We start from the raw sequence: 57,671 nt of genomic DNA on the forward strand, positions 1-57,671 counted from the left end.
CAACCTGCCTTGCAGTAGTTCTGCAACAGCCATGCAGCATTACTGCAACCTGCATTGCAGTAACACTGCAATGCCGTTGCAGTATTGGACTCTCTGTAGTTTTGCGATTTAATGAATACTGAAGGCTCCATCTACCAATAGCGCGTGGCCATCTACGAAGCTCGCTTGCGGGCTGCATAGCCAAAGTACGGCGTTGGCGATCTCTTCCGGTTTGCCGAGCCGCCCTGCGGGAATGTCGCGCACCAGCTCCTTCTCCAAGGAAGGGTCACGCCGCATTAAGTCTTCCGCCATCGGCGTACGGATAACGCCCGGACATACGGCATTGATGCGGATATTCTTTGCCGCATAGTCGATAGCGGCGGTACGTGTCAGTCCGATAACGGCATGCTTACAGGCTATGTAGGCCGCTTGCCCCGGAAATCCCGTGACTCCACCTTGCGATGAGGTGTTGACGATGGCGCCGCCGCCTTGTTTCAGCATTTGCAGGATCTCATAACGCATGCAGTTCCAGACACCTTTCAAATCCACAGCCACGGTACGGTCGAATTCATCGTCGGTGATTTCCGCCATTGGGCGTTGCGGTGTTTGTATGCCTGCGTTGTTAAGAGCCGCATCCAGTCTTCCGTAGGTAGCTACGGTCCAGTCGATCATCTCTTTTACGGCTTGCGTGTTTGATACGTCGCACCGATATGCTACGGCCTTCTGTCCCTCGGCTACTAATTTCTCTACTTGTTCTCCCGGCTCACGGATGTCTGCCAATACGGTTATGTATCCAGCCTTGGCGAAGGCTTCAGCGCAAGCGAGTCCGATACCCATCGCTGAACCGGTTACTAAAGCTACTTTCTCTTCCATTGTCTTTGTCATGATCATTTGATTTACATTTTGTTATTATTTATGTCGCGAAGATAAGGAGGGAGTGGTATAGAGGCTTTGTTATGTGGTTCAAATAGCTTTGTTGTGTGGGCCATTATAAATATTATATATCCTCGGTTGGCGGTACGCCATACGCTATCTTATAGATTTTCGAGAAATGGGAAAGGTTCTTGAAGCCTACCTCGAAACAAATCTCCGAGACCTTACGCCCCCCCTTACGTATCAGCCCATGTGCGGCTTCAAGGCGGCGTCGGATGAGCCATTCCCGGGGCGAGAGAGCGCTACATTTCTTGAAATCACGTTTAAATGTGGAGAGACTGCGTCCCGTATAGTTGGCGATTTCTTCCATGGAAATATCGTTCATATAATTCCGCTCCATAAATTCCAGTATGTCTATCTTCCATGGATCGGTAAAATCGAAGATAGAGGCATATAGATTCTTGTCGGTATTGAGCAACACATAGACGCCCTCGACCATTTTTAGTTGAAGCAATTCGTCTGTCGGTTGGATCTTGGAATTGAAATAAGGGGTCATCGACTCAAACAAGCTTACGATATCGGGACGGTTGGACGGTAGCTTGTAAAGGCTTACCTGATCTCGCTTGGCGTCTTTAGGGAGAGTATTTCGATCTAATTTGCTGTAAAAGTCGCGTAGGAACTTCATGGTGAACATCAAGAAGATCGCCTTGAACTGCTCGCCATTCCATGCTTGTTTCGTCATCTGTACGCTGAAGTCCTTGCGGATGAAAGCGCATTCTCCTTTATGTAACCGGGTGATTTGGCCTTTCTCGTCGATTACCATCTCTCCGGAGTATACATACACCAACACATGCGAATGATTCCGGTGCAGGCAGCTCTTTCCGCCATCGAAATACATCGCTAAAAATAAATCCGAGTAACGCAGTGTGTTGATCCCGTCCATCGTTCTTTAGGAAAATGGGCGACACGGGAAGATCGTGCCGCCCATTATGAGGATTTTAAAGTAACTGTTAACTGTCCACTAAATCGTTAGGCCGGCGTGATACCTTGCTCTTGCAATAGTTTCAGCCCGAGGTCTTTCAACTTGAACTTCTGTATCTTTCCGCTTCCGGTCATCGGGAAGGTATCGACGAAGAAGATGTATTTCGGGATCTTATGCCGGGCGATCTTTCCGCGGCAGAAGTCTTTCACCTCTTCCTCCGTAGCCGTCACACCATCGTGAAGGATGATAAAGGCACCCACTTCCTCTCCATATTTCTTGGAAGGAACAGCAGCTACTTGCACGTCTTTCACGCCGGGGAAATGATAGAGGAACTCCTCCAGCTCACGGGGATAGATATTCTCGCCCCCGCGGATAATCATGTCCTTGATACGGCCGGTGATCCGATAGTTGCCGTTCTCGTCTTTCACGCCTAAGTCGCCGGAATGCAGGAAGCCATCCTTGTCGATCGCCTCATTGGTGGCGGCTTCGTTTTTATAGTAACCTTTCATGTTATTATAACCGCGGTTACACATCTCGCCCTGTACACCGACGGGGCATTCCTCGCCAGTCTCCGGATCGATAACCCGTACCTCGGTAAATTCGAACTCATGGCCTACGGTATTATAACGCACCTCGGCCGGATCTTCGATACGGGAGTGGGTCATACCCGGTGAGGTCTCTGTCAATCCATACACGCTGGTTACACGCATATGCATCTTCTCGTCCACGGTTTTCATGAGTTCAACCGGGCAAAGAGAACCTGCCATAATACCGGTACGTAACGACGTGAGGTCGAACATCTCGAACATCGGGTGGTTCAGCTCGGCAATGAACATGGTAGGCACGCCGTACACGGCCGTGCAACGCTCTTTATGTATAGAAGCTAATACCAATAGCGGATCGAATTTCTCGACCATCACTTGCGTACATCCATGCGTCAATACGTTCATGGAAGCTAATACCACACCAAAGCAATGAAAGAGAGGTACGCAGCAACAAAGCTTATCGTCGGCGGTGAATTTCATATGCTCACCCGTCAAGAAACCGTTGTTGGCGATGTTGTAGTGAGTCAACATGACCCCTTTCGGGAAGCCGGTCGTACCGGAAGTATATTGCATATTGACAACGTCGTGGCAATTTACTCTCGCTTTGGCAGCCTCTAACGTCTCATCCTTGATATTTTGTCCGAGGAGCAACATCTCGGGCGTATTGTACATACCCCTGTATTTCTCCTGTCCGATATATACTACATTTCTCAAGCGTGGGAAACGCTTGCTTTTCAAATACCCCCGTTGAGAGGTCTTCAATTCCGGCAACATGGTATAGACCATGTCCACGTAACTTCCATCAAACACGCCGTCTGTGATACACATCGTATGGATATCGGCGTTCTCAACCAGATATTCCAGTTCGCTTTGTTTATAGTTGGTGTTGATCGTGACCAGTACGGCACCGATCTTGGCTCCGGCATATAAGAAAGTCAGCCAATCCGGTACGTTTGTCGCCCATACGCCGACATGTGTGCCATGAGTGATACCGATCGCCAGCATGCCTTTCGCCATGTCGTCCACACGCTTGTTGAATTCGCTCCAAGTGAAACGTAAGTCACGGTCCGAATAAACGATATATTCCTTGTCCGGTGTAGTCTCGGCCCAATGTTCCAGCCATTGGCCAAGGGTTCTGTTATGTAATTCCATAAAACGCTGGATTTAATAAGGTGTATAGACAACTCCTAGGATTCGGGCCTTGTTGTCGGCTGCCGCATGTACATGATGCGCCACGATGGAATCATAATAGATGCTATCGCCTTCCTCTAGGATATAGGTGTTCTTTCCGTAATTGATCTCTACGACGCCATTCAATACGTAGATAAACTCCTCTCCCTCATGCGTGGACAGGATGAAATCCTCGCCTTCCTCGGAGGGAGCGATCTCGATCAAGAAGGGTTCCATATGGCGGCCGGACTTATCTTGCGAGAGCGAGTGGTAATCCATATGCTTGTGCCCTTGTGTCGCGTTGTTCGTGAACCCGATACCATCGGCCTCGCTGTCCTTTTTGCGGCATACGACCGGGCCTAGCTCCGCTTGGTCATCCAAGAATGTACCCAAACGTACCCCTAATACCCGTGCTATTTTGATAAGAGGGGCCAAAGATGGAAAATCCAAGTTACCCTCGATACGTTCGATCTGTTCGATACCTAACCCGGAGCGTTCGGCTACCTCCTCGATAGAGAGTTGTTTCGATTCCCGGATATTTTTAATTTTCGCGCCTATAATTTTGTTGTTTCCCATGTGTATGATTTGTTATTTATAGTCCTGTAATGTTTGATAATTTGATACTAAACGGCGCAAATTTACATTAATATTTTATTATATCTAGGATTAAGACAAATAAAAAGGGCAATACCCATTTGGGATTGCCCTTTTTAATATTTTCGAGTAAGCTTTTTCTTACTTTCTGATACCAAGTTCTTTGATGATAGCGCGGTATCTCTCGATGTCAGTCTTGATCAGATAGTCCAATAAACGACGACGTTTACCTACCAACATCTTCAATGATCTTTCCGTAGCGTAATCTTTGTGATTCACTTTCAAGTGCTCTGTCAAGTGAGAGATACGGAATGTGAACAATGCGATTTGGCTCTCAGCAGAACCTGTGTTAGTAGCTGATTTGCCATACTTTTCAAATAATTCTTGTTTCTTTGCTGAATCTAAATACATGATTCTTTTTACTTTAATAAATTAATACTATGTTATCTAAGCGGTCGCAAAGGTAGGCATTCCTTTTTGATTTGCAATAGATTCTGCTATCTTTTTTGTGTTTTGAAGCATGAATGTCATATATATATCGTAAAAATATCGTATTTTTGCAGCCAATAAATTAGTCTTCAATGCAAAAGATCAGAAACATTGCGATTATCGCGCACGTAGACCACGGCAAAACGACGCTCGTGGATAAGATGTTATTAGCCGGTAAGCTTTTCCGTGAAGGACAGGCAGAACCGGATCAGTTCATGGATAACAATGATCTGGAACGGGAACGAGGTATCACGATTCTTGCCAAGAACGTGTCTATCAATTATAAGGGATATAAGATCAATATTATTGACACTCCGGGCCACGCCGACTTTGGTGGCGAGGTGGAGCGTGTCTTGAATATGGCGGATGGTTGTTTGCTATTGGTAGACGCCTTTGAGGGGCCTATGCCGCAGACTCGTTTTGTTTTGCAAAAAGCGATTCAACTGGGTTTGAAGCCGATCGTGGTAATTAATAAGGTGGATAAGCCGAATTGCCGCCCGTCGGAAGTGCAGGAAATGGTATTCGACTTGATGTTTAGTCTGGATGCTACCGAGGAGCAGCTTGACTTCCCTACTATTTATGGTTCCGCCAAGCAGGGCTGGATGTCCGAGGATTGGAAGGAGCCGAAAGAGGATATCGCGGCTGTGCTTGATGCGATCATCAAGTATATCCCCGAACCAAAGATGTTGGAGGGTACTCCGCAGATGTTGATTACTTCTTTGGATTATTCTAAGTATGTAGGTCGTATCGCCGTAGGACGTGTACACCGTGGCGAGTTGAAAGAGGGCCAAGATGTCATGCTTTGTAAGCGTGATGGTAGTATGGTGAAATCGAGGATCAAGGAAGTGGATGTATTCGAGGGCTTGGGACGTACGAAAGTTGATTCCGTGCAGTCCGGGGATATTTGCGCTATTATCGGTATCGATGGTTTCGAGATCGGTGAGACTATCGCCGACGTGAACGAGCCGGAGCCATTGCCAACGATCGCTATCGACGAGCCTACGATGTCTATGCTTTTCACGATCAACAATTCTCCGTTCTTTGGTAAGGATGGTAAGTTTGTTACTTCCCGTCATATTTTTGACCGTTTGCAGAAAGAATTGGATAAGAACTTGGCTTTACGCGTAGTTCCTACTGATTCCGCTGATTCTTGGTTGGTATATGGCCGTGGCGTGCTTCACTTGTCTGTATTGATCGAGACGATGCGTCGTGAGGGATACGAGTTGCAGGTAGGTCAGCCTCAGGTTATCATCAAGGAGATCGATGGTGAGAAATGTGAGCCGGTAGAGCAATTGACGGTGAATCTTCCGGAGGAATGCTCTAGCCGTATTATCGATATGGTAACGAAGCGTAAGGGCGAGATGACCATGATGGAAAGCAAGAATGGTCGTATGCACTTAGAATTCACGATTCCTTCCCGTGGTATTATCGGTTTGAACAACGCCGTATTGACCGCCTCTGCCGGTGAGGCTATCATGGCACACCGTTTCTTGGAATATCAACCGTGGAAGGGTGATATCGAACGACGTATGAATGGTTCGATTATCGCTATGGAGACAGGTCAGGCTTTCGCTTATGCCCTGAATAACTTGCAATCCCGCGGACGTTTCTTCATCGCCCCGGGCGAGGAGGTTTACGCTGGACAGGTGGTTGGTGAGCATACCAAGGACAATGACTTGGTGGTAAATGTTACCAAATCCAAGAAGTTGACGAATATGCGTGCCTCTGGTTCGGACGACAAAGTTTCCTTGGCTCCTCCTATCGTATTCAGCCTAGAGGATGCGCTTGAGTACATCAAGGGCGATGAGTACGTAGAGATCACCCCGAATAATATGCGTATGCGTAAGATCATCTTGGATGAGACAGAGCGTAAGCGCCAAGGTAGATAATATATTCTTCTATTAATAGATACAAAAAACGGCGGGCCTTTAAAAAGCCCGCCGTTTTTTATATGATGTTAGGATTTTAGAGATCCTTCAATGAGTGTGTATCCTTCATTCTTTATTTTCCGGATCTTTCTTCTCTTCATCCGGAGTGGTAAATTGTATCACTAACGATTCATCTTTAGGAGTCTCATACCAATCTCCATGTGCCTTTCGGTAATCTTGGTCAAAATTATAAGCTTCGTCGATGCTTTTATTCTCTATACACCAACGGAAAGGTTGATTTTCCGAATAAGGAATATCCAATACATATGGGTATAGATCCGTATTCTTGACGTTTTTACTTACCGGTCCCTTCCCGTTATCAATGTAAGGCATGATCAGCTGAGTCGCACTATATGTTAATGTCTTTGTAATCCCACTTTCCGGTTCCTTGTCGAATTTTCTCACATTGACATATCCATTGACATCGGAGAAAAAGGGAGTTAGTCCATTGGCGTCCTTAAATCCAAATTGGTTGTGGAATGTACAGCCTTTAGCCAGTAACTGGGCATAAACATCTGCGGTACTCTTATCGGTATATGCTGTGATGCTATAATATATGACAGCGTCATTGAAATCGAAATCGCCTTGGTTTGGATAATTATCTTCGAACAAGAGGAATCCTTTCTTGTTCGTTTGCGATTCTATGACGGGAGGGGTTACCGGCTCTGCCGGCTCGATGGCAACGGGATTACTTTCGATTAGACAAAGCATATCGTTGTAGTCTCCATCATAGGCCCTATAGTTTGGGCAGCGATTTTCCATTCCCAGTACATTTCCTTCAAAATCACCTTCTTGAATGTGGTGAATGAAGCCGTTTGCTACGTTTTTCTCTATTTTGAAAGAGGAATTACCATATTTTAAGGTATGGCCTACGTAATTATGGGAGAATGTCCCATTATCTGGTACTTTATTGTTATCCGGCCCATTTAATGCCGGAGTGGAGAACTGTGGACGGTCTGTGCCTCGATATACGAAGCCGACGTTGAGCCCCTTGTCGAATCTTCCCAAGGGTATTCGGGTATATTCTCCTGCTTGGGCCTTTGGCTGTTCTTCTTTGGAGTAGAATATATAATTATCGCCTTGGTTGATCGTATTGAAGTCAGTGACTTGGATAGCACCATTAGTTTTTCCATAGAAGGTGCAGTCATCTAAAGTAAGGTTCTCCATCTTCTCGGAGGGATATGTATAGAACCAAATTTTACCATGCATATTACTGTTGCCTTTGGACATTCCTCCGTCGCTTATATAGGTTAGCCAAATATCCGCTTTCTCAAAGCTACTGGTAAAAACGGTTTCCGTGATTTTTAGATCAGAACATCTATATAAATCTTCGCTTTTCACATTGTATGACTTTTCCGGGAAGTATTTGTTATTGATCAGATGAAGGACTTCATCACTGATCGCATTTGTAGCCCGTAAACTGCTTTTGGTTCCGCTACCGATCGTGATATCCTTTACATCGCTCTCAATAAGTTCCCCATCCCCTCTTAGGATATAGAGTTTCTTTACGTGTGTAGGTACTTCCAGAGCCATATGGATCGGAGTTTTACCAATTAAATAAGGATCTTTGACTAAAGAGCCTTCCTCATAAGGATATTCATAATAAATAGAATATAGGGTCCCTTCATGCTGAGAAGATATGTTAACCTGTATGTTCTCGAAATTCTCGAACTGGGCTATGTAATCTTCTTCTTCTTTGGTAGGTTCTTGAGGATATACCGAGGGGTCTTCTCCTTGATAAATGTCATGCTTAACGCATGATTCCATAAGGAAGAGCAGACAAAATACCCACACCATTTGTTTCCAGATTTGTGATCTCATAATTTCTTTACCCTATTTGATTAATATTTACAACAACTTTATTGAATTTTGCAAATCTACGGATTTATTTTATAAAAAAGTCATTGATAATCAATATTTATTTTGAAGTGTTGCAATATTCTGAAATATAGGCTTGAGTGGGTGGAATATAAAAAAACCCCATCCAAAAGGATGAGGTCTTTTTCTTATTTAGAAAGAATATTTTCTAATTATTTTACTAAAGCTGAGAAGTCAGAGTTAGTCGCATATTTAGCGAACTCTAAGTCGATAGCAGCTTCCTTAGCCAAGCTCTTGTCAGCAGCGATAGCGGCCTTCAAGTTGCTTACTACACCGTTAGCGTCGTTTGTACGAGCAGCAACAACAGCCTTCAAGTAAGAGGTGATAGCATCAGGTTTAGCAACACCGTTCAAAGTCTGAGAAGCCTTGCTGTAATCCTTAACCAAGATCTGAGCCAAAGCAGCGTTGTTAGTCTTAACAGAACCGAAAGAGTTAACAGCCTTAGCATATTCGCCTTGCTCTAAGTAAAGAACGCCAAGAGCCTCGCTCAATTCGTTTACGCCGGCAGCGTTACCGAACAATTGTTGAGCTTTAGCTTGGTCACCCTTCGTTAATGCGATCAAACCTAAGTTCATGTTAGCGGAAGCGTTATTCTTAACAGAGTTAGACTTGTTAAACATTTGCTCAGCCTTAGCCAAATCACCAGCCTTGAATGCCATCATACCGATGTTGTTCCAAGTGCGGTAGCAGTTAGGATACAATTCAGAAGCTTTTGTATAGATAGCCATCTTTTCATTGTCGTTGTTCGTCAATGTAGCGGCGTAAAGGATTTCCTCGATATTCAACTCAGAAGGATTGCTCTTAGCCAAAGCGCTGATCTCGTCGTCAGACTTACCGATGATCTCGATGTTAGCGGTCAAACGAGAACGACGTAATTGCGGAAGGATAGTCTCAGCCAAGTCAGAGTAAACAGCGGAGATATTCTTGATTTCTTTCTCTCTTGTCTCAGGATCTTGGTACATAGAGATCACACGCAATACTAAGTCTTTATCTTGCAAGTTAGAAGCAGAAACTAATTCCTTGAAGCCTTCCCAGTCTTGAGCTGTGTAACGAGCGTCAACCGGAGCGTCAACTTTCATCTTCTTCAATTCCTTGTTCAAATATTTCGTAGTGTTTCCTTCACGATTCTCAGCCAACGTGTTGTTCAATTTGAAACCACCATCAGGAGAAGCGTAAGCGCTGATCTCGATAGCTACATTCTGGTTCGGAGCCTCGTCTGCGTTCTTAACAAGATCTTTCCATTCTTTGATAGCGTCAGAATTCAATTCTTGAGCGCGAAGGTTAGCTTGTTGGATCAAGAACATGATGTTAGCGTCATGAGCCTCTTTGATAATACGTTGGAATTTATCAGCTGCGATAGCTGCTGTAGCAGTAGCTGCGTCTGCCAATTCGGAAGTAGCGATAACGCCTTCACCGATCTTTACGTCCGGCAATTTAACAGTCTTGTTTTTGATCTTCGCGTCGAAAGTCAAATACAATTCTGATTTTTTCATCTCGGGTTTGTAAGTGAAAGAAGACTTCATAGTTACGTTAGCGCCTTCTTTTTGAGGGATTACTTGGTTGTTACCTTTTACTTTCTCACCTTGGTAAGTGTAAGAAGTGCCCCAAGCTTCGCCACCCTGGTAACGCAATACCGGAGTTACAGTTACAACAGCTTTCTTGTTGAACCATTTAGCGGGGAAAGTCGCATTGATCGTTACAGGAACTTTGCCTCCGATAGCCTCTAGCGGCTGCGGCTCTGCTTTAATGTACTGTTCTGCCAACGGTTTCAACTTGTTTGAACAAGAAGAAAGAGTTAAAATGGCTGCCAATACGAAGAATGGCAATAAAAACTTTTTGTTCATAATCTTGATGTAAGTTTAAAATGTTACTATGTTAATATATTCACTTCCAAATTATCCCTTAGCCATTATCGTGCAAAACTAAAGTATTTTTTTGTTATGGATAGCAAAGAAGCGATAAAATCTTTTTAATTAATACTTATTAATGAATCCTAGGCTTGTTTTATACATAAAATATGGGTAGAATTATTGAAAAAATATGGCTGTGTACCTCTTGCCATTCTTTTCAATGGATGGTTTCCCAGAACTCTTATTGTATATTTTTTGATTAAAATATAATCTTTTGTGTATAATGCTCCTCGCCATAATGCACGGTTAGAAAGTAGACTCCAGATGTTAATTTTAGGAAATGGAGTGTAGCTTGCCTGTCCGTGATCTCTCCGTTTTCCGACACTTTTCCTTGTGCCGAGTGCAATGTATAAGTCGCTTTCTCCATTCCATCCGGCAAAACAAGGTGTACCATGCCTTTCTCCGGACCGAGATGAATGAGTACCTGCTCGTTCGCCTCGAGCTTTTCGTTGCTGATGGGGTTACCGTATTGAATGACGGGATCGATAAACAAGGAGGTGCTAAAACCTGCTTGCGTATATTCGGTAGCTTGTCTCCAGCCGTTTTTATCATGAACCCAAGCCGTATTCCGGGTCGTTTTGCCTTTGGGCAAATTGTAAGCGGAGAAATACGTGTTCTCCGGGACGCTCTTGAGCTTATAGCCGATGTAGAACTTTCCGCTGACGTTCACGGGCTTGGAGAAATGGATATAACTTTCCTGTGACCGATTTAGGGATTTAGCGGTCTCAATAAACGTATCGTCCAATATCGATTTATTGCTATAGGTGGGTTGGAATGTCTCCGTATATAATAATGTAGAGGGCTTAGAGTCGCCGCTGTAAACGGTAACTTCCACTTCCATCTGTTTGTAATTCGCTCCGGCAGGCGGTGTTACGAAATAAGCTCCGTATAAGGTACCCGCTTCGGCTACTTGGTAAGCTTCCGCATATTCAGTGATATTGGCGGGGTTGTTCCCGAATAAATACGCTTTTTCAGACCCGGGATAGAGCGTACATTCGGCGTTTTCTTGATTACCGGAGTCATAGATGTTGCTCAACCGGAAACAAGGGGCTGATTTATACGGATCAAGTCCCTCACAAACCTTGGTCTCGTCATTGGACGGGTTCAGCCAATATTTGAGCTGTCTCTCGGGGGTATCGATTGCGTCCCATGGTTTCATCAAAGAGAAGAAGTAATCATCCTTCGGGCTATTCTCGCTGGACTGCCCGCCGGATAACGCTCCGATAATCTCTCCGTCGGCATTGAATAAAGGAGATCCGGAGGAACCGCTGGCCGTATAACCTACTTCCCAAGTCTTGACATGCCAATGAGCGTTCTTGTAAAAAATCATGTTTGGATCTGTCAAGGTAAAGGGAGCCAGATCCTCATCGGATATACTGATTCGCTTTACCGAGTATTGGGGATGTTGGATGCACGTATAGGGGGCAGGTCCTACCTCTTGTGCGTTCCAGCCCGCGTAATAAGGCCTGTAATAAACCGGAGGTGTGGCGGTAAGTTCCAACAAGGCCATGTCTGCCATTTCATTAACCGCCTTGAAGTAAGTGGATGCGGTAGACATCTCTTCCGTTCCCCTTAGGATCGGGTCGCAGAAAGGGCTGTTGAAGTTGAAAAAGCAGACGATACTTCCGGCTATTTTCTCATAATCGGGGTTTTTCATCGTGAATTGCTTGTTCAGGCAATGGGAGGCGGTGAGTAGATAAGGCTTTCCGTCATTGTCCGTATTATTTATCAGGGTGCCCGTGCACCCTACGCTTCCGTCTATGATCAGGAGAACGACGCTTTGCCCCCATTGGGCGTAATCGTTTGTCCCATCTTGATAGCAAGCTAACGGTGGAATTTTACCGATCAGTGAGGTGTTGTCTCCCGGTTCTAACCCCCGCAAGCTCCGGTAGCCATGGTTGACTTCCCCGACGGTCAGTCTTCCTTGAAAAGAGGCGTTAGCCGGTTCTTGATATTCTATGATCAGGCGATCCCCTTGGATAGGAGAGACCGGCAATAGGTTTAACTCCGAGTTGTTTAGGTGATTGAACGAGCCTAATATCTGTGTCTGGTCCTCATTATATAGGAAGAGCTGGGCGCCTTCGGGCAGTTCATATTCCGTGAAGAGCACGTTGATGGAAAGGGCCCCGGGCGAGTAGATCCCGAGTCTCCATACACGTGTCCCATCCGGCCCGGTGAAAGTTACGCCCGAGTTGTACCGATTGTAATCCGTTATGAATTTATAGGCAAAACGGAAACCGCTTCTTAGGTCGCTCTCATTCAGCGAGTCGATGCGTAACTCCTCTTGGACGTCGAACGGAGGCATTTCTTTAAACATCTGTCCGTTTGTACTTCGCATGAGCGATAGCGGAAGCGGGCGGCCTCCGTGGCTAACCTGCGCTTTCAGATTTCCTTGAAAACCGAGCATCGTTAGCAGGAATATAATGTATAAAGAGGTCAACTTTTTCATATCGGGCAAATATAACTATATTTCTTTACCCCATGATCTATATATCAAGTTTTTTCGCTAAGTTTGCCAATCGAAAAGTACGGACAAACTTAAATAAAACCAATATATAATTAAATTCTAAAGATATGGCAACACCTCCGTTTCACTACGAGCCGATGTTCCAAAAGGGACCGGACACAACAGAGTATTATTTGCTTACAAAAGATTATGTTTCCGTTTCTGAGTTTGAAGGAAAACCGATCTTGAAAGTCGCTAAAGAAGGTTTGACCGCTATGGCTAACGCCGCTTTCCGCGACGTATCATTCATGCTTCGCCGTTCTCACAACGAGCAGGTCGCAAAGATCCTAAGCGATCCGGAAGCTACGGACAACGATAAGTACGTGGCCTTGACATTCCTTCGCAACGCCGAGGTAGCGGCTAAAGGCGTACTTCCTTTCTGCCAAGATACCGGTACGGCTATTATCCACGGCGAGAAGGGCCAGCAGGTCTGGACCGGTTACTGTGATGAAGAAGCGCTTTCCTTAGGTGTTTACAAGACCTACACGGAAGAGAACCTTCGTTACTCCCAGAACGCTCCGCTGAATATGTACGATGAGGTAAATACGAAATGTAACTTGCCGGCCCAGATCGATATCGAGGCTACGGAAGGCATGGAGTATGAGTTCCTTTGCGTGACAAAAGGAGGTGGTTCCGCCAATAAGACTTATTTATACCAAGAGACAAAAGCGATCTTGAATCCGGGTACATTGGTTCCCTTCCTCGTAGAGAAGATCAAGACATTGGGTACGGCCGCTTGTCCTCCGTATCATATAGCGATCGTGATTGGCGGTACTTCCGCTGAGAAGAATTTATTGACGGTGAAGTTGGCTTCTACCCGTTTCTATGATAGCTTGCCTACGACCGGTAGCGAGGGTGGCCGTGCTTTCCGCGACGTGGAGTTGGAGAAAGAGGTATTGGCCGCCGCCCAGAATATTGGCTTGGGCGCTCAATTCGGTGGTAAATATCTGGCACATGATGTTCGCATCATCCGTTTGCCTCGCCATGGCGCTTCTTGCCCGGTAGGTTTGGGTGTAAGTTGCTCCGCGGACCGTAATATTAAATGTAAGATCAATAAGGAAGGTATCTGGATCGAGAAGTTGGATAGCCATCCCGGCGAATTGATTCCGGAGGAACTTCGTCAAGCGGGTGAGGGCGACGCTGTCAAGATCAACTTGAACCAACCGATGGCGGATATCTTGAAGGAATTGGATAAATATCCAGTATCTACTCGTTTGTCATTGAACGGAACGATCATCGTGGGCCGTGATATCGCTCACGCTAAGTTGAAGGAGCGTCTGGATCGTGGCGAGGATCTTCCCCAATACATCAAGGATCATCCTATTTATTACGCGGGCCCGGCTAAGACTCCGGCAGGTATGGCTTGTGGCTCTATGGGCCCGACGACCGCGGGTCGTATGGACTCATACGTTGACTTGTTCCAGAGCCATGGCGGTAGCATGATCATGTTGGCGAAGGGTAACCGTAGCCAGCAAGTTACGGACGCTTGTAAGAATCACGGCGGTTTCTACCTAGGATCTATCGGTGGCCCTGCGGCTATCCTGGCTCAGAACAATATCAAGAGCATCGAGTGCGTGGAATATCCGGAATTGGGTATGGAAGCGATCTGGAAGATCGAGGTAGAGAACTTCCCCGCATTTATCTTGGTAGATAACAAGGGTAATGACTTCTTCAAGCAGATCAAGCCTCGTTGCTGATTCCTTGATCGGTAAAGATAAATGAAAAGCGGTATCCGGCGGCAAGCTGGATACCGCTTTTTTCTAAAAAAAAAGTCGTACGTGTTTTTTTAATAGGTTAATCCCACGATCCACAGCGGTAGTTTCTTGCCGGTGGCGAACTCCATATTGTCAGCCAAGATGAAGGAATCGGGGAGATCCGCTATTTGCTTGAATGTTTTATCCGCTCCTCCTACCTCGAAGGTGTAGGCATGGTCTACGATAAAGTCACCTTTTGTTTTTCCATATTCCACGTTATGATTTACGGATAACTGGTTGACGACAAAAGTTTCCCTTGCCGTCCCGATCTGTACGGGAGCGGAAGCTATGGCGTACAATAGGTTGGGATTCTGTAGGTAAATCTTATCCGGTTTTTGCATCTTTTTGACAGATAGTAAATCCGAGTACAATAACTTGAGCAATTCCGCCTTGTCCAAATTCTGTAAGTAATTGATGACAGAGTTTCGGGAAAGTCCGATCATTCCCGCTAGTTTCGTGATGTCCAGCTCATAAGGAACAGAGGTAGCTAAGATACCCATCAAAGCCTTTAGCTTCCGTGTATAGGCAGGATCTACGCCACACAGCAACGGGAGTTCCTGCTCAATAATGAGATTGACCACATTCTCGATATTAATATAATAATCTTCTCTGTTACCCGTAAAAAAGGGGTAATACCCTTCGTGGAGATATTCGTTAAACATTTGTACGGGGCGACATTTCTCATTTATTTCCCGGCAAATGTTTCCTGGATTTTCCAGTATCGTTTGTAGGGAATAGACAGGTATATCAATTTGCTTATAGAACATGAGAAATTCCCGGAAGGAAAGTCCGTACATATTATATGGTAGGCAACGTCTGGAAAGATCGGCATCCGCATTCAATATATTCAATAGGGAAGAACCGCTAAAAACAATTCGTAGAGATGGATACAGGTCGTAGGCCTCTTTTATCTCTTTACTCCAAGTGGGATATTTATGTACTTCATCAAGGAATAATTGTTTTCCTCCTTGCAAATAGAACCGCTCAATCAGTTCAGATAGGGTGTGATTACTGAAATAGATGCTGTCGAGCGTGCAATAAAGTACCTCCCTGCTTCCCGGCTGGAAATTCAGTTTGATGTATTGCAACATGAGTGTTGTTTTTCCGACACCCCTTGATCCTCTGATGGCGATCAGAGGATTATCCCAGTGAATTTGGTTCATGAGTTCCCTTATGATATGGGTACTCGTTTGTGCCAGTAATCGTTCTTGTTTAATAAATAGACTATCCATACGCTGATTGAATGAATGACAAATATACGATTTATTCAAGATAGATAGCAAAAAGTACATGGATTTGTTAAGGGCAAAAAGCAAATCTGGTGTTTTTTTGTTAAGAGTAAAAAGCAAAACCTGTAAGTATCCGGTCGTAGCGTACTTTGCGTATTGGCTTTCAAAAGTTTGTATAAATATCAATGAAACTATTACACTTTAATTTTTTACCTTTGTTGCGTTTAAGTGATAAAACAGATTTCCAATGCCTCGTATATACATCCTCTTGATGTCGGTCTTGATCTCGGCTTTTTATGCTTGCGATCATCGGGGGAAGCCTTACCCCGCTACCCTGTCACGGATCGAATCCCTTGCGGATACAAATCCGGAGGAAGCCCGCCCTTTGTTGGATCGATTGCGGGATAGCCTTTCGTCCTTTGATGAGGAACAGCGTATGTATTATGACTTGCTCGACTTGAAGGTCAATGATAAGATGTATGTCCGGCATACTTCTGATTCTTTGATCAAACGAATCACCGCTTTCTATGAGACATATGGCGATCGAGACAAATTACTAGAGTCTTATTACTATATGGGCCGTGTCTACCGGGATTTGAATGATGCCCCGGAAGCGTTGAAGTATTTCCAAAAGGCATTGGATGTGGCGGGGGATACGAGAAAGTACCGATTATTGTCCAATGTCTATTCGCAGATGGGGATGCTTTATGATTATCAGAATGTATATGAAGAGGCGATCCGTATGTATGAGAAAGCGGCTGAGTATAAATTACTGAAAGGAGATAGTACTAGTTTTTCTCTTGTGCTGAGAGATATTGCCCGAGTATATGATATGGTCGATAAGAATGACAGTGCGCTTCTCTATTTTCAAAAAGCGGCAATTATAGCGAATGAAACAGGAAATAGACATCGATATTCCGGTATATTGACTGAGCTGGGTGATCTTTACCGGGAATTGGTAATGTATGATAAAGCTTTGGAATGTTTGTCTGAATCATTAAAAGATTCCGTAGACCGGAATATGTATCCTACTTATTCGGTTTTGGGGAATACTTATTTAGAACTCAATAAATTGGATTCTGCCGATTACTATTTAAGAAAGTGCCTGGATAGTCCTAACTTACATGTTAGAGACGCTATTTATGAGTACTTGTCGCTTTTGTATGAGCGTCGGTTGAATTATCGGGAGGCTATTCGCTATGTCCGTCTTGGCCAGCAAGTGCAAGATTCCATCCGCAAGATAACCGATTCGGAGGAAATCCGTAAAATGACCTCTTTATATAATTATCAAAAGCGGGAAACTGAGAATTTACGGCTAAAGGGCGAGAATGACCGGATGCAGATTCGTATTTACCGGATATTATCCTTGTTCGGATTGGGGCTTTCGATAACCTTATTGTTTATATATAGACTGAAACGGCAGAAAGAGCGGTTGGCTAGGCAGTTTGAGGCGCTTCAGCGGGAAAAGCAAGAACAATATGAGAGAAGTTTTCAATATGTAGAAGCGAATAACGCGAAATTGAATGAATTGGGAACCTTACTATCTAAAGACCATGAAGATACAAATTCATTGCTTCATGTGCGAAAAGAACTTTTGCAAGTGACCAATGAACAAATACAGTTGCGGCGTACCGAGCGTGATTTGTTAGAGTCGGATTTAAGGCATTCGGATATCTATATGAAATTCCATTCCACGAATGAGGCAGATCAGATAATCAGGGAAGAAGATTGGAATGCTTTACGGAAGGAGTTAGATAAGACATACAATAATTTTACGAATCGTCTATATCAGTTATATTCGGGAATGTCATTGATAGAACTCCGGATTTGTTACTTGATAAAGATATCAGTCAAGGTAACTGATATGGCAAAAATCTTGGGTCGCTCCAAACCCTCCGTATCCTCATCCCGTAAACGGCTTTATAAAAAAATAAAGGGAGAGGATGGAACCCCGAATGAACTGGATGAATTAATCGCTGGTCTTTAGCCTTATACAACTCTGCGAACAAAAAGCGAACAAAAAGCGAACAGTGTTTTAGCCCCGAATCCAACCTTATCGGATACTTTTGCAGTCAAAAAATGAATGGGATGAAAAGAATTTTACTTTTGACTTTGTTGAGTTGCGTGGGCTTGTGTACACAAATATTGAGTGTTTTTGCCCAACAAGGAGAGAAAAGTGTCGGGATAAATGTGGGTTACGGCACAGCAAGTAGTTTTGAGTCGTTTCGCTTAGGTGCTGAGTTCAATTGGAACGCAACGGATCATATTCGTTTGTCGCCTTCTTTCGATTGCTATTTTGCCAGTAGTACCTCTTATGTGGTTAGTGCGGATGTACATTATTTATTTCCGATAAAAAACACATGGCAGGTTTATCCTTTGCTGGGAGTCACTTATACTCATTTCATGACTAATGAATTTGGGGGAAATATTGGAGCTGGTGTGGAATATCCGATTTCCTCGTCTTTTTATGTAAGTGCCGAAGGGAAATACCAGCTTACGAAGGATTTCCAGCAATTTGCTTTGGCGGCAGGTGTAGCCTATAAGTTTTAATAGGTCATTTGATACATCGTTCGACGGAGTATAAAGACTAAATTCGTTGGGAGAACGAGATATAAGAACTTCTTAGGAGATGGTAACGTCCTATAAAATAAAATCCCGGATAGCGTTTAATCTACCCGGGATTATATATTAATGTATAAGACCTTATCTTAGTTTCTGTACTCCCTGCGAGGCCCGCAATCATTACGATCTTGATGAGGACCACGGTCTCCAGACGCTTCCAGCCGATCTCGGAAATGTGAAGCAGATCATCCTTGCCCGATATAAACTCAACGAACGTACCGTAAGGCATAAGAGAAGCGTTATCCCTCAAAAGGCATGTTTGGCAACATGATCCTAAATTATCAGTAGTACTTACCTTGCCAACGCAGTATATCTTCTATGCCACTTGCAGTATATATCCCATGGATAAGTAAGTAGTACTGACTTTTCCGGCATGAGAAAAGCGTTTCCCTTAGGCGAACAAATAGTTTCTCCTAGGGAAAACTAAAGTTTCGTAAGCACAAAACTAAGGTTTCCTCATGAGGAAACAAATGTTTCCATAGCGGAAAACTTTTGTTTTATACCAAGAAAAACTATAAATGTCAATTAATCAGTTTTTTAGATGATATATGAAGCATGACCAAATAGATAGCTTGCCGGCTAAGCAATGTCTCCGTCTTCGGTCGCTTCTTGAAAAAGATAGGACTAATAATACGGTTGGCGAGTAGGGGACGGTGGTGTTTTGTGATTGAAAAGTAGTAAATGGTTGTAGATACGAGCCAATAGTGGTAGATGCTATTTATCTACCACCACCCGATAAATAACTTATGACCAATTGATTATAGCTATAGTTGTAGGTGTGGTAGATGATTTGATAAAAAAATCCCGGATAGTGTTTAATCTACCCGGGATAATATATAATGTATAAGACCTTATCTTAGTCTCTGTACTCCCTGCGAGGTCCGCGATCACCACGATCCTGACGAGGACCACGGTCTCCACGATCTTGGCGAGGTCCACGCTCACCTCTTTCTGGTCTTGGCGGACGTTCCTCGTAACCTTCCGGTTTCGGAAGCAATACCTTGCGGGAAAGTTTGAACTTGCCTGTTTTCGGATCGATATCAACCAACTTGACAGAAACCGTATCGCCTTCCTTCAAGCCGGCTTGCTCAACGGTCTCCAGACGTTTCCAATCGATCTCGGAAATGTGAAGCAAACCATCCTTACCCGGCATGAACTCAACGAATGCACCATAAGGCATGATAGAGGAAATCTTTCCTTCATAAACCTCTCCGATCTCAGGAACAGCGACGATAGCCTTGATCGCCTTGACAGCCGCGTCGATCGTAGCCTTATTCGTGCCGGAGATCTCGATCTTTCCTACGCCGTCTACCTCATCGATAGATACCGTAGCTCCCGTTTTCTCTTGGATACCTTGGATGATCTTACCGCCCGGGCCGATTACCGCACCGATGAATTCCTTACCGATAATCATCGTCTCGATACGAGGTGCATGAGGTTTCAAATCCTCACGAGCTTCCGGTTGAGCCTCCAAGATCTTGCCCAAGATATGCATACGACCCTCTTTAGCTTGAGCCAAAGCATTCTCAAGGATCTCGTAAGACAAACCGTCTACCTTGATATCCATCTGAGTTGCCGTGATACCGTCTTTCGTACCCGTTACCTTGAAGTCCATATCACCCAAGTGATCCTCGTCGCCTAAGATATCAGACAAGATCGCGTAGTTCGTACCCTTGTTCTCGGAGATCAATCCCATAGCGATACCGGATACCGGTTTCTTCATCGGGACACCTGCGTCTCTCAACGCCAAGGTACCGGCGCAAACCGTAGCCATAGAAGAAGAACCGTTAGACTCCAAGATATCGGAGATTACACGTACTACATACGGATAGTTGTCCGGGATCATACGTTTCAGCGCACGGTGAGCCAAGTTGCCGTGTCCGATCTCACGACGGCCTACGCCACGTGTTGCTTTGGCCTCGCCTGTGGAGAATGGGGGGAAGTTATAATGTAAAAGGAAACGCTCGTATCCATGGTTCAATACGTCGTCTATCATTTTCTCATCAGACTTCGTACCTAAAGTTACCGTAGATAAAGACTGAGTCTCTCCACGTGTAAAGATAGCGGAACCGTGAGGACCCGGCAGGCAATCTGTCTCGATCCAGATCGGACGGATCTCGGTAGTCTTACGACCATCCAAACGCTTGCCCTCATCAAGGATGGCACGGCGCATAGCCTCTTTCTCTACATCGTGATAGTAGCGACCGATCATTTCCAGTTTCTCGTCCGTCAACTCCTCCTCGGAGAATTGAGCCTTGTATTCTTCTACGATTTTCTCGAATGCCTCGCTGCGTTCGTGCTTGCCGCTACCGGATGTGGCTACGGCGTAAGCCTTGGCGTAACATTTGTCGTGTACGTCCTTGCGCAACTCGTCATCGTTTACCTCGTGGCAATATTCGCGTTTTACCAATTTGCCGCAAGCTTCGGATAACTCCAGCTGAGCCTTGCATTGTACCTTGATAGCCTCGTGAGCGACCTTGATAGCCTCAAGCATCTCAGATTCCTGAACCTCGTTCATCTCACCCTCAACCATCATGATGTTGTCTATGGTAGCGGCAACCATGATGTCGATATCAGCTTTCTCCAATTCTGCGGAAGTTGGGTTGACGATGTATTTTCCATCCGTACGAGCTACGCGAACCTCAGAGATCGGTCCGTTAAAAGGAATATCAGAAACTGCCAAAGCGGCGGAAGCGGCCAAACCTGCTAATGCGTCCGGCAAATCTTCGCCATCAGCGGAGAACAATATAATATTTACATATACCTCAGCGTGGTAGTTGTCTGGGAAAAGAGGACGCAACGCACGGTCTACTAAACGAGATGTGAGGATTTCATAATCAGAAGCTTTTCCTTCTCTTTTTGTAAAACCTCCGGGGAAACGTCCAAAAGCGGAGTATTTCTCTTTGTATTCTACTTGCAACGGCATGAAGTCAACACCCGGGTTCGCGTCTTTAGCGGCACAAACAGTGGCGAGCAACACGGTGTTGTTCATACGAACGGTAACCGCTCCGTCCGCCTGTTTGGCCAATTTCCCGGTTTCGATGGTAATGGTTCTTCCATCACCTAACTCGATCGTCTTGTTAATTGGATTAAGCATAATCTTTTTTCTTATTTTTCTATCTGTCAAAAATTGGTGCAAATGTAATGAAAGTTTACCTGTAATTGCATGAAAATGAAAAGAAATAACAGTCTTAAAGCACTTTTTTTGAAAAAAGCCTTGAAGAAATACGGAATAATAGTGCCACAATTGTAAAATAATGTATATTTGCACCGGATTAGTAATATAGACAAACTGGAATAATGAAACAAATATCTACGAATTTACTAGCTGTGCTGTGTGTTATGTTGCTTTTGTTCACGGCTTGTAAGAAGAATTCTGATTTTACGGTGGAAGGTGTAGTGTCCGGCGCAGACGGCCAGATGATGTATCTGGAGAATGTAGGTGTGTCGACGGTAGAGTTGATGGACTCCGTAAAACTGACGGCGGCCGGTAAATTCAGCTTTACGAAGCCTCGTCCGGCATTCCCGGATTTTTATCGCTTGCGTCTGAATAACCAATTGATCAACTTCTCGGTAGATTCTACGGAGACGATCTCGTTCGTGGCCGATGCCGGGACTTTCGCTACTTCTTATAGCGTGGAGGGCTCAGAGAATTGCAAGGCGATCAAGAATATTACTTTGGCTCAATTAGATGCGAACCAAGCGATCCATCGTTTACGGAAAGAATCTGAGTCCGGTCTGTTGGCGGATTCCGTATATTCCCGCCAGGTGCTCGAGGCCGCCGAGGCTTATAAGGACGTGGCTCGTAAGTATATTTATTCCGCCCCGATGTCCGCTGCCGCTTACTTTGCCTTGTTCCAGCAAATTGACGGCTTGCTGTTCTTCGATTTGTATGACAAGAACGACTCGAAGGCTTATGGCGCCGTAGCCACCAGCTTCGATCACTATTATCCGGAAAGCCCTCGTGCTAAGCATCTGTATAACTTGGCTCTTCAATCGATAAAGGTGATTCGTAGCCAGCGCCCGATGGACTTGGATAAGGTGGAGAAGAAAGAGGTTAGTTTCTTGGATATCGAGTTGCCGGATGTACATGGGGAAAACACGAAATTGTCTTCTGTCGCTACAGGTAAGGTGGTGTTGATCAACTTCACGGCCTATATGTCCGAATGGTCTCCTGCCTTGAATATGGAATTTGGCGATTTATATACGAGGTACCACGATAAGGGCTTGGAGATTTACCAGATCTCTTTGGATAGTGATCTTCACTTCTGGAAGAACGCCGCTTCTAATTTACCTTGGACTTGCGTGCGTGATCCACAGTCGGTTTACTCTCAGACCGCAGCGTTGTATAACGTGAAACAGCTTCCGGCGATCTTTATCTTGGATCGCAAGGGAAACTTGGTTAAACGGGTGGATGACGTGAAGAAACTTGAGGCTGACATCAAGTCCGTGTTGTAAATTGTTCATGATTTAATCATCAGATTTATATGTTATAAAGCACTTTCGTAAACTTGTTCATCTTAGAAAGATAACCTAACTTTGCGGAGTCTTGAAATGATAAAAAAGGGGAGTTCCGGCCATATGACTTGGTCGGGATTCTTTTTTATTATGCGATAATCAATCAATATTAATATAAAGAATAAGGAGGATTTAGTATGGCTGTTAGTTATATGACAAAGGACGGCTACGATAAGATTTTAGCTGAAATCAACTATTTGGAGACCGTGAAGCGCCCTGAAATATCAGCCCAGATCGCTGAGGCGAGGGATAAGGGTGACTTATCCGAGAACGCTGAGTACGATGCCGCCAAAGAGGCTCAAGGTATCATGGAGGCTAAGCTTGCGCAGTTAAAAGGTTTGATCTCAAACGCCCGTCTGATCGATGAGAGTCGTGTGAAAACTGATGAGGTTCAGATTTTGAACAAGGTGAAAATTAAGAATACGAAGAATAACGCTGTCATGACCTACACGTTGGTATCGGATTCGGAGGCTAACCTAAAAGAAGGAAAGATCTCCGTAAGCACGCCGATCGCCCAAGGTTTGATGGGAAAGAAGGTAGGGGATGTCGTTGAGATCCGTGTGCCTTCCGGCTTGATGACGTTTGAGATTATGGATATTTCAATTTAAAAACAGAAAGACGTATGGCAACTATTTTCAGTAGAATCGTGGCGGGTGAGATCCCTAGCCACAAGGTTGCGGAAGACGATGAGTTTTTTGCTTTCCTCGATATCAATCCGGTAGCCTTGGGGCATACCTTGGTAATTCCTAAGAAGGAGGTCGATTATATCTTTGATATCGATGATCCGATGCTGGGACGGATGGTAGCTTTCGCTAAACGGGTAGCTCGTGCTCAAGAGACCGCTATCGAGTGTAAGCGTGTAGGATTGGCTGTCATGGGTTTGGAAGTGCCCCATGCGCATATCCATTTGATTCCTATCACGAAGGAGTCCGATATGTATTTCGGCGGGAAGAAATTGGCTGTAAGTCAAGAAGAATTGGCCGAGATCGCCGCTAAGATTAGAAAAGAATTCAAATAATTGAATATAATTTTTTAATTATAAAAAATTGGTTATATTTGTACCCGCTGTTTTATGCGTGACAATATCATGCAAAGGGGACAGCAAATCATTAATATGATTCATTAGTGGTTTTTACTCATAAATTTGTTAACCTTAGAAGAAAGGCCCCTCTGTGACAGAGCGGCCTTCTTTTTTTAAACACACAATAAACATTATAAACTACTAAATTGATATCTTCATCTTACATCTTCGAATAGGATTAGGGGAGCCAAACGGCATGCCTGTTCCAACCGTGTACACCGTTCCAGTAATCATGCCAGTCATATAGCATACCGGATTGATGGATATATACGCCACATAATACAAGGGAGATAAGCCATAAGGCTAATAATATCCATCTTGCTTGCGTCGGTAAGGGACGTACCTTGAACAATTGGCAGCAAATCGCGTATATCAGGGAGAATATGGGGATGCCGATGAATAAGATCGTCCCTATGCATCCCATGATTGCCATTGACAGCGGTGCTCCGTTTATCAAGTCCGCTCCGAACGGAGAGAGATTATAGATGAATCCGGCTCCACCCATGAGCAAAGCGAATGTTACGACTACCAGAATGAATACGACTAGTACTAGCGGCGGCAACAAGAAGATTCCGGCTAATATGATGAAAAACTTCAAGATGAACCCGATGACCAGAACGAAAACATCCGCCAGCTTTTGGAAGAAGTTCCTCGGCTTATCCGAGCTGATGAAGTCGTTCACGTTATTGCTGACTTTCTCGAATCCATCTGTCACGGTCTTTCCGATATTCTCCACCGTCACGCTTTGCCCGCGCATCTCGAGTTTCTCGGTCGCCGTGCGTGCCATCGGTACTATGATCCACAACAAGAAGTAAAGCGGAACCGTGATTCCATAGAAGAACATCAGAAGGAAAAGCACGATACGTACGGCAGTCGGGTCCCAATCCATGTAGGCGGCGAAACCTCCGGCGACACCTCCCAGAATACGGTTGTCCGGGTCACGCATCAAGCGTTTCTTGGTCGTCTGGGCATGAGTCTCCTGTTGTTGCGTCCGGTAATTATCCTCGTGGTCGGTGCTTTTCTCTTCCTCCTCGAAAATCTCTTCCGGCTTACCCATCCGTTTGATCACTTCCTCTACCTGCTCGATCGTGATGACCTCGTAGCCTAAGCGGACACGCTCGTTAAGAAGTTCCGAGATACGCATCTCGAAATCATCCATGATCTCATCCGAACCCTCTTCTTTGCGGAAGTGGATGCGCAGGTTAGACAGATATTTGTCTAATAATTGGTATGCGTCTTCGTCAATGTGGAAAACTGTGCCTCCCAGATTAACAGTAAGTGTCTTCTTCATCACTCTTTCGTTTTAATTGTTTCTGATGTGGTTTATTGTATCATTTAGTTCCTGCCATGAAGCCTCCAGCTCGCCGAGGAATAGTTCTCCTTTCTCGGTCAGTTGGTAATACTTGCGTGGCGGTCCTTGCGTAGATTCTATCCACTGATAACTTAATAGCTCGCTATTTTTTAGTCGGGTTAAAAGAGGATATAAAGTGCCTTCCACAACGATCAACTTCGCTTCTTGTAACTTCTGAATGATATCAGAGGTGTAAGCGGGTTCCTTTTTGAGAAGCAGGAGGATGCAATATTCCAGCGTCCCTTTCCTCATTTGTGATTTTACGTTCTCTGCATTCATCTCTTTTAATTTTATGCTACAAATGTATGTATTACATATGTACTATGCAATACATGCTACTATGAATTATTATTATTTAACCGAATACTTGCACAAAAAGAGCAATTATGTGTAAAAAAGGACTGATGTCGTGTCTTTTAGAAGAGAAAAGCGTACTTTCGCGGTATCAATTCAAAATAAGGAATTATGATTTATTATCATTTCGCCGAGTTAATACACCGTCAGGCAGAGAAATATGGGAACCGTACAGCGTTGAAACATAGAGATAACGCTACGGGGAAATGGTTGAAGATTTCTTGGAGGGAGTTTTCCGATAAAGTTATGCTTACGGCCAAGGCGATGGCTGAGTTCGGGATAAAGGTACAAGAGAATATCGGGGTTTATTCCCAGAATATGCCTCAGTGTTTATATACGGACTTCGGTGCGTATGGTAACCGGGTGGTTTCCATCCCGATGTATGCGACGAATTCTCCGGGACAAATCGAGTACATCATCAATGACGCTAAGATCCGCACGTTGTTCGTGGGTGAGCAATTGCAGTATAATAACGCTTTCAAGGTACAGAAGGACTCTAAGTATCTGGAGCGTCTGGTTGTCTTTGATCCGGCGGTCAAGATGAATCCGGAAGATAAGACGTCCATTTATTTTGATGATTTCTTGCGCTTGGGGGATAATGCGCATGCGGAGAGCACGGTGAAAATACGTATGACGGAAGCCGTTCCGGAGGATCTGGCTACCATTATATATACGTCCGGTACGACAGGTGAGTCGAAAGGCGTAATGCTTCCTCATTCTTGCTATCTGGAGGCGATGCGGATACATGATGTACGTCTGCCTCTGGTAACCGACAAGGATCTATCCATGAGTTTCTTGCCAATGACTCATATCTTCGAGAAGGCTTGGTGTTATTATTGTCTCCATAAAGGGGTTACGATCGCTATCAACCAAGACCCGAAAATGATCCAGAAGACATTGCCGGAGGTTCATCCTACCTTGATGTGCAATGTGCCTCGTTTCTGGGAGAAGGTGTATGCGGGCGTGCATGAGAAGATCAACTCCGCCTCTCCGGCCATGAAGAAGATTTTCTTGGATGCGATCGAGACTGGGCGAAGGTATAATCTGGAGTATAAGAATAAAGGTATTCCGGCCCCGTGTAGTCTGAAGTTGAAGTTCCAATTTTACAATAAAACGGTTTTTACCTTATTGAAGAAGGTATTGGGTATTGAGCGTGGACGGTTTTTCCCGGTGGCGGGCGCTCCGTTATCGGACACGATTAATGAGTTCTTGCAGTCCGTGAATATCCCGATCGCTTATGGTTATGGACTGAGCGAGACGACGGCTACGGTTTGTTTCTACCCGGAGATCGGATTCCAGTTTGGTTCTATTGGTGAGGTAATGCCGGGAGTTCAAGTGAAAATAGATCCGGGGAATAACGAGATCTTGGTGAAAGGCAAGACCGTGATGTCCGGGTATTATAATAAACCGGAGGAGACGAAGAAGGCTTTCACCGAGGATGGTTTCTTCCGTACCGGCGACGCTGGTCGTTTGGAGGGTAATACGTTATTCTTTACGGAACGAATCAAGGATTTGTATAAGACTTCAAACGGAAAATATATCGCCCCGCAAGCGATCGAGATGGTGATGAGCGGTGATAATTATATCGAGCAAATCGCTGTTATCGGCGATCAACGTAAGTTCGTGAGCGCCTTGATCGTGCCGGCTTATCCATTGTTGGAGAAGTATGCCGGGGAAAAAGGCATCTCGTTCGAGAGCCGGGAGGAGTTGGTGAAGAACAAGGATATCATTCGTTTCATCGAGGCTAGGGTAGAGGAGCACCAGAAGAACTTGGCTTCTTACGAGAAGATCAAGCGCTTTACCTTGTTGCCGGAACCCTTCATGATGGGATGCGAGCTGACGGATACGCTAAAGTTGCGCCGTCCGGTCGTATTGCAGAAGTACGCTACCGAGATAGAGGCGATGTACGAGGAATAACGAGTTTGTCGGCTATCAACTATTTCTTATCTTCGCGGTAAATTTAAAAAAGAAAAGAACATATGATCACATCAGACCAACTACATGACGTGTTGGAGCGCGATAAGGCGCTGAGGGGGTATCTTTGACATCGATAGCAAGACCATTCAGTTAGAAGAGGAGGAGCTACGTACGCAAGACCCCGGTTTCTGGGAAGACGCCAAACGCGCGGAAGTCCAGATGAAGAAAGTAAAGGAGCTAAAGAAATGGATCGAGCTTTACGGTGAGGTACATGCGGCGGCTGAGGAGCTAGAGTTGGCTTACGAATATGTAAAGGAAGAGATTATCACCGAGGAAGAGGTGGACGCGGCTTATAAGAAGGCCCTTCATTTACTGGAAGACTTGGAGTTCCGCAATATGCTTCGTGACGAGGCCGATCAAATGAGCTGCGTGCTCAAGATCAACTCGGGTGCCGGTGGTACCGAGAGCCAAGATTGGGCTTCCATGTTGATGCGTATGTATCAGCGTTGGGCTGAGAATAACGGTTATAAGATCTCTATCGCCAACTATCAGGAAGGGGATGAGGCCGGTATCAAGACCGTGACCTTCAATATTGAGGGCGATTATGCCTATGGCTATCTAAAGAGCGAGAATGGCGTGCATCGTTTGGTACGTGTATCTCCTTACAACGCCCAAGGTAAACGAATGACCTCTTTCGCCTCCGTATTCGTCACCCCGTTGGTGGATGATACGATCGAGGTAAAGGTAGAGGCGGCGGCTATCTCTTGGGATACGTTCCGTTCGGGCGGCGCCGGAGGACAGAACGTGAACAAGGTGGAATCCGGAGTTCGCTTGCGTTATCAGTTCAAGGACCCGTATACAGGCGAGGAAGAAGAGATCTTGATCGAGAATACCGAGACTCGCGACCAACCCAAGAACCGTGAGAACGCTATGCGTCAATTGCGTTCCATCCTTTACGATAAGGAGTTGCAGCATCGTATGGCCGAGCAGGCCAAGGTGGAGGCCGGAAAGAAGAAGATCGAGTGGGGTTCGCAGATCCGTAGTTACGTATTCGATGACCGTCGCGTAAAAGACCATCGTACGAACTACCAGACTTCCGACGTGAACGGTGTGATGGATGGAAAGATCGACGATTTCATCAAAGCATACTTGATGGAGTTCGCCGGAGAAGAAAGCTCGGAAAAATAAGTTTTTCCCTTTAACATTTGCATATCTCGATAATAAATCGTAATATTGCACCCGATTTCAGAGCCTAGCTCTGAACAGGTCCTATAGCTCAGTTGGTTAGAGCACCTGACTCATAATCAGGGAGTCCTTGGTTCAAGCCCAAGTGGGACCACGATGGATGATCGCTAAATAACGTAATATTAGTTATTTAGCGATTTTTTATTGTACCTGCATGAACTAAAAAAGAATATGAGTGTTTGAGGTCACAATTTGTGATCTCTTTAGAGAAACGCCGCCGCCCTCGTGAATATGGAATGAAAGGCTTGGTTGATCAGGCCCGGATCGATACGGGAGTGTGTCGGGAAGGGGATTTGATGGGAGTAAGCGAACGGGAAATCCAGCTCTTCCAATATCTTGCCGGACGCTTTTCCTAAAGCCTTGATCACCCCGCCAGTAGGCATAACGATATCTTTTTTCAATGAGATCGCCCGAATACGATCGCAAGCCCGTTGGAAGAACGACTCCCGGTAATCTCGTAACACATCCTCACGTACCATGGCCTTAAAGGCTTGCTCCAGAAAATCATTCTTGAACGAGGTGGGAAGCGTACGGTTCTCCAAGAAATCATGCCGGAAGTAATGGCGTACCTTGGCGAACGCCTCCTTGTCCATGATATCACGGGCGTTGCCATCCATCTCACTGAAGATGGAGCCACCGCAAAACATGAATAAACGGGTGTCCGTAAACATCTTGTCCGGATTCGCTAATAACAAGACCTGCGAGAGTAACGCCCCGATGGAATAAGCGAATAAGTTGATGGACGTATCTTCCTTGAACAAAGGATGCTTGCCGTTCTTGATCTCATGAACCAATTGCCACATATTATAAACGGACTCTCTGCCCGAGGCGTAAAAGCGTAACGGGTTTTGGGATAGCCGGCTGCTGAGGGCTACGTTGGCGAAGGTGGAGTTCGTCACGTTCGCTACCTCCTCCTTGCGTTTGCTTACCCAAGGGAGGATCGCACGGGGATTGGCCCATAATCCCGGGGTACGGTTCATATGGAAAGCGATCGGGAACAGGATGACCGGCTTACCGGTCGTATGGGTGAGGTATTCCGCCCATGTGAGGTATTTTTCCCAAGTCCGCTCGTTCAGGCCATGCAACAGGATAATCGCCTCATTATTCTTTTTACGTCCAGAGGGCGTGAATATGGCATATGAGAAAGATTTGTTCTCTTGGATACGATCGTCGGTCATCGGACAGAATCCGGTGGGGGTAAGTCCCTTCTGGAACTCGTCGATCTCGCTGGCGCCACGGGTCTGGGTGAAGCGAAACGGGATGATCTCCAGATGGCTCTCTTCCAATTCTGTCTTTTTGTCATAAGAGAAAAGACTGTTCAGTTGCTTAGTACGAAGTGAAATATCCATAATCCTCTGATTTTTTACTGCAAACAAACAATAGAAAAACATCTCTTCAAAATAAATGGTTTAAACGGGCTTTGTTGGGGACATAAAGTGTTATTTAGGGGTGAAATCTTTTATAGAGGGGTGAATTTCGTCTGGGAAAATGATTACATTTGTTCCAAAATAGAGGCAAAAAGATGGGAATGTGGGATCAAAAAATACCAAGTTACATATACGGTAAGCAGAATATCGTGAGGCTGATCCTGTGGACGGCCTTGTTCGCGTTGGTGTTTATCAACATCTACAAGCCGTTTAGCTCCACCTCTTGGTACAAGGTCTCGGAGTTTAAGTTCTTCGTATTCTCTAGCTTGATTATCTTGACGGGAGTATTGGTGGTTGTCTTGAGCCGTATTATTCTGTTCCATTGGGGGAAGCGGCATGCTATCACGGTCCGGACCTATGCGATCTGGATCGTGCTGGAGATATTCTTCATGTCGCTTTTCTATACGATTTATACGTTGGTACTGAATCCGGAACGAGAATATATGGAAGTTTTTAACGATTCGGCGGTGAATACCAGTCTGGTTTTATTGCTCCCTTATTCCGTGCTGCACCTGTATTTCTCTTATAAAGAGAAAGAGCGGCAATTGCGATTGTTGGAGGAGAACCAGACAGAAGCGGCGGTTCGGCAAAGCGTTTTCTCTTTCTATGACGAGAAGAACGAGTTGCGCCTTTCCGTGAAGCGAAGTAACCTGCTGTATCTTGAATCGGCGGATAATTACGTTTGTATCTGGTATCTGAATAAGGGGCAGCTCACGAAGTTTATGCTTCGCAACTCCTTGAAGGCGATCGAAGAGAGCCTCGCTGATACGAATGTACTCCGTTGCCATCGTTCTTTCATGGTAAATTTCGACCAAGTGAAGGTGATCCGCAGGGAGAAGGAGGGCGTTTATCTGGAGCTGGGGATCGAGAAAGTACCCGATATCCCGATCTCCAAGACGTATAGCGAGAAGGTAACCCGCTGGTTCCAGACCTATTCTTCCTAGCGGGCTATTTCAATTCGATATTATTTTCTTTCGCGTATTGCGAGGGGCTCATGTTGAATTGCTTGGAGAAGGCCCGGCTGAAATAGGATTGCGAGTTGAAACCAACCGCCTCGGCGATCTCGTAAATCCTCATATCGCCTTGAAGGATTAACTCGGCGGCTTTCTTTAGCCGGCTGATCTTGATCAACTCGTTGGGCGTTACGTTCGACAGGCCGTTGATTTTACGGTAAAGGGTCGGACGGCTTAGATTCATCAAGTCCGCTATCATGTCCACGTCTAGGTTCACGTCGTTTATATGGCTGTCGATGATATCGTTCAGTTTCTTCAAGAACTTCTCGTCCGCCTTCGTGTAAGCCATGGATTTGATATTGGCAATCGGCGAGTTGAAATAATAGGCACGCATATTGCTCCGGTTGTTCAGCAGGTTCGTCACTTGGGAAAGCAATAGATCCATGGAGAAAGGTTTGTCGATGTAAGCGTCCGCCCCCAGCTCAAGCCCTTCCATGCGAGATTGCAAGGTGTTCTTAGCCGTCAGGAGGATGATCGGGATATGGCTGAACTCCAGATTAGTCTTTATCTTTTTCAATAAGGTGAAACCATCCATGACAGGCATCATGATATCGCTGATGATTAATTGGATGCCATATTCCTGAAGACGGGCAATCGCCTCCTCGCCATTACCGGCGGTGACAACATTGTAATGGACATTGATCTCTTGACCGATGAAATGGAGCATTTCGGTGTTATCTTCCACCACGAGAACCGTCGGGCGGGATTCTTGGGTGACATATTTCCGCTCGCTGGCAGGGTTGGTCAGGACCTCTGCTTTCTCTTCCTCTAGTTTTAATGAGTTCGGTTGGTTCACCGGCAAACGTAATCTAAAGATGATAAGCCCAGTCGGAGATTCCTCCAACGTCAACGATCCCTCGTGCATCTCCGCTAAAGAACGGGCCAAGGGTAGTCCGAGCCCGGTCCCGGATTTATGGATAGAGGAGTCATCCCGGTAGAAAGGCTCGAAGATCTTTTCTTTTATCTCCTCCGAGATGGGCTTTCCATCGTTCATGATATCGATCGTGAATCGCTCGCCATCTTGCGTCTCGAACCGGACGATGATCTTGCTTCTTGCGTATTTAATAGCGTTCGATAGGAGGTTGCTGAGTATCTTCGTGCAAGCCTCCTTATCGATAAAGGCGTAGAAAGATTTCACGTTACACTCGATAATCATTTGCAATGCCTCCTGCTCCGCCGTATCGTGGAAACGCTCAAAGGTCTCTTGCATCAATGCGATGATGTCCGTATGTATGAAGTTTAGTTTATATCCCTCGATTTCCGTCTTCCTGAAATCCAGTAGTTGATTCACCAGATCCAGTAGCCGGTTCGCGTTTTTATCCACAATCGTCAGATAATTCTTTGCGCTGGGAGATAGCTTGATGTCCCGTGTTACTTTCTCCAGAGGACTTTTAATTAAAGTTAGGGGCGTACGTATCTCATGAGCGATATTGATGAAGAAATCAATCTTAGCTTGATAAAGCTCCTTCTCCTTTTCATTCTCGAACTCCTGTATTTTCTGCTGTATATTGGCCTTATTATGCCGGGAAATGATAAAGATCAGCAACACTACGCATCCGATAGCGATAATCCCATATAGGATTAACGCCTTGGTAGAGAGCCACCATGGGGGAAGGATCGTAATCTGGAACATCGCCGGCTCATCATTCCAAATACCGGACAGGTTCGTCGCCTTCACCTTGAACGTATAATTACCGGGCGGTAGTTTTGTGAAATAAACCCGGTTCTCGCCCACCACATGATACCATTTGGAACTTAACCCTTCCATGCAATAGGCGTATTGGGTGAGGTTGGGAGCTTGGTAGCTTAATGATGTGTAGTCGATGTAGAATGTGGACTGATTATGTTCTAAGGTGATTCCTTTTTTAAAAGTGATAGCCTCTTGGTGTAAGAAGTTATGATCTGGATCATTATAATTAATCTGTGATATATATACTTTCGGTTGAATGGAAAATTCTTGGATACTATTAGGTTGGAAGCTAATCATCCCCTTTAGTGTCCCAAAATATAATTTGTCATTATCTGTTTTTAAAGAAGAGTTATAATTGAATTGATTTGAAGTTAATCCATGTTCTTTTTTGAAGACTTTTATTTTATGGTTTTTAGGGTTGAGTCTTGCGAGGCCGTTAGCCGTACTGATCCACATGTTTCCTTTTTTATCTTCTTCAATACGGTAAATTACATTGCTAGGTAAGCCATCTTGCATATCGTATTTGGTCGTTTGTTGAGTACTACGGTCATAAATTTTGATTCCGTCACCAGTTGCGAACCATAAGTTGTTCTTACGATCTTCATAAATATTGTTTATTGTTCGGCTTGTATTTACTGTATCTAATTTAAATTCTCCGTGTTGGGAAGTAGCAGGATTATAATAATATAGTCCTTTACTCGATGTTCCAGCCCATATTACTCCATCATGATCTTCAAAAAGAGTTTGTATCCTACAATTATTAGGAAATTGGCTTAATTTCTCAAAAATGTCTTTTTGAGAATTATATTGATAGACACCAAGAGCGGTAGCTACCAGCAAATCATTGTTTTGGAGTTTATAAAGGTATACGATGATGTCGTTTTTGTTTGCATAAGGATTTACGGAAATCGTGTAATGTTTGATTATTTTCTCAGTACGGATATCCATTAAATCAATACCATTAGCGTGTGTCCCTATCCATAGGTGATTATCTATAGACGCTAATCCATGTATACAATTTTGTGAAAGGCCTTTCATGTCATTAAAAGATGTATATGAATGGTCCTTCATGTTTAGCTTATTCAATCCAGCGTCTTCTGTGCCAATCCATAGATTATTATTTTTGTCTATGCAAATATCGTGTATAATATCTCCATTGAGCGTTCTTTGTCCAGGAATATTATAGTGCCTTTTGAATTTTGAATAAGGAGGAGAGTAGCTGATACCGCCATTATCAGTACAAACCCAGATACCTCCTTCTTGATCTTTGTAGAGTTCTTTGATAGCATTGCTGGATAATGAATAGAGGTCACTTTTATTTTGCTGGATAGACATTATCGTATCATTTTGAATATCATATAAATATATGCCATTAAAAGTGCCAATCCATACTTTCTCCTTTGTCATACGAATGATATTTCTAGTATAAAGTGGAGATTTTTTTTGTTGAGGTAAAATATCTTTATATGTTTTTGTCTGTATATCGATTCGTTTTATACCATTATCTTTAGTTCCAATTAATAATATATTATCTAAAGGAGAGGCCCATATTGCTGTCATATCATCGATAGGATGATTTTTATCTAGATTCTTGATATCTAAGGCTATGAATTCATTTTTGTCATCATCTAGAAAAACGACATTACCATTCGCTGTTGTTGCCCAAATTTGGTCTTGAGGAGTTATATAAAAGGAGGTAATAGGATCACTTCCTTTATACATATAATTAAGATGCATACCTTGACTTTCATTGTATTTTACGAGTGAGTACCCATTAAGAATCATCCAGAGATTTCCTTGCTGGTCAAATTGTAGTGAATAACAGTTGATTCCTTTGGTGAAATCAATGAGTGTGAAGGAATCTGTTTGATAGTCATATTTTTGTAGCCCAAGGTTGGTACTTACCCAAATTTGTCCGGTGGGACTTTTCGCTAAGTCAAGAATATAACTGCTCATTAAAGAGCCTTTTTCTGAAGAGTAGCTCTTGAATGTATAGAATTTTTTGCTGTCAAATCTATTGAGCCCATCTCTGGTACCAAACCACATAAAGCCATAGTCGTCTTGTACGCAACATGTGACATGATTATTACTTAATCCGTCTTCCATGTCATAGGACTTAAAGTAGAATGGGGTTGCATTCAGTTCTACTAAGAAGAATAAGCATAATAGCACAATTTGAAACTTCATGAGCTGTTGATGTTTTCCATGTTTCGTTTGCAAGATATCAACTTTTTTGATTTTTGCTTTTGTAAATTAGTTTCATTCTTTTTCATATAGTCTCAATATTGATTTTCAGATTCCAATTTCTTCTAATTCTAGTTGGTTTATAGGTGTGTTGATACGAAAAGTAACAATTTTGATATGATTGAATGGTTTGTTTTTCAATATCAATGATACATTTGCGACAAGTTCTTTAATGAGATAAGACTAGTAACGTTAAATTAATACTATGTTAATATGAAGAAAGTAATTGTTTTAATCAGTTTTTTATGTGGAGCGTTCTTTGTAAGTGCTCAACAAGGTAATCAACAACAAAGGCAACAAGAGCGGTGGAAACCGGAAAGTACAGAATGGTATCATCCTGTACCTCCAAAAGTAACCCCTGGAGTTGGAACAAGTGCTCCTTCTGATGCAATCATCCTGTTTGATGGAAAAGATCTTACAAAATGGGAAGCTGCTGGGAAGGATGGTGGATCTGCAAAATGGGCTATAAAGGATGGAACGATGGTTGTAGTTCCCGGTTCTGGCTCTATCCGTACAAAAGAGTATTTTGGTGATTGCCAATTACACATAGAGTTTAAGACCCCGATACCAGGTAAAGATAATACTTTACAAATGAAAGGAAATAGTGGCATTATGTTACAAAGTCGTTATGAGGTACAGGTCCTAGATTGTGAGGATAATCCTACTTACGTAAATGGCTGGGTTGGTAGTGTTTATAAGCAAAGTGCTCCTTTAGCAAATGCTTTTACAAAGACGAATGAATGGCAAGTTTATGATATATATTGGAAAGCTCCTCGTTTTGGAACAAATGATGAGTTGGAATCTCCTGCGATGATAACAGTCGTCTTGAATGGGATTGTTGTTCAGAATAATTATGTGCTGAAAGGGAATACCCCATATACAGGGTTACCTAAATATGTAGCTCATGGCCGTATGCCTTTAAGTTTACAAGACCATGGGGTAGAAGTTGCTTTCCGAAATATTTGGATTAGAGATTTGTAGAAAGAAGTTTAACCTTAAAGAATGATAACTTATGACTACACGTAGAAATTTCTTGAAAAATACAACAATGCTGGCGGCAGGTTTAGGAGTATCTCCTCTTTTGTCTTCGTCACCCTTACGATCTTATCAGAAAGAAGAGGTCATAAATGGAAAAGTAAGAATTGCCGTGATTGGAGTTGGAATGGGATGTCGAGATTTGCAAGGAGCGTTGACTGATAATCCATGGGTACATTGTGTCGGTATGTGTGATGTGAATAAAGTCAGACTTGAAGAGCAGCTTGCACGTTTTAAGAAAGATTTTCCAGAACAGACGGTTTCTATAAAAGCTTATACTGATTTTCGGGAGGTACTGGCCAATAAAGAAATTGATGGGGTTATTATTGCCACGCCCGACCATTGGCATCCTTATATTTTTGCAGAAGCCTTGAAGGCGGGAAAAGCTATTTATGTAGAGAAACCTGTTGGTAATTCAATTTCTGAGTGCAATGCGATGATGGACTTTCAGAAAAAGTATAAAGGTGTTGTGACAACGGGATTATGGCAAACAAGCCAACGCTATTTCAGGGCTGCGAATGAGATATTAAAATCTGGTGTGCTAGGGGATGTTTATAAGGTACAATTATGGCTTTGCCAATCTACAAATCCTCGTCCTTCTGTTGAGGATTCAGAGGCACCATCCACTTTGGACTATGATATGTGGTTAGGACCGGCTCCGGAACGTCCTTTTAATAATTCCCGTTTTCGTGGTTGGCGTGGTTTTTGGGATTATGGTGGTGGCCAACAGACTGATTGGGGGGTGCATTGGATTGATTCTGCTTTTGACGGGTTAAAAGCACTTGGTTTATGTGATAGAGAATACCCAGATGCGGTCTTTTCTATTGCATATAAAGATCCGGCATCGTTTAATGAAACTCCAAGTTGCCAAACAAGTATTTTCCAATATAAGAATTTCCATATTGAATGGGCTCAACAAGTTGCTTACCTTTATAATCGGAATCAAGGGGTCGCTTGGGTCGGAAGTAAAGCCACTCTGGTATGTAATCGTGAAGGCTATGAGTTGATACCGGAGAAAACCCGTGATGGTATCCTTTTGGCCGATAAAGCTCAATTGGTTGGTAAATTTGAAGATGGGGGAGTAGAGGCTCATGCGACTAATTGGTGTAAATGTATTTTGAATAAATCGATTGAGACAAATAGTCCGATAGAAAAGGGGGCTTTTGCTACAATATTGGCTCATATGGCCAATATCTCGTATCGGACAGGAACTCGTGTGGTATACGATCCTCAAACAAGGAAATTTGTGGACAATCCTAAAGCGGATGCATACTTGAACAAAACATATAGAAGCCCTTGGCAATTTCCGAATATAAAATGAATGAAATTATGAAAAGACTATTATTGTTTACCATTTGCTTGTTGTGCGCCAGTTCTGTATATGCTATTGATATTTCACGGTTAGAACCTGCTTGCTGGTGGGTAGGGATGAAAAATCCGGAATTACAGATTATGGTATATGGCAAGAATATCGCAAGCTCTCAAGTTTATATTGATTATCCGGGGGTAAGAGTCAAGGAAATTGTTGGAGTCGAGAACCCTAATTACTTGTTCCTTTATTTGGATATCTCCAGAGATGCCTCTCCCGGTACAATGAATTTGATATTTCAAAAAGGGAAAGAGAAAGAAATCCGGGCCTTTGAGTTAAAGGAAAGAAATAAAAAGGTTGGAGCTGCTGGATTTTCACCTGCGGATGTGATGTACTTGATTACTCCAGATCGTTTTGCAAATGCGGATCCATCTAATGACAATCTAGATGATGTGAAAATAGATCGTTCGAGAGGGGGAGCTCGCCATGGAGGTGATTTACGTGGTATTATTAATAAATTGGATTATATCCGTGATTTAGGCTTTACGACAATTTGGTTAAATCCTGTATTGGAAAATAGGATGCCGGGAGGTTCTTATCACGGATACGCTATTACTGATTTTTATCAGGTAGATCCTCGTTTTGGAACGAATGAAGAATATTGTGAATTGATAGATAAGGCCCACGAAAAAGGAATGAAAGTCGTGATGGATATGATTTTTAATCATTGCGGAAGCTCTCATTGGTGGTTAAAAGATTTTCCTTCCTCGGATTGGCTGAATAATCAAGACAACTTTGTTCAAACAAATCATTTTAAATGGACTCTTATGGATGTTCACGCTCCTCAGTCGGAGAGAGAGATCTTGGTAAATGGTTGGTTTGGTAGAGGTATGCCAGATTTAAATCAGAAAAATAGGCACTTAGCCCGATATTTGATTCAAAATAGCATTTGGTGGATTGAATACTCACGGATTGATGGTATCCGTCAAGATACACATCCATATGCAGATTATGATTTTATGGCAACTTGGTGTAAGGAGGTGGAAAATGAATATCCGGATTTCAATATTGTGGGAGAAGCTTGGTATCCAAGAGGGACTGCTTCGGCTTGGTGGCAAAGAGATTCTAAAATGAATGAATCTAATAGTAACTTAAAGACAGTGATGGATTTTGATTTGACCTTTACTTGCCAAAAAGCGTTTGGAGATGCATGTTCTAGCCGTGAAGGATTCGAAGCAGGGTTATTTAAAATTTATGAAGTTATCGCACAGGATTTTTTATTCCCAGATCCTAATAATGTACTAGTCTTTTTGGATAATCATGATTTAGGACGCTTTATGCAGAAAGGAGAATCTGATTTAAGAAGGTATAAACAGGCTATTGCTTTTTTATTAACAACTCGAGGGATTCCTCAGATTTATTATGGGACAGAGATTTTAATGTCTGGGACAAAAGCAGAAGGAGATGGTATTATCCGCACTGATTTTCCCGGAGGTTGGGCAGGAGATCCAAAAGATGCTTTCACTCCTGAGGGACGTACGGATTTGCAGAATCAAGCTTGGGATTATATGAGAAAATTATTGAATTGGAGACAGCGATGTGATGCTGTTAAAGAAGGTAAGTTGATTCATTATACTCCTGATAAATCGGGTTGTTACGTATATGCTAGGGTAAAGGATAATAAAACGGTACTTGTTTTAATGAATGGAACAGATCAAAACCAGACATTAGATATGAATCGTTTTCATGAAGTCGTAAAAGATTATAGATCTGGGAAAGATATTATAACAGATACGATCGTTGCGATAGACACGGCGGTTCATATTCCGGCTCGTGGTGTTTATATTTTAGAACTTGTCTAACTTTAAATTTAATATGTCATGAGATGTAAAAGTATTAGTGAATTTATTATGTGCTTTATGCTTTCTTTGTTTTCATTGACAGCGTTTGCGCAAATCAAGATCACAGGAACTGCTTCTGATGCGGAGACAGGAGAGCCTTTATCTTTTATCACCATACAGATTAAAGGTACCACTGCGGGTACTACTTCCGATATGGATGGAAATTATTCAATTGAGGTACCTAATAGAGATGCCATTTTAGTGTATTCTTATATTGGTTATCGTTCCCAAGAGATAAAGGTCGGAAATCAGACTCATATTAATGTTCGTCTATCGGAAGATGTGGAGACATTAGATGAAGTGGTCGTTGTTGGCTATGGAGTTCAGAATAAGAGAGATGTGACAGGATCGATCGCTAAAATTGGAAGTGAGGAACTAATGTCTGTTCCAACAAGCTCTTTCGATGCCGCTTTACAAGGGCGTGCCGCTGGTGTACAAGTAACCCAAACATCGTGTTTGGCTGGCTCTGGTGCAGCCATTCGAGTGAGAGGTATCGCTTCTATTACCGCTGGAGGTGATCCATTGATTGTTGTTGATGGAATACCCATCATGCAAAATGCCGGAGATCGAGTGGGTGCAGCACAAGATAATCCAATGTCATCTATAAATGCGAATGATATTGAAAGTATTGATATATTGAAAGATGCCTCGGCAACGGCTATTTATGGATCCAGAGGTGCGAACGGTGTTGTCTTAATAACAACTAAACGTGGTAAATCAGGAAAACCTCAAATAAATTTTAGTTCTAAAGTTGCATTTTCAACAACTAATAGGAAAGTTGATATGTTGGAAACTAAAGATTATCTGGATATTTATAAAGAAGCATTGGAAAATGATTATAAGTTTAATCCCTCTGGTGCGACATATCCTTCTACTGTATCATCATATCCCGGTGGTTATTCAGAAGAACAAGCTTTATTAAATAATACGGATTGGCAAGATCTTATTACGAGAACAGGAATTTCTACCTACAATGATTTATCGGTATCGTAGGGTAATAAGAAAATACAGACTTATTTAGGGGTTTCTAATGTAGAAGAGAATTCATATTTGGTGAATGATCATTTCGGAAGGACGAGCGTACGCCTTAATATTGATTATAAGCCTATAAACATTTTAAAAATAGGTGGAAATTTTAGTTTCTCTCACACGGATCATCGACCCACTCCTTCAAGTTGGGATGGTGGTTGGGGACGTGCCATAAGTACGGCTTTGCCTTATTTCCCAGCCTATAATTCGGATGGTAGTTATTATGTTTTTCCTAAATCAACAAATCCGGTGACGGAGGCAAATGAGAAAAGACGTAGAATATTTACCCAACGTACAATGGCAAGTTTATATGCTGACTTACAGATAATCAAAGGATTGTCATTGCGGCTAGAAGGTAATATAGATTATCGAGATAATGAGTCTAATTATTTACGAACGAAAGAATTATCAACAAAACCGAATAGTAATGTGACAAATCGTTATGAGACAAATTGGAATGCGAAAGCACTCTTGAATTATAGCTTGTCGATTAATGAAAAACATCGTTTTCATTTCTTGTTGGGAACAGAAGCATTGAAATCTACACGAGTATCGAATTATACGAATGTCGTATTTGAGCAAGGAAAAGAAGATTGGTTATTTAATAATCCGGCTTATGATGAAACGAATAAGACTTTTACGAGCTATCCTAATCAAGATTTCTCATTTATATCCTTTTTCGGACGTATAAATTATACATTTAAAGACCGTTATATGTTCACTGGTACTTTCCGTAGAGATGGTTCGTCACGATTTGGGGAGAATAATAAATTTGGTAATTTCCCTGCGGCTTCTATTGGTTGGATGATCACGGAAGAGGACTTTTTAAAAGATAACGAGGTTGTAAGCTTGTTGAAATTGAAAACAGGTTTTGGTATTACTGGTAATGCGGAAATCCCTAACTATGCGCAATGGGGGGCAGTTAGCGTGAATACGAATCAATTGTATGTAGGGGATAATTATTGGTATATCAATTCTTTGAAAAACCCAGATTTGAAGTGGGAAACAACCTCTACTTTTGATGTAGGTTTGGAGTATGGTTTCTTAAAAAATCGGATTTCAGGTGAAATCGGATTTTATAATAAGAATTCCAAAGATCTATTTTTGAATGTAAGTGTTCCAGCATCTGTGGGATATACGGCATTCTTGGCAAATATCGGAAAAGTCAGAAATACGGGTGTGGAGTTTAATATTAAATCCGTGAATATTACAAATAGAGATTTTACATGGACTACTGATTTTAATATCAGCTATAATAAGAATAAGGTTTTGGATGTTGGTAATGCAGGACCAGACGCATTAAGTGGAGAAGGTGATACACGTGTGTTAGTAGGACAGCCTATTGGCGTAAACTATTTGGTTAAGGTTCTACGTGTTGATCCTCAGGATGGTATGCCTGTTTATGAAATGCTTGATGAGAATAAGAAACCGGTTGGTGAAACTAAAGAATATAATGCGGATAGAGATCGTCAGCCTGTAGGCCATCCTTATTCCGATTTTGTAGGAGGTTTGAATAATACGTTTACATATAAGAACTGGGATTTCGGTTTTATGTTTACATTCCAAATAGGCGGCAATATTTATGACGATGGTGAGAAATTTCAGATGAATAATGTTGGCACTTGGAATCTGAAAAGTAATGTTCTTGATAGATGGCAGAAACCTGGTGATGTGACAGATGTACCTCGGGTAAGTTTAGGAAAAAGTGGCATTGAACTGGCGAGAAATACAACTGAATATCTACATGATGCGGGATTCTTACGTTTAAAAAATGTAAATGTGGGTTATACTTTCAAAGGTATTAGAATCAAGAAGTTTAATATAAGGGATATTCGATTATATGCTCAAGCAACTAATTTATTGACTTTATTTAGTGAATACTATAATAAATATAGTGGTGAGCCTGAGATTATGCGTGATGTCGATTCAGCTCAGAAGAGGAATTTGAGTTTGAATGTGACTTATTTAACACCTCCTCAAGCTCGTACATATACTATCGGATTAAGTGTTAACTTTTAAATGAATAAGATTATGAAAGTAAAATATATAGCAGTAATATTACTCAGTACCCAATTAGTCTATACGGCATGTGATGACATGGGATTTCTACAAATAAAACCAGATAGTTTAGAACTGACAGATGATCGTATTAAGACGGTAGATGATTTGGAGAATTTATTGTTGGGTGCTTATAATGGAATACGTTCTTCGGGCTTTTGGGGAGGCCGGACGTTGCGTGGTTTTGATGTGATCGCAGATGATGGTGTGGCAGATGTGGCTACTTTTGAATGGGTTCAGATGAGTGCTCATACAATGAATTTGGTAAATGCGGTTGGACGTGATACCTGGACCGCGACATATAATGCCATAAATATGGCGAATCAAGTTGCGTTTAGCGATTTAGGGGAAAGTATCTTGGCGAGTGATCCTCAGAAAGAAGCTCAATTTAAGGCTGAGGCATCTTTTATTCGTGCATTAGGATATTTTCATTTAGTAAGAGCCTTTGGCCCTCCTTATGCAGAGGAGACTAAGGATATCGCAGAGATGGGAGTTCCCCTTCGTTTAAGGGGGGTGATGGATCGTGCTACTGCATTTGAGGTCGTACAACGTTCAACGGTCTCTGAGGTTTATTCTCAAATAATCTCAGATTTGGAATATGCGATCGAAAACTTACCTGGAGAGAATAAAGTAGAGTCTGGTAGAGCGACCGTTGATGGCGCAAAAGCGTTATTGGCAAAAGTCTATTTTTATAAACATGATTTTGGGAATGCGGCTAAATATGCGGAACAAGTTATTAATACTCAGAAGTATGATCTTGATGAGGATTTGACTGCTAAATTCGGTAGAGCGGAAAAAAAGACTGTTACGCAAGAAATTGTAGCGATGATACCTTCTGCGTCATTGATTGAGGATTCTTGGGGTGGTTTAAGAGATTATCGTACGAATGGATTGGCTTTACCCACAAGCAGGCCGTCTAATGAGTTGATTGCTGCTTATGACCAACAAAATGATAATCGTTTTAAAACGTTTTTTAAAAATATAGACGGTTCATGGTATACTCTGAAGTTTGATTATGAGTATATGGATGGTATTATTATTGGATATAATGAGTTGTTACTACTTTATGCCGAGTCTTTAGCTAAATCGAATGGAAATATGAATCAAGCTTTGAATGCTTTGCAAAAAATAGAAAAAAGGGCTTATGGCAAAGCTAATACTACAACTACTGATAGGGCTTCTTTTATTAAAGCAGTACAGAAGGAACGTCGTTTGGAAATAGCTTTACAAGGTGAGAGATTATTTGAATTGAAGCGTATCAAACAGTCGGTTCGTGGTGAAGCTTGGGATTCTCATAAAGTGATGTTTCAGATTCCGGATGTTGAGCAGAATGGTAATCCTGATGTTAATATGAATTAACTTGGCTGTTTAAAAAGGGTGAGTTTGGCTCACCCTTTATTTGCTTTTACATCTAAATAATTATAGCTATGATTAGAAAAATAATAATATTTACTTCATTTCTGTTATTTGTACTTGGGACAGTGGCTGCTCAAACGATAAATAAGGTAGAGCCGTTGTTTTGGTGGGCAGGAATGAGAAATCCAGAATTACAGTTGATGGTATATGGGGATCATATTTCTGAATATCATCCTGTTATAAATGAACCTGGTGTTTATTTAAAAAGTTGTGTAACGGTAGATAGTCCCAATTATTTAATATTATATTTAGATTTATCACAAGCTCATTCTGGAACATTTGATATAACTTTTGTGAATGGGGAAAAGAAGTTCGTATATGCTTACGAGCTGAAAGAGCGCAAGGAGAGTACAGATGATATACAAGGATATGATTCTTCGGATGTGTTGTATTTAATTATGCCGGACCGTTTTGCTAATGGTGACCAATCGAATGATCAGATTTCTATGTCAACGGAATATGTGATGGATCGTAGTAAGCCTGGGGCTCGACATGGAGGTGATTTGAAGGGGATCGAAGATCATTTGGATTATTTTGTGGACCTTGGGGTAACAGCTATATGGTTAAATCCCGTGTTGGAGAATGATGGGAAAGGAGGTTCTTATCATGGCTATTTCTCAACGGATATGTTTCATGTGGATAGGCGTCTAGGATCAAATGAAGATTACCTTCGATTGATAAATAAAGCGCATCAAAAGGGATTACGGGTTGTTATGGATATGATTTTTAATCATATTGGAGCAAATCATCCTTGGGTGCTAGATGTGCCATCTAAGGATTGGTTTAATGTAAGTCCTTCTAAAAGGGGGAATCATGCTAAGGCTATTTTCTATGACAATTATGCATCAACTTATGATTCTGAAGTAATGAAATATGCAGGATTTGGAATAGATTTGAATCAAGCAAATCCTCATGTTGGTAAATATCTTATTCAGAATTCTATATGGTGGATTGAGTATGCTCGGATTGATGCGATTAGGCAAGATACATATCCATATTCCGATTTTGATATGATGCGTGAGTGGAATATCCAAATCATGAATGAATATCCTCAGTTTAATATAGTTGGTGAGATTTGGACTAATTATACGATTGGTACGGCTTGGTGGCAAAAAGGGTGTAAACTTAATTTTGGAAAAGATACGGAACTGAAGTCTGTGATGGATTTTACTCTGATGAGTATTGCAAGTGATATCTTTAATGACAAGTCTTCACCGGAAGGGCGATTAGATAAAATCTATGATCATTTGTGTTATGATTTCGTGTATCCAGATATTAAAAATGTTTTGCGTTTTTTAGATAATCACGATACTGATAGGTTTTTACGTTCGGAGCCTAAAGACTTAGATGGTTATAAACAAGGGGTTGCCTTTTTATTAACAATCCCTGGCACTCCTCAATTATATTATGGACATGAATTGTTAATGTCTGGGACGAAAAGTCGCCCGGGTGGGGATGGGAATATACGTTTAGATGTTCCAGGAGGGTGGCCTGGAGATTCTCAGAATTGGTTTACGAGGGAAGGACGTTCCGACCTACAGAATAAGGCTTGGGATTATTTACAGACTTTATTGAAGTGGAGGAAGGGCAATAAGATCATTTCTGAAGGTAATATGAAACATTATATGCCACAATTAGGAGTGTATGTATATGAGCGTTATCTAGAGGGTAAAAGTGTCATGGTCATTATTAATGGAGCTAATCATGAAGTTGATCTTCCACTTGCCCGTTATAAGGAATCTTTAAAAGAGGGAATAGAAGGAAAGGATATAATAACGAAACGAACGATCTTATTTAAGGACAGCTTGAAGCTGGCATCTAAAGAGGTATTGGTCGTTGAGATGAATTAAGAGATTATGAAAATAAACAGACGACAATTCGTAAGAAACTTAGGATTGGGCACAGCCTCGTTGAGTATGGGAAGTTTGATATCGACTTCTTCTTGTGCCCCTTCTGGGGATTCCCGTGATAAAAGAGGGAAAGTGAGTGATGACGATCAATTCCTATTTATCGGTGACGATATCGCCATCGCCCAGACAGAGTATGGGAAGGTGCAGGGATATCTGCTGAATCATGTATATACGTTCTTGGGAGTTCCTTATGGGGCTGATACGTCGGGAAAAAATCGCTTTATGCCTCCCCAAAAGCCAGAGCCGTGGACAGATGTGAGACCGGCGGTTTTTTATGGGAATACGGCGCCGCAACGTATGGAGAACCGGTGGCCCAATAATTACGGAACTTTTGCCGATCATTGGAACTACTGGGATGTGAGTGAGGATTGCTTATATTTAAATGTATGGACACCGGGCATTGCGGATGGTAAGAAACGTCCCGTATTGGTGTGGCTGCATGGCGGTGGTTTTACAAATGGTAGTGGGATCGAGCAGGATGGATATCATGGAGAGAATATAAGCCGGGAAGGAGATATCGTATTCTGTTCCATTAATCATCGGTTGGGGCCGATTGGCTTCTCTGACTTATCTGGTGTTGGTGGAGAAGCGTATAAGGATTCCGGAAACGTGGGGATGTTAGATATTATTGCCGCCTTGCGATGGGTTCATGATAATATCGCCAATTTCGGTGGAGATCCCGGGAACGTAACGGTTATGGGACAATCCGGAGGAGGTTCTAAGGTCTGTACAGTAGCCGCTATGCCGGCGGCAAAAGGTTTGATCCATAGAGCCGTGGCTTTAAGTGGATCTACGGTAGGAGCTTCCGATCAGGTGATGACCCGGAAGGTGGGAGAATATATTTTGAGAGAAGCGGGGCTGACTGCTTCCCAACTGGATAAATTGCAAAGAATACCTTGGCGGGAATATTTGGATATAGCGGATAGGGCTTGTAAAAAGTGCTGGGAAGATCAAGGGATTAGCATGAGACGGACTTTTGGCCCTGTTGCTGATGACCGGAATATTCCGGCCGGTGTATTCTACTCCGGTGAGAGCCATTTGGAGTCTCCTGTCGTCCCGATGATATTCTGTACGACTTTCCATGAATGGAACCCGAACAGGGCGGATGCGGCCTTGGAAAAAATCACTCAAGACGGTGTGATCGAGAAACTGAGAAGTCAATATGGTGATAAAGCGGAATCGATCGTGAAGGCTTTCGCCAAGAATTTCCCGGATAAGACTCCGATGGAGCTTTGGGCGATGATTTTGTCTTCCCGTCAACGAGTGGTTGAGGCGGCTAACGCAAAATTAAAGCAAGGCCAGCCTGTGTATGTAGCTTGGTTTGGCTGGTGTCCGCCCTTGTTTAATAACCGTATGCGTGCGTTCCATTGCTCGGATATCTGTTTCTGGTTTAAAAATACGGATCGGATGTTTACTCATACGGGTGGAGGTAAGGTACCTCGTGCGTTGTCAGATAAGATGTCTGGCGCTTTGTTGAATTTCATGCGGACAGGAGATCCGAACGGAGGAGAGTTACCCGTTTGGCCGAAATACACGGAAGAAAATGGAGAGGTGATGATCTTGAATAATACGTGTGAGGCTCGGAATGATCCGGACCGGGAGGCCCGTAAATCTTTGGAGGTTTAATTTAAAACGAGAGTGTTATGCTTGAGAAAAAGATTTCAAGACGTAATATGCTTCGGACTACCGGTCTGGCGGTTTTGGGCAGTACGTTCGCAGGCTTGGCTTCTTGCGCTCCGAAGAAAAAAGAGGAGCCATCACCCGAAGCATCCTCTTCGAAACGTCCTTTCCGTGTCTGTCTCAATGTCTCTACGATAGCGGGTTATAAACTTCCTGTTCAAAAACAGATTGACTTATGTGCCGAGGCTGGTTTTGAGGGAATTGAGTTATGGACCCGTGATGTGGATGCGTTCGTAAAGCAAGGGGGAACTTATGAGACACTCAGGCGTCAGCTGGAAGGTTCCGGACTTTTATTGGAGAATATGATCGGTTTTGCCTCGTGGTTTGCCGATGATCCTTCGAAACGGAAGGAAGGGCTAAACCAAATGCGGCATGATATGGAGATGGTAGCGGGATTGGGCGGTAAATTTATCGCCGCTCCTGCTCAAGGAGTTACTCAACTGGATCGTACACGGTTGCCGGAGTATTCCGAACGCTATCGGGCGATACTGGATTTAGGGGATGAGATGGGTGTCACTCCGATATTGGAACTATGGGGAGCCGGGGTTCTGAATCAATTATCGGATACCATGGCGATAGCGATCGCCTCCGGGCATTCGCGGGCTTCTGTCTTATTGGATTTCTACCATTTGTACAGAGGAGGAAATAGTTTTGATAGTTTACGCTTGATAAATGGTAAGATCCTTCCGGTTTTTCATATCAACGATTATCCGGAGTTGCCTCCTCGTACGGAGTTGAGAGATTCGGATCGGGTGTTTCCGGGAGATGGTATTTGCCCGTTTAATAAGGTACTTCCTTTGCTATACGATTCCGGTTTCCGGGGTGGGTTATCCGTAGAGCTTTTTAATAAGGGATATTGGGAAACCATGGATGTAAAGGAGGTCTTAAAGAAGAGTTTTGAGAAAACCACACAGGTAATCAATAGTTCGATGGGATAAAAGTTTGTTGGGATTTAGGAAAGGGACTGCTTCGAGGTGTTTTACCTTCGAGGCGGTCCCTTCTGTTTTTATAGTATCTTCTCTTAAAAATCAATTATTTTATAATCCGCTGTGATATAAAATGTAGTATATTTGCGTACTCTGTTTTGGGGTACGCAAAAGCTTTGTTCACCAGAATGAATAGGCATTATCCTAAATAAACCGTTGTTTTGCGGAGAGGTCTAGGGGTTGTTATCATCGGGAAAGCCGATAATAAAAGATATACATTATAATGAACTTACTTCTGAGATATGTGGGTCATGGTATAACTATAAGTTTGTTAGTATTTATAATGCTGGCGTTTCATTTGTCTGCGTTAGCACGGACAAGTGAAAAACGTGTGCTCCGGGTTGCCTTTCCGCAGGTGGTAGGCATGAGTTGGACGGCGGAGGACGGTAGTCGTCATGGTATGCTCGTAGACTATCTCAATGAGATTGCCAAATATACCGGTTGGGAATACGAGTATATTGATACGAACGGGCAAGCCATGTTAAATGAATTTATCGCAGGTCAGTATGAATTGATGGGTGGAAACTATTATATACCCGGTTTAGAGAAATATTATGCTTATCCGGATTATAATATGGGATATAGCTGTTCCTTGTTGCTTGCTCGTTCTGATGATCGTACTATCCATAGTTATGATTTGGAGAGTATGAACGGGAAAACCATAGGTGTATATGAGAATGCTAAAGAAAATATTCGCCGCCTCAAGGAGTTTTTGGCTATCAATGGATTAGACTGTAAATTACGATATTACTTCCTCAAAATCAACGTGATATATCTATCAGCGACTTGCGTACATGTGTTGCAAATATAACGCAAACCCGAAAATAAGCATCCATAAGCAACCACAGCTCTTGCTTGCAAAATTACGATTTTTATTCATAAATAAAGAGATGTAAACGCATAAAAATCAAAAGAAAGCGATGTTTTTAACAGATTCTTCGGTTTTATCCTTACCTTTGTGTATGATATTGGGATGTTATACCCAAACAACAATAAGAAAACGATGCAGATACATAACAATACATTGATAGCGGAATGCTCGGCTTACGATTTCAAGGAAATGTTGGAGCGTAAGAAAGTAAAGTCATGGCTTAAATCCGTGTCGGCATTTGCCAATACGGACGGTGGCAGTTTGTTCTATGGAGTGAATGATGACGGCGTAATTGTAGGGTTGGAGAATCCACAAGCCGATGCTGATTTTATCAGTGAAATGATAAAGGCACGACTTGACCCTGTGCCGGAAGTTCAACTTATTCCGATAGAACATGAAGGACATACCCTGCTTGAAGTGAAAGTAAAGGCAGGAACGCTTACACCTTATTACTATTATCAGGATGGGACACGTACCGCATATGTACGAGTTGGGAATGAAAGTGTAGAATGCAACTCCCAACAATTACTTTCGTTGGTATTAAAAGGCACGCACATGACTTGGGATTCACTGCCTACCCAAGTGGATGCCAGCAAACATTCTTTCATCATCCTTGCCAATACTTTCCGTGAGCAAACCCATCAGGAATGGAACGATAAGTATCTGGAATCATTCGGGCTGGTAACTCCTGACGGCAAACTGACCAATGCAGGATTGCTGTTTGTGGATAATTGCACGGTATTTCAATCGCGTATTTTCTGCACCCGTTGGACTGGACTCTATAAGGATGATGCCATCAGTTCCGTAGAACATCGGGCTAACCTTGTGCTGCTCTTAAAATATGGTATGGATTTCATCAAAAACTATACCATGAGCGGCTGGGTGAAGATGCCAAACTATCGCCTTAACCTCCCCGACTATTCCGACCGTGCTATCTTCGAAGGATTGGTAAACCATCTTATCCATCGGGATTATACCGTGATGGGCGGTGAAGTACATATCGATATTTACGATGACCGTGTAGAACTGGTATCACCGGGCGCAATGCTTGACGGAACACAGATTCAAGACCGTGACATATACAAAGTGCCGTCCATGCGCCGCAACCCCGTCATTGCGGATGTGTTCACACAGTTGGATTATATGGAAAAACGTGGTTCCGGCTTACGCAAAATGCGAGAGCTTACAGAGAAGCTACCCAATTTCCTGCAAGGTAAAGAGCCGCAATATCAAACGGAAGCGACTTCTTTCTACACCACATTCTATAATTTGAACTGGGGTGACAACGGAAGAATGCCTGTTGAAGAAGTAGCCAACAGAGTAAATAGTACCCTCGAAAAGTACCCGGTAAACGAAGAAAGTTCGGTCGAAAAGTTCGGTGTAAACACAAAAGAGTTCGGTGTAAATGAAGAAAGTTCGGTCGAAAAGTTCGGTGTAAATGCGGATAAGTTCGGAGATACATCGGAAACACAGAAGAAAGTCAGTAAAACTGCACAAAAGATAATCGACCTCGTTATTTCAGATCCTTCAATCACAGCTGATAATATGGCCAACAAGATTGGTGTAACTAAACGCGCTATAGAGAAAAATATCAAGAGCCTTAGGGGTATGGGAATTTTGGTTCACGAAGGTTCAGACAAGGCTGGTTATTGGCGCATTATTGTTAAACCATAAACAGAACAACAAACCTATGGAGACCTCTTTCATACCATTCTTTGCAATCATAGCCGTTTTGATTATCGCCTTTTTGTTTGCCTCTTTGCCACAGGTAAACCATAAAACGCGATACCGAGTGCTTTATGCAATAGCCATTATCATGCTATTAGCTGTTATCCCTATTAGTGAATATATGGCTGGTGGCATACAAAACTCAAGTAACAATTATCTGCTTGTCCTAATATTCGATATTGCAGTAGGATATTTCTGTATGTACATTGCTGCTTTGCTAAAATTCAACGTTCTTAAACGAAAGAACCAAGCATTAGAAAACGCCTTGACAGAAAAGCAACAAGAAAATGTAGCAATCCTATTGGAGCATCAAAACGAAAAACAACAAGCACTCCGGCAAAGAGAGCTTGAATGGTTAGCTGGGAAAATAAAGATGTTTACCGAAGAAGAACAGGAAGCTATTCTTGCCAGTGCTCTATCATTTGCTGAACATGACTTGATAGTTGCTCCCTCAATAAGCATACAGCCCAAAGAAACATGTAGTCAGCAAGAACTAATGTACTTTGTCTGCTCTGCTTTTTACAATATGGATAAAAGCCGTAGTGAAGTTGTGGGTTTCTTATATAAAGTTTTTCCTCTCTATTTTCCTGCTGGAGAAAGTGCATTGGCTAAAAAGATGCCGGGATTGGAGAAAGTTAAGGAAAGGAGAGAAAAAGAAAATGCTCAATAACAATTAGTATTATTAGCGTCACTTATTTCTAATTAAATTTTAATACGAATAATAATGAGTACAAAATTTTTCACAAACAGCACAGGAAACACCTTGTTTGATAAATTCAAAGGTATTGCTGCTGATATGATAAATTTCGATAGTTTTTTAGCAGTTGTTGGATTTTTTCGCTCATCTGGTTATTTTAAATTACGAAAAGAGTTGGGTAATGTATCAGAAATTAAAATATTGGTAGGTATTAATATTGATGATATTTTTCGCAAACACAATAAAGCTCTATTGATGTTAGCAGACGAAGATAAAGCGAAAGAAATCTATCACAACGGCTTCAAAGAGGACATTATTAATGCCCAATATTCTCCTGAAGTAGAAGAGGGTATTTTACAGATGTGTGAAGACCTTGTTTCAGGACGCTTACAAATGCGTATCCACGCTACTAAAAACTTGCACGCTAAATTCTATCTCTGTTTGCCACAAAATCATAGCGAACATAGCGATGGTTGGGTTATTATGGGATCGTCAAATATCTCTGATTCGGGTTTAGGCATTAAGCAACCACCACAATACGAACTTAATGTAGCGATGAAAGACTTTGACGATGTGAAGTATTGCTCTGATGAGTTTTGGGCTTTGTGGAATGAAGCTGTGCCATTGACTGTAGAAGATATTGAAGAGTACAAGAAGAAAACATATTTGGGTTATCAGCCAACGCCATACGAACTATACATAAAAGTGCTTATCGATACTTTTGGCGACCAAGTGGAAGATGATTTTTCTATTCAGTTGCCCGATGGTGTCAAGGATTTGAAATATCAGAAAGATGCCGTTATTCAAGGCTATCAGATGCTGATGCAGCATAACGGCTTGTTTCTTGCTGATGTTGTAGGTTTGGGAAAGACTATGATTGCTACAATGATAGCCAAGCGATTTGTAGAGGCTAACGGTAAAAACACCAATATCCTTGTTGTTTATCCTCCTGCTCTGGAAGACAACTGGAGAAATACATTCAAGTTGTTCGGCATCTACAAAAAAGCTCAGTTTATCACTAATGGTAGCCTATCCAAAGTTCTTGACGGTAAAGACAACTACAAGGATAAAGAGGAGTTTGATCTAATCATTGTCGATGAAGCACACGGTTTCCGTAGCGATAGTTCGGGCAAGTATGACGAGTTGCAGAAGATATGCAAGTCTCCTTGCATAAATATGGGCTTATTGAAGAGTTCACAGAAGAAAGTGATGCTTCTTTCAGCAACTCCGCTCAACAACCGTCCCGATGATTTGCAGAATCAATTATTGCTGTTCCAAAACAGTCAGAGTTGTACCATTGATGGAGTTCCAAACCTCAAAGGTTTCTTCTCAGAATACATATTGGACTACAAGCGATTGATGCGTGAACGTGACCAGCGTGATGTTACATCCGAAGTGGATAAAATATATGAGCAAATCCGTAGTAAGGTTATCGACAAAGTAACAGTTCGTCGTACACGCAACAACATTCTAAATGACCCTGATTATAGAGCAGACATCAAGTCTCAGGGCATCATATTCCCCAATATTCTGCCACCTAACGAATTGGAGTACGTGATGGACTCCGACACAAGTAATCGTTTCTACGAAACATTGAAACAATTAACCGATGGGAAAACAGATGAGAATCCAGAGGGCAAGGGACTAACTTATGCTCGTTATCGTGCAGTAGAGTTTTTGAAGCCTGAATATCGTAACAAGTACAAGAATGCTGTACATATCGGTCAGACATTGGCAGCTATCTATCGTGTCCATATGGTAAAGCGATTGGAGAGTAGTTTCTATGCTTTCAAGAAGTCGCTCCGCACACTTCTTCGTATCACAACCGATATGATTAAGATGTTTGAAGAGGACAAGGTTATCATTGCTCCTGACTTGAAAGTAAAAGATCTTCAAGCAAAGAATATGGAACTTGACGAGATTATAGAGTATGCTATTACAAAAGGATATGCCACAGAAGATATACTCTTTACCGCAGATGCTTTCAGTTCCGACTTTGTTGAAATGCTCCATCACGACCGTGAGATATTGGAACAACTCAATGCAGATTGGGAGAAAGAAAATGACGACCCAAAATTCGATAAGTTCCAAGAAAACCTTACTCATAACTTCTTCGATAAAGAGAGAAATCCATCGGGCAAATTGGTATTGTTCTCCGAAAGTGTAGATACACTGAACTATTTGTACGATAGACTTACAAAGGAAATTGGTCGTTCCGATGTCTTAATGGTTACAGCAGCCAACCGCAATCGTTTGGGGCAGACCATCAAGGAAAATTTTGATGCAAACTTTGACAGCGATTCTATGAGGTACAACATTATCATTACCTCTGATGTGTTAGCGGAAGGTGTGAACTTGCATCGTTCTAATGTGATTGTCAATTATGATTCACCTTGGAACGCTACCCGATTGATGCAGCGCATCGGTCGTGTAAACCGTATCGGATCAGTTGCTACCAACATCTACAACTATATGTTCTACCCATCTCAACAGGGAGATAAAGAAATTCAGTTATATAAGAATGCCCTTGTCAAGTTGCAAGGTTTCCATTCGGCATTTGGCGAAGATGCACAAATCTACTCCAAAGAGGAGATTGTAAAGGAGTTCCAGATGTTCGATAGCAATGTAAAGGATAGCATTGACAAGAAAATTGCCCTATTGCGTGAGGTACGTGAACTCTATAATAGCGACCGCAAACTGTATCACAAAATCAAGGCACTGCCAATGAAGAGCCGTGTAATGCGTGATACAGGAAAGCATAGCGGTAAGTCTATAATATTTGTTTCTTCCAATGTTAAAACAGAGTTCTATTTGGCATCAGCAACTAGTGTGGAGGTTATTGACTTCCTTGAAGCAGTAAAATATCTCAAAGCGAAGCCAGAAGAACAGCCTGTGCCATTTTCTAAAGAAGAGCAACACTACAAACATGTAAATAGTGCATTAGCTCAATATACGACCGAATATGTGGAGGCTGCCGATACATCATCCATCAACCGCACTGACCTTGACAAGACTTCGCTTGAAGCCAACAAGTTCTTGCGTACTATCAAGCAGATAACAACCGATAATGAATTGAAATCACAATGCGATGTGTTGATGGGATATATCAATGAAGGTATCTATGCCCAACTACCTCGTTACTTGAAAACTTTGTCTCGTGAATACAAGAACGACCGTGCAAAGATGAAACAAAACGAGTATAGTTTACAAAACAAAATTTCGGAACTACTTAGCGAGTATCAGACGATGAACAAGGAGCAACGCCACGATGCCCAAGATATTTCCAATCCACAAATCATTATTTCAGAGAGTTTCAAATAAATCACTCACTATAAACCAATATTACTATGGCAACTATATATACCTCAGATAGTTTAAGAAACATATTCCAATCGTCATTCAACTTGACACAATGGTATAGCTTTTCGCAACACTTTTTCAATGCAAGTGAATTGAAAGAGAAGCCTGAAAGAATTATTGAGAACACTTCGGATGAAGGCTACTATTTAGGTAACATAAATACTACTGATAGTTACCGTATAGGTTTGTTTCATTATAATATCCGTCAAGGCTCTGTCGCAAATAAACGTGTAGGACTTCGCAATCTCGTAAAATCATTTATCAACCCTACTTGGGGCGAATTTGATGCGGCATTGGTGGTATTTGATAGTGGCGACCATTGGCGTTTGTCATTCATTTGTGATATTAATGGTGAGGCAACATCGCCTAAACGTTACACTTTTGTACTGGGTGACAAAGGAAGTCATTATAACACACCAGTAGCCCGTTTCATCGACTTGCAACAGAAAGGTCTTTCTTTTACCAACATCAAGGAAGCGTTCTCCGTGGAAGCACTATCGAAAGATTTTTATAACAAGCTCTACAATTGGTATTTGTGGGCTTTGTCTGAGGATATAAACGTCACCTTCCCCAACAATCCCAACACCGAGAAGGATGACCGAGAGAACATCAATGTCAAGTTGATACGCATGATAACACGTCTGCTCTTCGTGTGGTTCATTAAACAGAAAGGACTGGTGCCTGACAGTATCTTTAACCCGAAACAGTTAAAGTCCATTCTTGTTGACTTTGATGAAACATCGCACATTGATGGCAACTACTATAATGCCATCCTGCAAAACCTCTTTTTTGCCACGCTCAACTGTGCCATTATCGATGAGGAGGGCAATCCTCGCTGTTTTGCTGCCTCCAAGTCTGGACGTGATACACGGAACCTTTACCGCTACAAGGAAATGTTCCAACAGAAAGAAGAGGAGATACTGACTCTCTTTGCCCACGTTCCGTTTCTGAACGGTGGACTCTTTGAGTGTCTCGACAAACCCAAAGATTTGTATCTCAACCAAGAATATGACATTTTTTATGACGGCTTTAGCCGCAATGCTACCAAATCATCTAATGGTAACTTCAAGTATCGGGCGTTTGTTCCCAACATTCTTTTCTTTAATGATGATGAAGACCAACCTGGACTCATTAATTTGTTGAAGCAATACAACTTCACCATCGAAGAGAACTCGCCTACGGATGCCGTCATATCGCTTGACCCCGAATTGCTCGGTCGTGTGTTCGAGAACCTTTTAGCGGCATACAATCCCGAAACACAGGAATCGGCACGCAAATCCACTGGCTCATTCTATACGCCGCGTCCCATCGTCGACTATATGGTGGACGAGGCCATAAAGAGTTATCTCCTTGGCAAACGACTCGACCGAATAAGCGAAGAAAAATTGAATGCACTATTTAAAGAGAGAACCGTTTCTACAGATTGGACAGATAGCAACAAGGATGCTATCGCCAACGCGCTCAAACAAGTCAAGATACTCGACCCAGCCTGCGGCTCGGGAGCGTTCCCCATGGGGTGTCTCTTGCGTATTGTTGACATCATAGAGTTGCTCAAGGGAGATACGGTCGACCGCTACCAACTCAAACTCACTATCATTGAGAATTGTGTCTATGGCGTTGATATCCAGCCAATCGCCATGCTTATATGTAAACTGCGTTTCTTCATCTCGCTTATCTGCGAGCAGAATGACATCGACTTTAGTTCTCCCGAAACGAACTTTGGCATCAACACTCTTCCTAACCTGGAAACAAAGTTCGTTGCAGCCAACACGCTCATCAGTGCCAATATACGCAACTACGAGGACGATTGGACGAACGACGAGAAACTGGATAGCATGAAAGAAAAACTGCTCTGTATCCGCAACGACCACTTCCTTGCGAAAGGTCGTGTAGCCAAGAAACGAAGTGAGCGTCAAGACAATGCCACCCGCCAACAGCTGCTCGACTATATAGTCAGCCATGCCCAAAAGCCTGACCTTGAAAAAATTGCAGCACATGAACGACTCTTGCAGCAACTCTCTGATGAATGGGAATTGTACAAGGATGAAGTGTGGGTAGACAAAACTCATCCCGTAGAGCAAACACTGTTCGGTGTAGTAGAGCATCCTGACTCTTTGTTTCGTGAGGACATCAACAAGAAGAAGCGCAAGGAACTGACAGTACGCATAAAAGCGACAAAAGCAGAAATTGCCAAAGAGCAGAACAAAGGCGAAATCACAGGATTTGAAGCCGCAGTCAAGCAGATAACGGAATGGAATCCATATGACCAAAATTCAGTGTCTTCCTTCTTTGACCCCGAATGGATGTTCTGTCTTAAAGAGAAGTTTGACATAGTGATTGGTAATCCGCCATATATTTCTACTAAAGGAGTAAAGGAAGAAGACAAAGTGAA

38 protein-coding genes and 1 tRNA gene (1 of these 39 cut by a window edge) are annotated in these 57,671 nt (G+C 42.8%); 25 read left to right on the forward strand and 14 right to left on the reverse strand.

Annotated features, from left to right (window positions below; all coding sequences use genetic code 11):
* Positions 1-108 precede the first annotated feature (108 nt).
* From HMPREF0999_RS19165 to rpsO, 5 genes are all read right to left on the reverse strand, one after another.
* Positions 109-864, reverse strand: coding sequence for a glucose 1-dehydrogenase (locus HMPREF0999_RS19165; protein WP_005860792.1), 756 nt, complete (start codon positions 862-864; stop codon positions 109-111).
* 112 nt (positions 865-976) lie between these two features.
* Positions 977-1,795: a helix-turn-helix domain-containing protein gene (locus tag HMPREF0999_RS19170; RefSeq protein WP_005860794.1), complete on the reverse strand. Its 819-nt coding sequence runs from the start codon at positions 1,793-1,795 to the stop codon at positions 977-979.
* Between the two features lie 86 nt (positions 1,796-1,881).
* Positions 1,882-3,531: an AMP-binding protein gene (locus tag HMPREF0999_RS19175; RefSeq protein ID WP_005860796.1), complete on the reverse strand. Its 1,650-nt coding sequence runs from the start codon at positions 3,529-3,531 to the stop codon at positions 1,882-1,884.
* Positions 3,532-3,543: 12 nt separating this feature from the next.
* Positions 3,544-4,125 carry a helix-turn-helix domain-containing protein gene (locus HMPREF0999_RS19180; protein WP_005860798.1) on the reverse strand — a complete coding sequence of 194 codons (582 nt, stop codon included), beginning with the start codon at positions 4,123-4,125 and terminating at the stop codon, positions 3,544-3,546.
* Positions 4,126-4,284: 159 nt separating this feature from the next.
* Positions 4,285-4,554 (reverse strand): 30S ribosomal protein S15, encoded by a 270-nt coding sequence (gene rpsO / locus HMPREF0999_RS19185; RefSeq protein ID WP_005860800.1) that lies wholly within the window; start codon positions 4,552-4,554, stop codon positions 4,285-4,287.
* A 170-nt stretch (positions 4,555-4,724) separates the two neighbouring features.
* Here rpsO and typA point away from each other — a divergent pair, with 170 nt between their 5' ends.
* Positions 4,725-6,521 (forward strand): translational GTPase TypA, encoded by a 1,797-nt coding sequence (typA, locus tag HMPREF0999_RS19190; protein ID WP_005860802.1) that lies wholly within the window; start codon positions 4,725-4,727, stop codon positions 6,519-6,521.
* Positions 6,522-6,626: 105 nt separating this feature from the next.
* On the opposite strand, the gene HMPREF0999_RS19195 is transcribed toward typA, so the two are convergent.
* The 3 genes from HMPREF0999_RS19195 to HMPREF0999_RS19205 all read right to left on the reverse strand — a co-directional run bounded on the left by HMPREF0999_RS19195 (position 6,627) and on the right by HMPREF0999_RS19205 (position 12,797).
* Positions 6,627-8,381, reverse strand: coding sequence for an LruC domain-containing protein (locus HMPREF0999_RS19195; RefSeq protein ID WP_005860804.1), 1,755 nt, complete (start codon positions 8,379-8,381; stop codon positions 6,627-6,629).
* A gap of 209 nt (positions 8,382-8,590) precedes the next feature.
* Complete coding sequence (locus HMPREF0999_RS19200) at positions 8,591-10,282, reverse strand: hypothetical protein (protein WP_005860806.1); 1,692 nt, start codon at positions 10,280-10,282, stop codon at positions 8,591-8,593.
* Positions 10,283-10,547: 265 nt separating this feature from the next.
* Positions 10,548-12,797, reverse strand: a complete 2,250-nt coding sequence (locus HMPREF0999_RS19205) for a trypsin-like peptidase domain-containing protein (RefSeq protein WP_005860808.1) — start codon at positions 12,795-12,797, stop codon at positions 10,548-10,550.
* Positions 12,798-12,922: 125 nt separating this feature from the next.
* On the opposite strand from HMPREF0999_RS19205, the gene HMPREF0999_RS19210 reads away from it, so the two are divergent.
* Positions 12,923-14,551 (forward strand): fumarate hydratase, encoded by a 1,629-nt coding sequence (locus HMPREF0999_RS19210; protein ID WP_005860810.1) that lies wholly within the window; start codon positions 12,923-12,925, stop codon positions 14,549-14,551.
* An 89-nt stretch (positions 14,552-14,640) separates the two neighbouring features.
* Here the strand turns inward: HMPREF0999_RS19210 and HMPREF0999_RS19215 are convergent, their stop codons facing one another.
* A complete protein-coding gene (locus tag HMPREF0999_RS19215) occupies positions 14,641-15,840 on the reverse strand; it encodes an ATP-binding protein (protein ID WP_029257263.1) in 1,200 nt (399 codons plus the stop codon).
* A gap of 244 nt (positions 15,841-16,084) precedes the next feature.
* On the opposite strand from HMPREF0999_RS19215, the gene HMPREF0999_RS19220 reads away from it, so the two are divergent.
* Both HMPREF0999_RS19220 and HMPREF0999_RS19225 read left to right on the forward strand, forming a co-directional pair.
* Entirely contained in the window at positions 16,085-17,824 is a 1,740-nt protein-coding gene (locus HMPREF0999_RS19220; RefSeq protein WP_009276680.1) for a tetratricopeptide repeat protein, read from the forward strand.
* A 101-nt stretch (positions 17,825-17,925) separates the two neighbouring features.
* Positions 17,926-18,387, forward strand: a complete 462-nt coding sequence (locus tag HMPREF0999_RS19225; protein WP_005860816.1) for an outer membrane beta-barrel protein — start codon at positions 17,926-17,928, stop codon at positions 18,385-18,387.
* 928 nt (positions 18,388-19,315) lie between these two features.
* Here HMPREF0999_RS19225 and pnp read toward each other — a convergent pair.
* On the reverse strand, positions 19,316-21,556 hold the full coding sequence (gene pnp / locus HMPREF0999_RS19235) for a polyribonucleotide nucleotidyltransferase (protein WP_005860818.1): 2,241 nt from the start codon (positions 21,554-21,556) through the stop codon (positions 19,316-19,318).
* A 203-nt stretch (positions 21,557-21,759) separates the two neighbouring features.
* Between pnp and HMPREF0999_RS19240 the strand changes: the two genes are divergently transcribed.
* From HMPREF0999_RS19240 to HMPREF0999_RS19250, 3 genes are all read left to right on the forward strand, one after another.
* A complete protein-coding gene (locus HMPREF0999_RS19240) occupies positions 21,760-22,917 on the forward strand; it encodes a TlpA disulfide reductase family protein (RefSeq protein ID WP_009018682.1) in 1,158 nt (385 codons plus the stop codon).
* A 197-nt stretch (positions 22,918-23,114) separates the two neighbouring features.
* Positions 23,115-23,585: a transcription elongation factor GreA gene (gene greA, locus HMPREF0999_RS19245; RefSeq protein WP_005860822.1), complete on the forward strand. Its 471-nt coding sequence runs from the start codon at positions 23,115-23,117 to the stop codon at positions 23,583-23,585.
* 14 nt (positions 23,586-23,599) lie between these two features.
* Positions 23,600-23,995 (forward strand): HIT family protein, encoded by a 396-nt coding sequence (locus HMPREF0999_RS19250; protein WP_005860824.1) that lies wholly within the window; start codon positions 23,600-23,602, stop codon positions 23,993-23,995.
* Between the two features lie 241 nt (positions 23,996-24,236).
* On the opposite strand, the gene HMPREF0999_RS19255 is transcribed toward HMPREF0999_RS19250, so the two are convergent.
* Positions 24,237-25,349 (reverse strand): PspC domain-containing protein, encoded by a 1,113-nt coding sequence (locus tag HMPREF0999_RS19255; RefSeq protein ID WP_009276682.1) that lies wholly within the window; start codon positions 25,347-25,349, stop codon positions 24,237-24,239.
* A gap of 12 nt (positions 25,350-25,361) precedes the next feature.
* Complete coding sequence (locus tag HMPREF0999_RS19260) at positions 25,362-25,688, reverse strand: PadR family transcriptional regulator (protein WP_005860828.1); 327 nt, start codon at positions 25,686-25,688, stop codon at positions 25,362-25,364.
* Positions 25,689-25,874: 186 nt separating this feature from the next.
* Between HMPREF0999_RS19260 and HMPREF0999_RS19265 the strand changes: the two genes are divergently transcribed.
* The 3 genes from HMPREF0999_RS19265 to HMPREF0999_RS19275 all read left to right on the forward strand — a co-directional run bounded on the left by HMPREF0999_RS19265 (position 25,875) and on the right by HMPREF0999_RS19275 (position 29,019).
* Positions 25,875-27,680, forward strand: coding sequence for an AMP-dependent synthetase/ligase (locus tag HMPREF0999_RS19265; protein WP_009276683.1), 1,806 nt, complete (start codon positions 25,875-25,877; stop codon positions 27,678-27,680).
* A gap of 62 nt (positions 27,681-27,742) precedes the next feature.
* Positions 27,743-28,868 (forward strand): peptide chain release factor 2 gene (gene prfB / locus HMPREF0999_RS19270; protein WP_121962165.1). Its coding sequence is split into 2 segments (ribosomal slippage): positions 27,743-27,805 and positions 27,807-28,868, totalling 1,125 coding nucleotides; the frame shifts between segments, so codons are not numbered across the junction.
* A 77-nt stretch (positions 28,869-28,945) separates the two neighbouring features.
* Positions 28,946-29,019 (forward strand) — tRNA-Ile (locus HMPREF0999_RS19275).
* Between the two features lie 109 nt (positions 29,020-29,128).
* Here HMPREF0999_RS19275 and HMPREF0999_RS19280 read toward each other — a convergent pair.
* Positions 29,129-30,274 (reverse strand): DUF6051 family protein, encoded by a 1,146-nt coding sequence (locus HMPREF0999_RS19280; RefSeq protein ID WP_009276685.1) that lies wholly within the window; start codon positions 30,272-30,274, stop codon positions 29,129-29,131.
* Positions 30,275-30,453: 179 nt separating this feature from the next.
* On the opposite strand from HMPREF0999_RS19280, the gene HMPREF0999_RS19285 reads away from it, so the two are divergent.
* Positions 30,454-31,296: a LytR/AlgR family response regulator transcription factor gene (locus HMPREF0999_RS19285; RefSeq protein WP_005860837.1), complete on the forward strand. Its 843-nt coding sequence runs from the start codon at positions 30,454-30,456 to the stop codon at positions 31,294-31,296.
* A 4-nt stretch (positions 31,297-31,300) separates the two neighbouring features.
* Here HMPREF0999_RS19285 and HMPREF0999_RS23265 read toward each other — a convergent pair whose 3' ends face one another.
* Positions 31,301-35,242, reverse strand: coding sequence for a hybrid sensor histidine kinase/response regulator transcription factor (locus HMPREF0999_RS23265; protein WP_009276686.1), 3,942 nt, complete (start codon positions 35,240-35,242; stop codon positions 31,301-31,303).
* Positions 35,243-35,512: 270 nt separating this feature from the next.
* Between HMPREF0999_RS23265 and HMPREF0999_RS19295 the strand changes: the two genes are divergently transcribed.
* The 14 genes from HMPREF0999_RS19295 to HMPREF0999_RS19355 all read left to right on the forward strand — a co-directional run.
* Entirely contained in the window at positions 35,513-36,280 is a 768-nt protein-coding gene (locus tag HMPREF0999_RS19295) for a DUF1080 domain-containing protein (RefSeq protein ID WP_005864187.1), read from the forward strand.
* A gap of 31 nt (positions 36,281-36,311) precedes the next feature.
* On the forward strand, positions 36,312-37,655 hold the full coding sequence (locus HMPREF0999_RS19300) for a Gfo/Idh/MocA family oxidoreductase (protein WP_005864188.1): 1,344 nt from the start codon (positions 36,312-36,314) through the stop codon (positions 37,653-37,655).
* A gap of 8 nt (positions 37,656-37,663) precedes the next feature.
* Entirely contained in the window at positions 37,664-39,505 is a 1,842-nt protein-coding gene (locus tag HMPREF0999_RS19305; protein ID WP_005864189.1) for a glycoside hydrolase family 13 protein, read from the forward strand.
* Between the two features lie 18 nt (positions 39,506-39,523).
* Complete coding sequence (locus HMPREF0999_RS23025) at positions 39,524-40,537, forward strand: carboxypeptidase-like regulatory domain-containing protein (protein ID WP_009276687.1); 1,014 nt, start codon at positions 39,524-39,526, stop codon at positions 40,535-40,537.
* 12 nt (positions 40,538-40,549) lie between these two features.
* Positions 40,550-42,592, forward strand: coding sequence for a SusC/RagA family TonB-linked outer membrane protein (locus HMPREF0999_RS19310; RefSeq protein ID WP_083865960.1), 2,043 nt, complete (start codon positions 40,550-40,552; stop codon positions 42,590-42,592).
* A gap of 12 nt (positions 42,593-42,604) precedes the next feature.
* Complete coding sequence (locus tag HMPREF0999_RS19315; protein ID WP_009276689.1) at positions 42,605-43,990, forward strand: RagB/SusD family nutrient uptake outer membrane protein; 1,386 nt, start codon at positions 42,605-42,607, stop codon at positions 43,988-43,990.
* Between the two features lie 68 nt (positions 43,991-44,058).
* Positions 44,059-45,897, forward strand: a complete 1,839-nt coding sequence (locus HMPREF0999_RS19320) for a glycoside hydrolase family 13 protein (protein WP_005864194.1) — start codon at positions 44,059-44,061, stop codon at positions 45,895-45,897.
* 6 nt (positions 45,898-45,903) lie between these two features.
* Positions 45,904-47,583 (forward strand): carboxylesterase/lipase family protein, encoded by a 1,680-nt coding sequence (locus HMPREF0999_RS19325; protein ID WP_009276690.1) that lies wholly within the window; start codon positions 45,904-45,906, stop codon positions 47,581-47,583.
* Between the two features lie 17 nt (positions 47,584-47,600).
* The gene (locus HMPREF0999_RS19330) at positions 47,601-48,575 is read left to right on the forward strand and encodes a sugar phosphate isomerase/epimerase family protein (protein ID WP_008781089.1); all 975 of its coding nucleotides are present in this window, start codon (positions 47,601-47,603) and stop codon (positions 48,573-48,575) included.
* A gap of 316 nt (positions 48,576-48,891) precedes the next feature.
* A complete protein-coding gene (locus tag HMPREF0999_RS19335; protein WP_232306321.1) occupies positions 48,892-49,434 on the forward strand; it encodes a substrate-binding periplasmic protein in 543 nt (180 codons plus the stop codon).
* 192 nt (positions 49,435-49,626) lie between these two features.
* Positions 49,627-51,168 carry an RNA-binding domain-containing protein gene (locus HMPREF0999_RS19340; RefSeq protein ID WP_008771006.1) on the forward strand — a complete coding sequence of 514 codons (1,542 nt, stop codon included), beginning with the start codon at positions 49,627-49,629 and terminating at the stop codon, positions 51,166-51,168.
* A 16-nt stretch (positions 51,169-51,184) separates the two neighbouring features.
* The gene (locus HMPREF0999_RS19345; protein WP_008771007.1) at positions 51,185-51,892 is read left to right on the forward strand and encodes a hypothetical protein; all 708 of its coding nucleotides are present in this window, start codon (positions 51,185-51,187) and stop codon (positions 51,890-51,892) included.
* Between the two features lie 54 nt (positions 51,893-51,946).
* Complete coding sequence (locus HMPREF0999_RS19350; protein ID WP_008771008.1) at positions 51,947-55,240, forward strand: helicase-related protein; 3,294 nt, start codon at positions 51,947-51,949, stop codon at positions 55,238-55,240.
* A gap of 26 nt (positions 55,241-55,266) precedes the next feature.
* Positions 55,267-57,671: the 5' portion of an Eco57I restriction-modification methylase domain-containing protein gene (locus HMPREF0999_RS19355; RefSeq protein ID WP_009276692.1), read on the forward strand. The gene runs 1,435 nt beyond the window's last position; 2,405 of the gene's 3,840 nt are visible here — the first part of the coding sequence; it begins with the start codon at positions 55,267-55,269; its stop codon lies off the right edge, out of view.

It is taken from the genome of Parabacteroides sp. D25 (assembly GCF_000307475.1).
Classification (GTDB): Bacteria; Bacteroidota; Bacteroidia; order Bacteroidales; family Tannerellaceae; genus Parabacteroides; species Parabacteroides distasonis.

Excerpts from the sequence above, each read along its gene's own strand:
- HMPREF0999_RS19265 (WP_009276683.1), top strand. The coding sequence starts at position 25,875 with ATGATTTATTATCATTTCGCCGAGTTAATACACCGTCAGGCAGAGAAA.
- HMPREF0999_RS19295 (WP_005864187.1), top strand. The coding sequence starts at position 35,513 with ATGAAGAAAGTAATTGTTTTAATCAGTTTTTTATGTGGAGCGTTCTTT.
- HMPREF0999_RS19300 (WP_005864188.1), top strand. The coding sequence starts at position 36,312 with ATGACTACACGTAGAAATTTCTTGAAAAATACAACAATGCTGGCGGCA.
- pnp (WP_005860818.1), bottom strand. The coding sequence starts at position 21,556 with ATGCTTAATCCAATTAACAAGACGATCGAGTTAGGTGATGGAAGAACC.
- HMPREF0999_RS19205 (WP_005860808.1), bottom strand. The coding sequence starts at position 12,797 with ATGAAAAAGTTGACCTCTTTATACATTATATTCCTGCTAACGATGCTC.
- HMPREF0999_RS19175 (WP_005860796.1), bottom strand. The coding sequence starts at position 3,531 with ATGGAATTACATAACAGAACCCTTGGCCAATGGCTGGAACATTGGGCC.
- HMPREF0999_RS19350 (WP_008771008.1), top strand. The coding sequence starts at position 51,947 with ATGAGTACAAAATTTTTCACAAACAGCACAGGAAACACCTTGTTTGAT.
- HMPREF0999_RS19255 (WP_009276682.1), bottom strand. The coding sequence starts at position 25,349 with ATGAAGAAGACACTTACTGTTAATCTGGGAGGCACAGTTTTCCACATT.
- HMPREF0999_RS19195 (WP_005860804.1), bottom strand. The coding sequence starts at position 8,381 with ATGAGATCACAAATCTGGAAACAAATGGTGTGGGTATTTTGTCTGCTC.
- HMPREF0999_RS19305 (WP_005864189.1), top strand. The coding sequence starts at position 37,664 with ATGAAAAGACTATTATTGTTTACCATTTGCTTGTTGTGCGCCAGTTCT.
- HMPREF0999_RS23025 (WP_009276687.1), top strand. The coding sequence starts at position 39,524 with ATGAGATGTAAAAGTATTAGTGAATTTATTATGTGCTTTATGCTTTCT.
- HMPREF0999_RS19215 (WP_029257263.1), bottom strand. The coding sequence starts at position 15,840 with ATGGATAGTCTATTTATTAAACAAGAACGATTACTGGCACAAACGAGT.
- HMPREF0999_RS19180 (WP_005860798.1), bottom strand. The coding sequence starts at position 4,125 with ATGGGAAACAACAAAATTATAGGCGCGAAAATTAAAAATATCCGGGAA.
- HMPREF0999_RS19345 (WP_008771007.1), top strand. The coding sequence starts at position 51,185 with ATGGAGACCTCTTTCATACCATTCTTTGCAATCATAGCCGTTTTGATT.
- HMPREF0999_RS19340 (WP_008771006.1), top strand. The coding sequence starts at position 49,627 with ATGCAGATACATAACAATACATTGATAGCGGAATGCTCGGCTTACGAT.
- HMPREF0999_RS19285 (WP_005860837.1), top strand. The coding sequence starts at position 30,454 with ATGTGGGATCAAAAAATACCAAGTTACATATACGGTAAGCAGAATATC.
- HMPREF0999_RS19220 (WP_009276680.1), top strand. The coding sequence starts at position 16,085 with ATGCCTCGTATATACATCCTCTTGATGTCGGTCTTGATCTCGGCTTTT.
- HMPREF0999_RS19170 (WP_005860794.1), bottom strand. The coding sequence starts at position 1,795 with ATGGACGGGATCAACACACTGCGTTACTCGGATTTATTTTTAGCGATG.
- HMPREF0999_RS23265 (WP_009276686.1), bottom strand. The coding sequence starts at position 35,242 with ATGAAGTTTCAAATTGTGCTATTATGCTTATTCTTCTTAGTAGAACTG.
- rpsO (WP_005860800.1), bottom strand. The coding sequence starts at position 4,554 with ATGTATTTAGATTCAGCAAAGAAACAAGAATTATTTGAAAAGTATGGC.
- HMPREF0999_RS19200 (WP_005860806.1), bottom strand. The coding sequence starts at position 10,282 with ATGAACAAAAAGTTTTTATTGCCATTCTTCGTATTGGCAGCCATTTTA.
- HMPREF0999_RS19225 (WP_005860816.1), top strand. The coding sequence starts at position 17,926 with ATGAAAAGAATTTTACTTTTGACTTTGTTGAGTTGCGTGGGCTTGTGT.
- typA (WP_005860802.1), top strand. The coding sequence starts at position 4,725 with ATGCAAAAGATCAGAAACATTGCGATTATCGCGCACGTAGACCACGGC.
- HMPREF0999_RS19330 (WP_008781089.1), top strand. The coding sequence starts at position 47,601 with ATGCTTGAGAAAAAGATTTCAAGACGTAATATGCTTCGGACTACCGGT.
- HMPREF0999_RS19250 (WP_005860824.1), top strand. The coding sequence starts at position 23,600 with ATGGCAACTATTTTCAGTAGAATCGTGGCGGGTGAGATCCCTAGCCAC.
- greA (WP_005860822.1), top strand. The coding sequence starts at position 23,115 with ATGGCTGTTAGTTATATGACAAAGGACGGCTACGATAAGATTTTAGCT.
- HMPREF0999_RS19260 (WP_005860828.1), bottom strand. The coding sequence starts at position 25,688 with ATGAATGCAGAGAACGTAAAATCACAAATGAGGAAAGGGACGCTGGAA.
- HMPREF0999_RS19325 (WP_009276690.1), top strand. The coding sequence starts at position 45,904 with ATGAAAATAAACAGACGACAATTCGTAAGAAACTTAGGATTGGGCACA.
- HMPREF0999_RS19320 (WP_005864194.1), top strand. The coding sequence starts at position 44,059 with ATGATTAGAAAAATAATAATATTTACTTCATTTCTGTTATTTGTACTT.
- HMPREF0999_RS19240 (WP_009018682.1), top strand. The coding sequence starts at position 21,760 with ATGAAACAAATATCTACGAATTTACTAGCTGTGCTGTGTGTTATGTTG.
- HMPREF0999_RS19315 (WP_009276689.1), top strand. The coding sequence starts at position 42,605 with ATGAAAGTAAAATATATAGCAGTAATATTACTCAGTACCCAATTAGTC.
- HMPREF0999_RS19280 (WP_009276685.1), bottom strand. The coding sequence starts at position 30,274 with ATGGATATTTCACTTCGTACTAAGCAACTGAACAGTCTTTTCTCTTAT.
- HMPREF0999_RS19210 (WP_005860810.1), top strand. The coding sequence starts at position 12,923 with ATGGCAACACCTCCGTTTCACTACGAGCCGATGTTCCAAAAGGGACCG.
- HMPREF0999_RS19165 (WP_005860792.1), bottom strand. The coding sequence starts at position 864 with ATGACAAAGACAATGGAAGAGAAAGTAGCTTTAGTAACCGGTTCAGCG.